This is a genomic window from Stagnihabitans sp. (assembly GCF_964946895.1).
Window position 1 is genome coordinate 108,190 of sequence record NZ_CBBQHX010000001.1, and the last position, 56,125, is coordinate 164,314.

The 56,125-nt window shown below is 64.7% G+C and carries 54 protein-coding genes (2 of these 54 running past the window's edge); 23 read left to right on the top strand and 31 right to left on the bottom strand.

Features of this window, described 5'->3' with window-relative positions; translation table 11 throughout:
- Together AC1Y2B_RS00600 and cobA are read right to left on the bottom strand one after the other, a co-directional pair.
- On the bottom strand, positions 1–261 hold the 5' portion of the coding sequence (locus AC1Y2B_RS00600; RefSeq protein ID WP_482251093.1) for a DUF2849 domain-containing protein. Its footprint begins 48 nt before the window's first position; the window shows 261 of its 309 coding nt (coding positions 1–261); the start codon lies at positions 259–261; the stop codon falls past the left edge of the window.
- Positions 258–1,043 carry a uroporphyrinogen-III C-methyltransferase gene (cobA, locus tag AC1Y2B_RS00605; RefSeq protein ID WP_482251094.1) on the bottom strand — a complete coding sequence of 262 codons (786 nt, stop codon included), beginning with the start codon at positions 1,041–1,043 and terminating at the stop codon, positions 258–260. Before cobA ends, AC1Y2B_RS00600 begins: the two co-directional genes overlap by 4 nt.
- 132 nt (positions 1,044–1,175) lie before the next feature.
- Here cobA and AC1Y2B_RS00610 point away from each other — a divergent pair, with 132 nt between their 5' ends.
- The gene (locus AC1Y2B_RS00610) at positions 1,176–1,637 is read left to right on the top strand and encodes an Lrp/AsnC family transcriptional regulator (RefSeq protein WP_482251095.1); all 462 of its coding nucleotides are present in this window, start codon (positions 1,176–1,178) and stop codon (positions 1,635–1,637) included.
- A 63-nt stretch (positions 1,638–1,700) separates the two neighbouring features.
- Here AC1Y2B_RS00610 and AC1Y2B_RS00615 read toward each other — a convergent pair whose 3' ends face one another.
- The 8 genes from AC1Y2B_RS00615 to ssb all read right to left on the bottom strand — a co-directional run bounded on the left by AC1Y2B_RS00615 (position 1,701) and on the right by ssb (position 7,693).
- Positions 1,701–2,873: a cytochrome P450 gene (locus tag AC1Y2B_RS00615; RefSeq protein ID WP_482251096.1), complete on the bottom strand. Its 1,173-nt coding sequence runs from the start codon at positions 2,871–2,873 to the stop codon at positions 1,701–1,703.
- Entirely contained in the window at positions 2,870–3,793 is a 924-nt protein-coding gene (locus AC1Y2B_RS00620; protein WP_482251097.1) for an EamA family transporter, read from the bottom strand. The genes AC1Y2B_RS00615 and AC1Y2B_RS00620 overlap by 4 nt, the downstream gene beginning before the upstream one ends.
- A 92-nt stretch (positions 3,794–3,885) precedes the next feature.
- Entirely contained in the window at positions 3,886–4,629 is a 744-nt protein-coding gene (gene tpiA, locus AC1Y2B_RS00625) for a triose-phosphate isomerase (protein ID WP_482251098.1), read from the bottom strand.
- 200 nt (positions 4,630–4,829) lie between these two features.
- Positions 4,830–5,189: a HesB/IscA family protein gene (locus AC1Y2B_RS00630; RefSeq protein WP_482251099.1), complete on the bottom strand. Its 360-nt coding sequence runs from the start codon at positions 5,187–5,189 to the stop codon at positions 4,830–4,832.
- Positions 5,190–5,213: 24 nt separating this feature from the next.
- Positions 5,214–5,915: a DUF3307 domain-containing protein gene (locus AC1Y2B_RS00635; protein WP_482251100.1), complete on the bottom strand. Its 702-nt coding sequence runs from the start codon at positions 5,913–5,915 to the stop codon at positions 5,214–5,216.
- Between the two features lie 3 nt (positions 5,916–5,918).
- Positions 5,919–6,569 (bottom strand): hypothetical protein, encoded by a 651-nt coding sequence (locus AC1Y2B_RS00640; RefSeq protein WP_482251101.1) that lies wholly within the window; start codon positions 6,567–6,569, stop codon positions 5,919–5,921.
- A gap of 106 nt (positions 6,570–6,675) precedes the next feature.
- The gene (locus tag AC1Y2B_RS00645; RefSeq protein ID WP_482251102.1) at positions 6,676–7,038 is read right to left on the bottom strand and encodes an SUF system Fe-S cluster assembly protein; all 363 of its coding nucleotides are present in this window, start codon (positions 7,036–7,038) and stop codon (positions 6,676–6,678) included.
- A 100-nt stretch (positions 7,039–7,138) separates the two neighbouring features.
- Entirely contained in the window at positions 7,139–7,693 is a 555-nt protein-coding gene (gene ssb / locus AC1Y2B_RS00650; protein ID WP_482251103.1) for a single-stranded DNA-binding protein, read from the bottom strand.
- Between the two features lie 215 nt (positions 7,694–7,908).
- Between ssb and AC1Y2B_RS00655 the strand changes: the two genes are divergently transcribed.
- Together AC1Y2B_RS00655 and AC1Y2B_RS00660 are read left to right on the top strand one after the other, a co-directional pair.
- On the top strand, positions 7,909–8,445 hold the full coding sequence (locus AC1Y2B_RS00655; protein ID WP_482251104.1) for a helix-turn-helix transcriptional regulator: 537 nt from the start codon (positions 7,909–7,911) through the stop codon (positions 8,443–8,445).
- A gap of 108 nt (positions 8,446–8,553) precedes the next feature.
- Positions 8,554–9,168 carry a lytic transglycosylase domain-containing protein gene (locus AC1Y2B_RS00660; RefSeq protein ID WP_482251105.1) on the top strand — a complete coding sequence of 205 codons (615 nt, stop codon included), beginning with the start codon at positions 8,554–8,556 and terminating at the stop codon, positions 9,166–9,168.
- Positions 9,169–9,460: 292 nt separating this feature from the next.
- Here the strand turns inward: AC1Y2B_RS00660 and AC1Y2B_RS00665 are convergent, their stop codons facing one another.
- The 6 genes from AC1Y2B_RS00665 to miaA form a co-directional block, all read right to left on the bottom strand.
- Entirely contained in the window at positions 9,461–11,548 is a 2,088-nt protein-coding gene (locus AC1Y2B_RS00665) for a dipeptide ABC transporter ATP-binding protein (RefSeq protein WP_482251106.1), read from the bottom strand.
- Between the two features lie 94 nt (positions 11,549–11,642).
- Positions 11,643–12,806 carry an ABC transporter permease gene (locus tag AC1Y2B_RS00670; RefSeq protein ID WP_482251107.1) on the bottom strand — a complete coding sequence of 388 codons (1,164 nt, stop codon included), beginning with the start codon at positions 12,804–12,806 and terminating at the stop codon, positions 11,643–11,645.
- Between the two features lie 3 nt (positions 12,807–12,809).
- A complete protein-coding gene (locus AC1Y2B_RS00675) occupies positions 12,810–13,895 on the bottom strand; it encodes an ABC transporter permease (protein WP_482251108.1) in 1,086 nt (361 codons plus the stop codon).
- 95 nt (positions 13,896–13,990) lie between these two features.
- Complete coding sequence (locus AC1Y2B_RS00680) at positions 13,991–15,631, bottom strand: ABC transporter substrate-binding protein (protein ID WP_482251109.1); 1,641 nt, start codon at positions 15,629–15,631, stop codon at positions 13,991–13,993.
- A 342-nt stretch (positions 15,632–15,973) separates the two neighbouring features.
- The gene (locus AC1Y2B_RS00685; protein WP_482251110.1) at positions 15,974–16,771 is read right to left on the bottom strand and encodes an AraC family transcriptional regulator; all 798 of its coding nucleotides are present in this window, start codon (positions 16,769–16,771) and stop codon (positions 15,974–15,976) included.
- Between the two features lie 139 nt (positions 16,772–16,910).
- Entirely contained in the window at positions 16,911–17,804 is an 894-nt protein-coding gene (miaA, locus tag AC1Y2B_RS00690; RefSeq protein ID WP_482251111.1) for a tRNA (adenosine(37)-N6)-dimethylallyltransferase MiaA, read from the bottom strand.
- A gap of 125 nt (positions 17,805–17,929) precedes the next feature.
- Between miaA and pyrH the strand changes: the two genes are divergently transcribed.
- The gene (gene pyrH, locus AC1Y2B_RS00695) at positions 17,930–18,658 is read left to right on the top strand and encodes a UMP kinase (protein WP_482251112.1); all 729 of its coding nucleotides are present in this window, start codon (positions 17,930–17,932) and stop codon (positions 18,656–18,658) included.
- Between the two features lie 77 nt (positions 18,659–18,735).
- Here the strand turns inward: pyrH and AC1Y2B_RS00700 are convergent, their stop codons facing one another.
- Positions 18,736–20,298, bottom strand: a complete 1,563-nt coding sequence (locus tag AC1Y2B_RS00700) for a hypothetical protein (RefSeq protein WP_482251113.1) — start codon at positions 20,296–20,298, stop codon at positions 18,736–18,738.
- Positions 20,299–20,564: 266 nt separating this feature from the next.
- Here AC1Y2B_RS00700 and frr point away from each other — a divergent pair, with 266 nt between their 5' ends.
- The 11 genes from frr (at position 20,565) to lpxB (ending at position 31,916) form a co-directional block, all read left to right on the top strand.
- The gene (gene frr, locus AC1Y2B_RS00705) at positions 20,565–21,131 is read left to right on the top strand and encodes a ribosome recycling factor (protein WP_482251114.1); all 567 of its coding nucleotides are present in this window, start codon (positions 20,565–20,567) and stop codon (positions 21,129–21,131) included.
- Between the two features lie 43 nt (positions 21,132–21,174).
- A complete protein-coding gene (gene uppS, locus AC1Y2B_RS00710) occupies positions 21,175–21,930 on the top strand; it encodes a polyprenyl diphosphate synthase (RefSeq protein WP_482251115.1) in 756 nt (251 codons plus the stop codon).
- A complete protein-coding gene (locus tag AC1Y2B_RS00715) occupies positions 21,927–22,787 on the top strand; it encodes a phosphatidate cytidylyltransferase (RefSeq protein ID WP_482251116.1) in 861 nt (286 codons plus the stop codon). Before uppS ends, AC1Y2B_RS00715 begins: the two co-directional genes overlap by 4 nt.
- Entirely contained in the window at positions 22,784–23,968 is a 1,185-nt protein-coding gene (dxr, locus tag AC1Y2B_RS00720; protein WP_482251117.1) for a 1-deoxy-D-xylulose-5-phosphate reductoisomerase, read from the top strand. The genes AC1Y2B_RS00715 and dxr overlap by 4 nt, the downstream gene beginning before the upstream one ends.
- An 11-nt stretch (positions 23,969–23,979) precedes the next feature.
- A complete protein-coding gene (gene rseP, locus AC1Y2B_RS00725) occupies positions 23,980–25,320 on the top strand; it encodes an RIP metalloprotease RseP (protein WP_482251118.1) in 1,341 nt (446 codons plus the stop codon).
- A 164-nt stretch (positions 25,321–25,484) separates the two neighbouring features.
- Positions 25,485–27,941, top strand: a complete 2,457-nt coding sequence (bamA, locus tag AC1Y2B_RS00730; protein ID WP_482251119.1) for an outer membrane protein assembly factor BamA — start codon at positions 25,485–25,487, stop codon at positions 27,939–27,941.
- Complete coding sequence (locus tag AC1Y2B_RS00735) at positions 27,941–28,570, top strand: OmpH/Skp family outer membrane protein (protein WP_482251120.1); 630 nt, start codon at positions 27,941–27,943, stop codon at positions 28,568–28,570. The genes bamA and AC1Y2B_RS00735 overlap by 1 nt, the downstream gene beginning before the upstream one ends.
- A 180-nt stretch (positions 28,571–28,750) precedes the next feature.
- Positions 28,751–29,218: a 3-hydroxyacyl-ACP dehydratase FabZ gene (gene fabZ / locus AC1Y2B_RS00740; RefSeq protein ID WP_482251121.1), complete on the top strand. Its 468-nt coding sequence runs from the start codon at positions 28,751–28,753 to the stop codon at positions 29,216–29,218.
- A 3-nt stretch (positions 29,219–29,221) separates the two neighbouring features.
- Complete coding sequence (gene lpxA, locus AC1Y2B_RS00745) at positions 29,222–30,007, top strand: acyl-ACP--UDP-N-acetylglucosamine O-acyltransferase (protein ID WP_482251122.1); 786 nt, start codon at positions 29,222–29,224, stop codon at positions 30,005–30,007.
- Positions 30,004–30,801, top strand: coding sequence for an LpxI family protein (locus AC1Y2B_RS00750; protein WP_482251123.1), 798 nt, complete (start codon positions 30,004–30,006; stop codon positions 30,799–30,801). The genes lpxA and AC1Y2B_RS00750 overlap by 4 nt, the downstream gene beginning before the upstream one ends.
- Before the next feature lie 53 nt (positions 30,802–30,854).
- Positions 30,855–31,916, top strand: coding sequence for a lipid-A-disaccharide synthase (gene lpxB / locus AC1Y2B_RS00755; RefSeq protein WP_482251272.1), 1,062 nt, complete (start codon positions 30,855–30,857; stop codon positions 31,914–31,916).
- A gap of 73 nt (positions 31,917–31,989) precedes the next feature.
- Here the strand turns inward: lpxB and AC1Y2B_RS00760 are convergent, their stop codons facing one another.
- Positions 31,990–32,982 (bottom strand): Hint domain-containing protein, encoded by a 993-nt coding sequence (locus tag AC1Y2B_RS00760; RefSeq protein WP_482251124.1) that lies wholly within the window; start codon positions 32,980–32,982, stop codon positions 31,990–31,992.
- A 124-nt stretch (positions 32,983–33,106) separates the two neighbouring features.
- Between AC1Y2B_RS00760 and AC1Y2B_RS00765 the strand changes: the two genes are divergently transcribed.
- Entirely contained in the window at positions 33,107–33,883 is a 777-nt protein-coding gene (locus AC1Y2B_RS00765; RefSeq protein WP_482251125.1) for an SDR family NAD(P)-dependent oxidoreductase, read from the top strand.
- A 208-nt stretch (positions 33,884–34,091) separates the two neighbouring features.
- Here the strand turns inward: AC1Y2B_RS00765 and trpD are convergent, their stop codons facing one another.
- The 4 genes from trpD to AC1Y2B_RS00785 form a co-directional block, all read right to left on the bottom strand.
- Complete coding sequence (trpD, locus tag AC1Y2B_RS00770; protein WP_482251126.1) at positions 34,092–35,108, bottom strand: anthranilate phosphoribosyltransferase; 1,017 nt, start codon at positions 35,106–35,108, stop codon at positions 34,092–34,094.
- A complete protein-coding gene (locus tag AC1Y2B_RS00775; protein WP_482251127.1) occupies positions 35,105–35,692 on the bottom strand; it encodes an anthranilate synthase component II in 588 nt (195 codons plus the stop codon). Before AC1Y2B_RS00775 ends, trpD begins: the two co-directional genes overlap by 4 nt.
- A 73-nt stretch (positions 35,693–35,765) precedes the next feature.
- Positions 35,766–35,894, bottom strand: coding sequence for a hypothetical protein (locus AC1Y2B_RS00780; RefSeq protein WP_482251128.1), 129 nt, complete (start codon positions 35,892–35,894; stop codon positions 35,766–35,768).
- Between the two features lie 361 nt (positions 35,895–36,255).
- Positions 36,256–36,486: a hypothetical protein gene (locus tag AC1Y2B_RS00785; RefSeq protein ID WP_482251129.1), complete on the bottom strand. Its 231-nt coding sequence runs from the start codon at positions 36,484–36,486 to the stop codon at positions 36,256–36,258.
- Between the two features lie 315 nt (positions 36,487–36,801).
- Between AC1Y2B_RS00785 and AC1Y2B_RS00790 the strand changes: the two genes are divergently transcribed.
- The 4 genes from AC1Y2B_RS00790 to AC1Y2B_RS00805 all read left to right on the top strand — a co-directional run bounded on the left by AC1Y2B_RS00790 (position 36,802) and on the right by AC1Y2B_RS00805 (position 42,129).
- Positions 36,802–37,266, top strand: a complete 465-nt coding sequence (locus tag AC1Y2B_RS00790) for a hypothetical protein (protein ID WP_482251130.1) — start codon at positions 36,802–36,804, stop codon at positions 37,264–37,266.
- A gap of 2 nt (positions 37,267–37,268) precedes the next feature.
- The gene (locus tag AC1Y2B_RS00795) at positions 37,269–38,120 is read left to right on the top strand and encodes an ATP-grasp domain-containing protein (protein ID WP_482251131.1); all 852 of its coding nucleotides are present in this window, start codon (positions 37,269–37,271) and stop codon (positions 38,118–38,120) included.
- A 1,047-nt stretch (positions 38,121–39,167) separates the two neighbouring features.
- Positions 39,168–41,204, top strand: a complete 2,037-nt coding sequence (locus AC1Y2B_RS00800; protein ID WP_482251132.1) for a divergent polysaccharide deacetylase family protein — start codon at positions 39,168–39,170, stop codon at positions 41,202–41,204.
- 196 nt (positions 41,205–41,400) lie between these two features.
- Complete coding sequence (locus AC1Y2B_RS00805; protein ID WP_482251133.1) at positions 41,401–42,129, top strand: type VI secretion system-associated protein TagO; 729 nt, start codon at positions 41,401–41,403, stop codon at positions 42,127–42,129.
- On the opposite strand, the gene trpE is transcribed toward AC1Y2B_RS00805, so the two are convergent.
- From trpE to AC1Y2B_RS00830, 5 genes are all read right to left on the bottom strand, one after another.
- A complete protein-coding gene (gene trpE, locus AC1Y2B_RS00810; protein ID WP_482251134.1) occupies positions 42,076–43,584 on the bottom strand; it encodes an anthranilate synthase component I in 1,509 nt (502 codons plus the stop codon). The two genes, AC1Y2B_RS00805 and trpE, sit on opposite strands and share 54 nt — an antisense overlap.
- Positions 43,585–43,587: 3 nt before the next feature.
- Positions 43,588–45,477 (bottom strand): peptidylprolyl isomerase, encoded by a 1,890-nt coding sequence (locus tag AC1Y2B_RS00815; protein WP_482251135.1) that lies wholly within the window; start codon positions 45,475–45,477, stop codon positions 43,588–43,590.
- A gap of 136 nt (positions 45,478–45,613) precedes the next feature.
- Entirely contained in the window at positions 45,614–46,798 is a 1,185-nt protein-coding gene (locus AC1Y2B_RS00820; protein WP_482251136.1) for an aminotransferase, read from the bottom strand.
- A 122-nt stretch (positions 46,799–46,920) separates the two neighbouring features.
- Positions 46,921–47,253, bottom strand: a complete 333-nt coding sequence (locus AC1Y2B_RS00825; RefSeq protein WP_482251137.1) for a DnaJ family domain-containing protein — start codon at positions 47,251–47,253, stop codon at positions 46,921–46,923.
- Between the two features lie 257 nt (positions 47,254–47,510).
- On the bottom strand, positions 47,511–50,486 hold the full coding sequence (locus tag AC1Y2B_RS00830; protein ID WP_482251138.1) for a valine--tRNA ligase: 2,976 nt from the start codon (positions 50,484–50,486) through the stop codon (positions 47,511–47,513).
- 222 nt (positions 50,487–50,708) lie between these two features.
- Between AC1Y2B_RS00830 and AC1Y2B_RS00835 the strand changes: the two genes are divergently transcribed.
- Together AC1Y2B_RS00835 and AC1Y2B_RS00840 are read left to right on the top strand one after the other, a co-directional pair.
- Positions 50,709–51,248, top strand: a complete 540-nt coding sequence (locus AC1Y2B_RS00835) for a DUF3592 domain-containing protein (RefSeq protein ID WP_482251139.1) — start codon at positions 50,709–50,711, stop codon at positions 51,246–51,248.
- A gap of 87 nt (positions 51,249–51,335) precedes the next feature.
- Positions 51,336–52,055, top strand: a complete 720-nt coding sequence (locus AC1Y2B_RS00840; RefSeq protein ID WP_482251140.1) for a DUF3592 domain-containing protein — start codon at positions 51,336–51,338, stop codon at positions 52,053–52,055.
- A 6-nt stretch (positions 52,056–52,061) separates the two neighbouring features.
- On the opposite strand, the gene AC1Y2B_RS00845 is transcribed toward AC1Y2B_RS00840, so the two are convergent.
- Positions 52,062–52,826 carry a VOC family protein gene (locus AC1Y2B_RS00845; protein ID WP_482251141.1) on the bottom strand — a complete coding sequence of 255 codons (765 nt, stop codon included), beginning with the start codon at positions 52,824–52,826 and terminating at the stop codon, positions 52,062–52,064.
- Between the two features lie 102 nt (positions 52,827–52,928).
- Positions 52,929–53,360, bottom strand: a complete 432-nt coding sequence (locus AC1Y2B_RS00850) for an Lrp/AsnC family transcriptional regulator (RefSeq protein ID WP_482251142.1) — start codon at positions 53,358–53,360, stop codon at positions 52,929–52,931.
- A 223-nt stretch (positions 53,361–53,583) separates the two neighbouring features.
- Here AC1Y2B_RS00850 and AC1Y2B_RS00855 point away from each other — a divergent pair, with 223 nt between their 5' ends.
- Complete coding sequence (locus AC1Y2B_RS00855) at positions 53,584–54,729, top strand: type III PLP-dependent enzyme (RefSeq protein ID WP_482251143.1); 1,146 nt, start codon at positions 53,584–53,586, stop codon at positions 54,727–54,729.
- A gap of 92 nt (positions 54,730–54,821) precedes the next feature.
- Here AC1Y2B_RS00855 and AC1Y2B_RS00860 read toward each other — a convergent pair whose 3' ends face one another.
- Positions 54,822–55,973: a hypothetical protein gene (locus AC1Y2B_RS00860; RefSeq protein ID WP_482251144.1), complete on the bottom strand. Its 1,152-nt coding sequence runs from the start codon at positions 55,971–55,973 to the stop codon at positions 54,822–54,824.
- A 102-nt stretch (positions 55,974–56,075) separates the two neighbouring features.
- On the bottom strand, positions 56,076–56,125 hold the 3' end of the coding sequence (locus AC1Y2B_RS00865; protein WP_482251145.1) for a citrate synthase. It continues 1,240 nt past the right edge of the window; only the last 50 of its 1,290 coding nucleotides appear in the window; the start codon falls outside the window, past its right edge; its stop codon occupies positions 56,076–56,078.

Genomic DNA, 56,125 nt, shown 5'->3' on the forward strand with positions numbered 1-56,125 from the left:
GCCGCGCGTGCGGAACGCCTCGCGGAAATGGGTGGGTTCGGGGCCGTTCGGACCCAGCTTGGCATCCGCAAGATAAGCGCCCACGACGTACAATTTTTGGGATGCCGCGTGCAGCAGGCGCAGTTGCGCATGCGCCTCGTCCTCGATCAGCTCGGCCTCGTGGTGATGCGGGGTCCAGCGGTCATCGGCGGTCTGATAGACCACATCGCCTTCCCGCAGACGATTGGCGGTGACGACTTTGGGGATATACTTGCGGCTCATGCGCGGGCCTCTTTCAAACGGGACAGGGCATCCGCAGCCCGGCGTGGCTGCAGGCCATAAAGGATCACGGCGGGGCCTTCAAGCGACAGTGCCGCTTCGGGCAAGGTGGCCAGCGTGGCGGCGACTATGCGCTGGCCGGCGCGTGAGACGTTTTCGACCAGCGTGACAGGCGTATCAGGGGGCGCGCCATGCATCATCAGGCGGCCTTGCAGGAAGCGTGCGGATTTCTTGCCCATGTAAATGGCGGCAACCTCTCCCGCCCGCGCCATGCCGCGCCAGTCCTGTTCGGCAAAGCCTTCCATGTCATGGCCGGTCAGGATGCGGAAGGCGGCGTTGCGGCCCCGGCGCGTCAGGCTTTGCCCGATGGCGGCAGCGGCAACGGTGGAGGCGGTCAGACCAGGCAGGATGGTGAAGGAGAGGCCCGCCGCCTCCAGCGCCTCGATCTCTTCCTCCAGACGGCCAAAGATCCCGCAGTCGCCGCCCTTCAGACGCACCACACGGGCACCGGTTCGCGCCTCGGCCACCAAAAGGGCATTGATCTGGGATTGGCCGGCGGAGGGACCGAAGCCCTCTTTGCCGACATCGATCCGGCGGACATGCGACGGGATCAGCGCCAGAACCTCGGGGCCGACCAGCCGGTCATGCAGCACCACCTGTGCCCCTAGCAGCGCGTTGCAGGCGCCCAATGTCAGATGCTGGGCAGCCCCCGGCCCCACGCCGACAAAGGTCACGGCGGCCGTCTCGGCGGCCTCGGTTTGCGGAAAGATCGGCAGGTCGGTCATCGGGGGCCTCTTTTCTTCCCTCAATATAGAATAATTTCCCATGTTTGCGCCATAGACCCTTGCCAATAAGGATGATTGTTCTGATAGTCGGATGAATTGGAACAGAGTTCCGCAATCGCGGGGGATGGTGGAATGGTGGCCCAAGTCGACGAGCTGGACCGGAAAATCCTTGGCGAATTGCAGACCGATGCCGAGCAATCGCTGGACGAAATCGCGCGCAAGGTCGGGTCCTCGAAGACCCCGGTCTGGAACCGCATCAAGCGGATGCGCGACGCCGGCATCATAAAGCGGACAACGGCGATCTGCGACCCCGAAGGGCTTGGGCTGGAGGCGTGCTTCTTCGTCCTGATCCGGACCTCGGAACATGAGGTCGGCTGGGAAAAGCGCTTTCTGGACGTGGTCCGCCGCCGCCCTGAAGTGCTGGAGGCGCATCGGCTGGCGGGGGACATCGACTATATCCTGAAGGTCTGGGTCAAGAACGCCCGCGCCTACGATGCCTTCTATCAGGCGCTTATTTCCGAAGTGAAGATCTACAACGTCACCGCCCTGCTGAGCATGGAAGAGATCAAGATGACGACGGCGCTGCCGCTGTAGGCGGCCGCAGGGCCCGATCGCCCATCCGACCTTGTCCCTGCGTTTGCGCCTGGATGAAACGGCTTAGCGGTGGACCATCAGGCGTTTGAGGCCATGGAAGTGGTAGACATCGGCATAGTCCGGCGGTTCGGCCAGATGAAGGCCCGGCAGGCGGGCGAAGAGGCGGGGCAGGGCGATCTGCAGTTCCAGCCGTGCCAAGGGGGCGCCGACGCAGAAGTGCAGGCCCGCGCCGAAGGTGACATTGGCTTTGACGCTGCGTTTGGGATCGAAGTCTTGCGGATCGTCCCAGGCGTGCGGGTCGCGGTTGGCCATGGCCAGCAGCAGGCCGACCTGTTCCCCGCGGTGGAAGGTGTGGCCCATGACCTCGACATCCTCATAGGCCCAGCGAGTGAACATGTGCAGGGCGGGGTCGAAGCGCAGGATTTCCTCGACGGCGGGTTCTGGATCGGACAGGGCGGCCTGAGTTCCGGTTTCCAGCAGGGTTTTGACGCCATTGCCGATGGTGTGGACCGTCGCTTCGTGTCCGGCGTTCAGCAAGAGGATGCAGGTGGTGATCAACTCGTCCGTGCTCAGCCGCTCGCCCGCCTCTTCGGCGGCGATCAGATGGGTGATCAGGTCATCGGCCGGTTTGGCACGGCGCTGGTCGACATAGGTGCGCATGAAGGCCACGAAAGCCTCGGTTGCGGCAATCGCGCGGTCTTCGCGGTCGCGGTCGCGGCCGGCCATGTACATCCCGACCATGGCGTTGGACCATTTCAGCAGGTCGGGGGCCATCTCTTCGGGGACGCCCAGCAGGCGTGCGATGATGATCACCGGCAGGCGTTGACCGAAATGCGCAAGGAGGTCAAACGAACCCTCCGGCAGGGCGTCGATCAGCGCGTCGGTCAGGGTGGCGATTTCGGGCCTGAGCGCCTCGATCCGGCGCGAGGTGAAGGCGCGCAGCACCAGGCTGCGCAGGCGGGTGTGGCGCGGCGGCTCCAGTTCCAGCATGGAATGGGATTCGACGGCGTAGAAGGGCTTCAGGTGGTCGGGGATCGCCGGGGCCTGTTCAGCGGGCACCTCGCGGCCAAACCGCCTGTCGCGGAAGATGGCGTTGCAGGCGGCGGAATTGCCGGTGCAGGTCATGGCGTAATCGGACCAATGGAAGAACGATCCCGCCGGGCGAACGCGTTCATAGAACGGGTAGGGGTTCTGCACGAAGGCGGGATCGGTGGGCGATTGACTGAAGGATTTCATCTGCGGCGTCCCAAGGGAATGATGCCTTGTGCCACCAGCACCCCCAGCCCGACAAGGGCTGCGGCGGCCACCTGGCTCCAGATCCAGGGATGGCCCAGGGCGAAGAGGATCAGCATGACGTAGAAGGGGGCGGCGTTGATGTGCAGCGCGGACAGGCCGATGCCAAGACGCTCCACCGACATGATCCACAGCACCTGGCTGACACCCATGGCGCCGACGGCGTAGAGGAGAAGGTCGGCGATCTCGATCGGACCCCAGGCCGAGAAATCCGGCGCGGGGGCAGCGCCAAGGGCAAACTGGCCCCCCGCCACAATGGCCGCGGCGATGGCAGCACCCATCAGGGTGACGGCCGTGCGTCCAATGGGCGTCTGGTCGGGGAAGGCGGTGACGGTCAGGCGCGAGCCCAGGGCAAAGGTCAGGACCGAGCCGAAGCACAGAAGGGCTCCGATGCCAAGCGACAGGCTGCCGCCCTTCAGGTCCAGCGCCAGCACTCCGCCGATCAACGACAGGATCAGACCGAGGATCAGCGCCAGGGTGATCTTGCGGCCATCCAGAACCACCTCCAGTGCGATGCCGACCACTGGCAGCGAGGAGGAGATCACGGCGGCGGTGACCGCCCCGCCGCGCGCTTGCCCCAGGATCAGCAGCCAGGCGCCAAGACCGATCAGGGAGCCTACGGCGATGCCTTTCAGCCAGTTGACCCGCCGCATGGGACGCAGGCCCTCGAACGCGGCCCAGAACAGCAGCAGCGAAATTCCCGCCATCCCCATGCGCAGCGCGTTGAGCTGCTCGTGCACCATCATCGGGATCAGGTGGTCGGCGGCAGGAAGCCCCGCCGCCCAGATCAGCATGGAGACCATGCAGATCAGATTGGCGACGAGAAGGCTGGTTTGGGCGGGTTGGGGGAGGCTGATGTTCATGCGGACTTCTGCCATGCGGCAGCGGGCGGGTCTGGCACGCCCGCGACAGGGTGGGGTCAGGCTGCGGCAGCCTGTTGCGCGGGGCAGGCGGTTCAGGCGGCGGAAAGCGCGGCCACGATGGCGCCGAAATCGGCGGCCTTCAGGCTGGCGCCGCCAACAAGGGCGCCGTCAACATCATTGACCGCGAAGATCTCGGCCGCGTTGGAGGGCTTGACCGAGCCGCCGTAGAGAATGCGGACACCCTTGCCGTCCTCGCCCAGGGCCTTGACCAGTTCGGCGCGCAGATAGGCATGCACTTCGGCAATCTGGGCAGTGGTCGGCGTGCGGCCGGTGCCTATGGCCCAGACCGGCTCATAGGCCACGACCGTATTGGCGGCCGTGGCACCGGCGGGCAGGGAGCCGTGCAGTTGTTCGCCGCAGATGGCAAGGGTGGTGCCGGCATCGCGCTGCCCTTCGGTCTCTCCGATGCAGACGATGGCGGCAAGGCCTGCGGCCAGCGCCGCTTCGGCCTTGGCCTTCACGAGGGCAGAGCTTTCACCATGATCGGCCCGGCGTTCGGAATGGCCGAGGATGACATGGGTCGCCCCGGCGTCTTTCAGTTGGGCCGCCGAAATGTCCCCGGTATGGGCGCCCGAGACCTTGGTGTGGCAATCCTGTCCGCCGACCTTGAGGACCGAGCCGCGGGCAAAGTAGGCCATCTGGGCGATCAGCGTGGCGGGCGGGCAGAGAAGCATCTCGCAGGAGGGGGCGGGATGGGCTGCCAAAAGCGCCGTAACCTCGGCCAGGGCGGCTGCCGAGCCGTTCATCTTCCAGTTGCCTGCGGCGAGTTTCTTCATCTGCTCCTCCATGCGTTGCGCGCAAAGGGGTAGCCAAAAGGCGGCGGGATGGAAAGCGGGAAAACCGCTGGAGCGCGCGCTGCGGCCCCGGCTGGGGGGCTTGCGCCGCCCCCCAGACCCCCCGCGCCGGGAGGGCTGCGCACCCTCCCGGACCCTCGGCGGGATATTTGGACAAGTCTGAAAGGGAAGGCCGGACCGGATCAGGCGGCGGGTTGGTCCTTGAACTTGATCGACTCGCCACAGCCGCAGGCCTCGGCCACGTTGGGGTTCTTGAACTTGAAACCGCTTTCGAGCAGACCGATCTCGTAGTCGATCTCGGTTCCGATCAGGAACATCTGCGCCATGGGGGCGATCAGCACGCGGGCGCCGTCCTGTTCGACCACCTCATCCAGCGGATTGCGCGCGGTGACATAGTCCATCGTGTATTCCATACCCGCGCAGCCGCCTTTCTTGATGCCGATGCGCAGGCCTTCCGACCCTTTGGCGGCCATCAGGCCCGCGATCTGGCGGGCGGCGGTGGGCGAGAGCGTGACGGCGGCTTTGCCGGGGATGCCGAACATGTTTGGATCTCCTTTCGGTTCAATCTAGGGCGTCAGATCGGGAATTCCAAGCGGTGGCAGCAGGTGGAGTAGCATGGATGTGCCAGCGGCCACCACAATTGCCCAAAACACCGACGCGAGAGTGCCGATGATGACATATTCCGACAGCTTGCCCTCGTTGCTGACCGCGCCGAAGCGCAGGACGGATTTGGCGGCGACAAGGTAGCCGATGCCCTGCGCCTGACCTGTCAGCAAGAGCGTGAAGATCAGGCCGCGCTCCAGATGGCCGATCATGCGGCCGCCGCCGGGCAGGCCTGCGGGCGCGGCCTCGGCCCAGGGGGCCATCAACAGGCCCACGGCGAAGCCGCCGGCACGGGTGGCAAGGATCAAGCCGGCGGCCAGCGTCATCAGCGAGGCGGCGGCGGGATAGGGTTGCCAGAGGCTGGGCGGCAGCAAGGGGGCAACGGCCACCAGGGTGGCCAGATGGGTGGCCTGATCCAGCAGGTAGGGGGCAAGGCCACGTCTGGGCCAGGCGGATTTGGCGAGGTCTATGCCAATATGCGCTGCTGTCAGCGCCAGCAGCCATACGGTGGCTGTGCCCGTGGCGAGGGCCGCGGTGATCAGGACTGTTGCCGTATGCAGGGCCAAGGCGCGCGGATCGTGCTTGTTGGCCGCCATCCAGTTGGTTTGAAAGATGAAGTCGGCCAGAGTATGGGCGAAGAGCAGGGCCGCGAAACTGGCGATCATCGGTCAGACCCCCTCCACCAAATTGCGCTTGAACCCGTCGTCCCAGTCTTCGGCTGCCGACCGTAAGGCACGCAGGTTGGCTCCGGCAAGGCGGTAGTTCACGGCTTGCCGCGAAATTCCCAGATCGGCGGCCATGTCGGCGAGGGTCGGGCGGCCGGGGTGCAGGGCCAGCGCCACCGCCTCGGCCTGTTCACGGGTCCAGCCTCGCATCAGCGCGTCGGCCAATTGTGCCACGGCATCCTGAAAGGGCGTGTTGACGCCGCAGGTGATGGCCAGCCGCGAGGTGGGGTCGATCCGGTCAAGCCCCTGGCCGGATGCGGTAAAGGCGGGGCCGCTGGCGTCGGACAGATCGCGGGAGCCGAGGCTGCCCACTGGGCCGATGGCGATGGAAATCCGGGTTGGAATACCGTCTTTTGACGCGCGCAGGCGGGCCTGCAGCACAAAGGCGGCACGCAGGGCCTGACCCGGCTGGTCCAGAACCATCTGCCAGCCATCGCCACGGGACCGGGTGAAGCGGGGATCGGCAGCACCGGGCCATAACCCAATCCCGGCGGCGGCGCGGGCAAGTGCCGTCATCGAAGCATCGAGGGCTTCTGACCCCGCCTCGGTCGAACCGATCAGATCGCCGGTCAGGATGGCAAACAGGGGTGACATTTGACAAGCCTTATTGCTTGATTTCGCAAAATCAAGTCTTAAGGCTTGTTCGGTAAAAAATCAAGTAAAAAGGCTTGATGCTGAAAAAATCAAGCCCTGAACCTTGTCACATGAACCCGAGTTCCAGACGTGCTTCATCCGACATCATCTCCATCCCCCAAGGCGGATCGAAGGTCATCTGAACGCGCACGTCCTTGACGCCGGGCACGCCTTCCACCGCTGTCTCGACCCAGCCAGGCATCTCGCCGGCGACCGGGCAACCAGGGGCGGTCAGGGTCATGTGGATGTCAACGGCGGAATCGTCCGAGATCTCAACCGTGTAGACCAGCCCCAGATCAAAGATATTCACCGGAATTTCCGGGTCATAGACGGTACGACATGCGTCAACCACCGCCTCGTACAGCGGATGATCGGTGGTAGAGGGGCGGATCAGGGGCGTGCCCTCGATCTTGTCCGGCTGCTCGGTCATGGCGCGCTCTCTTGAAATCGCTCATTCGGGGATGTTGAGCGATTATATAGGGAATTTGCGCCAAAGGTCCAGAGCAGCCGGGAAAGTCTGTCGTGCCGCTTTAGAATGGGATTTCGTCATCCAAGTCAGAGCGACCGCCCTTGGCGCCGCCGCCAAAGCCGCCACCGCCACCGCCGCCCTGTGCGCCGCCACGATAACCGCCGCCACCCGCAGATGCGCCACCGCCGAAGCCGCCGCCTTGCGCTTCATAGCCGCCGCGGTCATCGTAGCCAGCGTCGCCGCCGCCACCACCGCCGCCGCCGTCACGGCCGCCCAGCAGGGTCAACTCACCACGGAACTGGCGCAGCACGACTTCCGTCGTATAGCGGTCTGCACCGGACTGGTCCTGCCATTTGCGGGTTTCCAACTGGCCCTCGATATAGACCGTCGAGCCTTTCTTCAGATATTGCTCGGCAATCTTGCCCAAAGCCTCGTTGAAGATCGCGACCGAGTGCCACTCGGTCCGTTCCTTGCGTTCGCCCGAGGCCTTGTCGCGCCAGGTTTCCGAGGTGGCGATGCGCAGGTTCACCACCTTGCCGCCGTTGGGAAAGCTGCGCACTTCGGGATCGCGCCCGAGGTTTCCTACGATGATCACCTTGTTGACCGAACCGGCCATGTCGCCTCTCCTGATTCCGTTGTTCCGGCAGCCTCGCCGGACATGGTTAAGAAAAGCTATAGACCGATGGCCCCTCCCGCCGCAATGCGTCAGGACGCGGCGGCATCGGCAGGATTCCGGTCTTGTGATCTGCCAAGCCTTTCCCAACGGCGCCAGTCGGGCTAGATCACCGCAAAGCCAGCGGAGCAAACCGCTGCCAGCAGGTGAGGCAGTCCTTGAAGTACGGCAAAGACATTTTGGCACGCTCCGGGGTTTGGCCGGTGGTGGTGCTGATCATCGTGCAGGCGGTCTGCACGGTGATCTTCATGGGCGATGTGGCGACCGACATCCTGCCGCAGGGCTTTGCCGCGCTGACCAACCCGGCCAACCTGTCCGAAATCGCAGCTTCGTCCGGGTTGATTCTGGGGCTGGTGTTCGAAGTGATCGTGCTGTGGCGGCTACTGGGCCGTCAGCACCGCATGCAGCAAAGCCTGAACGCGGCTTCGGGGGCGCTGGCGGATCTGATGGAAGGGTATTTCCGCACCTGGGCCCTGACGCCGACCGAGGCGGATGTGGCGGCCTTCACCATCAAGGGCTATTCGATTGCCGAGATCGCGACGTTTCGCGGTTCGGCTGAGGGGACGATCAAGACTCACCTCAATGCGATTTACCGCAAATCCGGCACGGCAGGGCGGGCGCAACTGGTGTCGGTGCTGGTCGAGGACCTGTTTCGCGGGGCTCTGGTTGGTCGCGAACCGGCGGCCAAGACCTGATTTCTGCGCAAACGGCCGCTGTCCGGTCACAAGCCCCCTTGCGGGATGGGGCAAGTTACTTATTTGTAGCACAATTGAGAGCCGCGTGGGACCGCGCGGGGAGACCGAATGGCGTTCAAGCAAGCGGATCAGGCCTGGATCGGGCGTGCGGCAGCGGTGGCGCTGCTGATTGCGGCGGGCTGTCCGGCGTGGTCGGAAGGCTTGACGCTGGGCGGTGGCGGCAAGAACCGCACGGCGCAGTTCCGCAGCCAGGTGGCGCTGCTGGATGGTCGGCTGTCGCAGCAATACGCGTTTTCCAGCCGGTTGAAGCCGGGGGCGGGCAAGGATGGCGTGTCAGCGGTACGCTACTCGGGCAGTTACCGCGGGGTCTATCTGGACATGGCCAAGGCGGCGGCGCGCAAGTATGGCGTGCCCGAGGACATGTTCCTGAAACTGGTGCAGCAGGAAAGTGGCTGGGACCCGCAGGTTGTCTCGGCCAAGGGCGCGGTCGGGCTCGCGCAGCTGTTGCCTACCACGGCCGAGCGGTTGGGGGTGGATGAGACCGATCCGCAGGCCAATCTGGAGGGTGGGGCGCGGTATCTGTCGATGATGTACAACCGCTTCGGCAGCTGGAAACTGGCCTTGGCGGCCTATAATGCCGGGCCGGAGGCTGTGGATGCGGCAGGCGGCGCGGTGCCGGACTTTGATGAGACGCAGAACTATGTGGCGGCGATCCTGGGCTAGGATTGCACGCGTGCAATGCTGTCTAACCGATTGAAGTAGAACGATTTCAAGAAATATTTTAACCTTTTCTTAAGGCGGCTTGCGTGCCCGGCCTGCCAAAAGGCGCGCGTGCCGCGCAAGTCTTTCATCTCGCCTCTGGCCTGCGGCCAACCGGCTCGGGTCAAGGGCCTCCGGCGGGAGTATTTGGTCAAGGAGCAAATGGGGGGGGGCGGTGTCGGTTCCAAGGGCGCCGATCTTGCGGGGAATTCTCAAAGGGAGGCGTGCCTCCCTTTGAGTTTTGCGGGGCACCCGGCTATTCGGCGGCCATTTTGATCACCGGCTCCATCTGGGCAAGGATCGCGTCCGAGAGGTGGCATTTGATCTGGTGGCCTGCGGCAAGGTTGCGCACGGGCGGCATCTCGACATCGCAGAGGCCGCCGGGGACCTGGGACTTCCAGCGGCACCGGGTCTGGAACGGGCAGCCGGGCGGTGGGTTGACGGCGGAGGGGATGTCGCCTTCCAGCACGATGCGTTTGCGGATCACCTTGGTGTCGGCCACCGGGACGGCGGAGAGAAGCGCCTCGGTATAGGGATGGTAGGGCGGCTGGAAGACCTGATCGGTGGTGCCGGTTTCCACGACATGGCCGAGGTACATGACCAGCACGCGGTCCGAGAGGTAGCGCACGATCGAGAGGTCGTGGCTGATGAACAGAAGGGTCGTCTTGTTCTCGCGCTGGATGTCCATCAACAGGTCGGTGACGGCGGCTTGTACGGACACGTCGAGGGCCGAGACGGGTTCATCGGCCACCACCACTTTCGCGCCGCCCGCAAAGGCGCGCGCGATGCCGACGCGTTGTTTCTGGCCACCGGAGAGTTGGCGCGGCATGCGGTCAGCAAAGGCGCGGGGCAGTTTCACGAGGTCGAGAAGCTCCAGCATGCGGGCTTTGCGTTCCTCATCCGATGTGCCGTGCTTGAAGACCTCCAGCGCGCGGATGATCTGGCGGCCCACGGTCATCGACGGGTTCAGCGTGTCGAACGGGTTCTGGAACACCATCTGCACCGAGGACACGGTGTCGACGTTGCGCTTCTGGATCGGGGTTGACTGCACATTCTCGTCAAACAGCATGATCGAGCCCGAGGTCGCGGTTTCCAGCCCCATCAGGACCTTGGCGAAGGTGGATTTGCCGCAACCGGATTCACCGACGATGGCGAGGGTTTCGCCTTCATGCGCCTCAAAACTGAGGGTCTCGTTGGCTTTGACCACCTTGGCATTGCCGCCGCCGAAGGCGCCGGAGGAGATCGAGTAGTATTTCTTCAGGTCCTCCATCTTGAGGACGACCTTGCCGATCGGCGATTTCTGCTTGACGACCCGGGCGGCGGGCGGGGCGTTCCAGTCAATCTCGGCCCATTTCAGGCAGCGCGAGGCGTGGCGGTCGCCCTTGGGGATGTCGGACATCGGGATGTCGGTGGCGTCGCAGCGGCCCTTCTCGAAGTAATCGCAGCGCGGGCCGAAGTTGCAGCCGTTCGGACGTTCATGCGGCAGGGGGAAGTTGCCGGGGATCGAGATGAGGGGGCGGGTGTTCTTGTCCGCGCCGGGCAAGGGGATCGAGCGGAACAGGGCTTGGGTGTAGGGATGGCGCATTTCGTCGAAGACCTGGACGACATTGCCGGTCTCGACCGCCTCGCCGGAGTACATGACGCAGAGCCGGTCACAGACATCCATGATCAAGCCGAGGTTGTGGCTGATGAACAGCATCGAGGTGCCGTATTTGTGGCCGAGGTCTTTCACCAGATCGACAATCCCGGCCTCGACCGTCACGTCGAGCGCTGTCGTGGGTTCGTCAAGGATCAGGAGGGCGGGTTTGGACATCAGCGCCATGGCGATGACGATGCGCTGTTGCTGGCCGCCCGACAGTTGGTGCGGGAAGGCGTGCAGGATGCGGTCGGGGTCGGGCAGGCGGACGTCGGCGACGATCTGGCGGGCGAGGCTCCATGCCGCGTCCTTGGCCATGCCCTGGTGGATCATCGGCACTTCGGCCAGCTGGGCGCCGATCTTCATGGCGGGGTTCAGCGAGGCCATCGGTTCTTGATAGATCATCGCGATTTCAGAGCCGCGCAGGCCGCGCAGTTCTTCGTCGTCCATCGTCACCAATTCGCGGCCCTTGAACTTGATCGAGCCCGCGACGATGCGGCCGTTCTTGCCCAGATCGCGCATGACGGCGAGGGCCACGGTGGACTTGCCGCAGCCGGATTCGCCGACCAGCCCCATCGCCTCGCCCGCCATCACCTTGCAGGAGAAATCCATCACGGCGGGGATTTCGCGCATGCGGGTGAAGAAGGAGATCGACAGGTTCTGGATGTCGAGGATCGGTTGAGATGGGTCCCAAGGTGTATCGGACATGGTTGGCGTCTCGCTGGTTGCAGGCGCCGGGGGTTTCACACCCCCGGACCCCCGTGGGATATTTGGGCAAGACTGAAAGGCGCGAGGGCGCGCATCAGTCTTTCATGCTTTCTTCACGCAAGCCGTCGGCAAGGAGGTTCAGGCCGAGGACGAGGCTCATCAAGGCCAGGGCCGGGACGACGGCGGGGTGGGGGATCATCGACAGGAGTTTGCGGCCGGCGTTGATGGTGGAGCCCCAGTCGGGGCTTTCGGGGGTGACGCCGAGGCCGAAGAAGCCCAGCGTGCCCAGAAGGATGGTCGTATAGCCGATGCGCAGGCAGTAGTCGACGATCAGGGGGCCGCGGGCGTTGGGCAGGATTTCCCACAGCATAATGTACCAGGCCTGTTCGCCCCGGGTCTGGCCGGCGGCGACGTAATCCCTCGATTTGATGTCCATCACGATGCCGCGCACGATGCGGAACACGGTGGGGGCGTTGACGAAGACCACCGAGACGAAGACGTTCAGCAGGTTGGGCGCCATGCCCCAGACGCCCAGCGGGTCCATGTTGAAGGCAAGGCCGGAATAGGCCCAGAGGCCCAGAACCAGGGTGATGCCGACGTAAAGGTTGCGCTTGGGCGGGTTGGTGTGAAAGCGCGAGTTGAACAGGACCACGAAGAAGAGGATCGGGATCAGGAACAGGATCGCGGCCAGGGCCACCGGGATGCCGGTGTTGCGGATCTCGGGGGTGACCAGCAGGTAGAACAGCAGGATCACCGGGAAGGCCAGCACCAGGTTGGCCATGAAGGACAAGAGCGTGTCCAGCTTGCCGCCGAAGTAGCCCGCCGGAAGGCCCAGCGTGATGCCAACCAGAAAGGCGAAGGTGGTGGCGGCCGGGGCGATGACCAGCACTTGCCGCGCGCCCATCACCATGCGCGAAAACACGTCTCGGGCAAGGTGGTCGCCGCCCAGGAGGAACCAGGGGAACTGGCCCTCGGGTCCGGCGGGAGTGGGGGCGCCGGGCAGCGGGTTCTTGACCGATCCCAGCTGCGCCAGGGGATCGAAGGTCACGATCATGTCGGCGAAGACCGCGGTGAAGACCCAGAACATCACGATGGCAAAGCCGATCATGCCGACCGGCGAGTCAAAGAGCTTGCCGTACAGGCCCAGCCGCCGCTTGAAGCGGATCGACAGGACGAAGGTCACCACAAGGGCCACCCAGACCGGCCAGAATTGCTTGGCCATCAGCGCGAAAATCATCGGCCAGGAGAGAGTGTCCATGTGTCAGCCCAGCCGGATACGGGGATTGAGGTAGACGTAGCCGATATCCGAAATCAGCTGTGTCGCCAGAACGAAGATCACGGCGACGACCGAGGCGCCCAGCAGCATCTCGATGTCGTTGTTGCCGGCGGCGGTCACCAGCATCCAGCCGAAGCCTTTGTAGTTGAAGAGCGTTTCGGTGATCACCACGCCGTTCAGCAGATAGGGGAACTGCAGCATGATCACGGTGAAGGGGGCGATCATGGCGTTCCTGAGCGCGTGGCGCATCACGACCTGACGAAAGCCCACGCCTTTGAGGCGGGCGGTGCGGATGTACTGCTGGGTCATCACTTCGGTCATCGAGGCGCGGGTCATGCGGGCGATGTAGCCGACACCGTAAAGTGCGATGGTGGCGACGGGCAGGGCGAAGTTCCAGAAGGTGATGGAGTCCATCGCGGAAGTTGCGGTGCCAAGAAACAGCGTCTTGCCGCTGATCCAACCCCAATCGGACAAAAGCGGCGACAGGCCGGTGGCCGGAGAGGCGAAGAGGGCCACCAGGATCACGCCAGACACATATTCGGGCGTCGCAGAGGTGGCGATGGAGAAGGTGGACAGGACGCGGTCGGTGCGGGAGCCTTCCCGCATGCCGGCCAGCACGCCGATCAGCAGGGCCACGGGCACCATGATCAGCATGACGGCCAGCATCAGCCAACCTGTCGCCGCCATCGAACGGCCCAGCGATTCCAGCACGGGTTTCTTGAAGACAGTGGAAAAGCCCCAGTTGCCCTCGAAGATGCCGCAGAAATGCGGGGCCAGCGCGGGATCGTCATTCTGCCGGATGCAGAGGCCGCGTGTCACTCCCTTGTCGTCTGTGCGCACCCAGCCGGGGGCAACGCCCAGCCATTCGGCATAGCGATACATCACCGAGCCGCCGTGCCCGTTGTCAGCGATCCACGAGGCCACGGCCTCGTCCGTCATGCGGACCGAGCCCTCGGAGCGGGCGAGTTTTTCCAGATTTGGTGGCAGATTGGTGAGAAAGAAGACGACGAAGGTCAGAACCAGCGCCGTCAATACCATCACGCCCAAGCGCCGGACCACGAATTTCAGCATATATGCGTCCCACCGAGCCAGACGACCGACCTAGACGGCCGGAATGAAGAGGGGCGGGTGCGCACAGGATGCGCACCCGCCCCAGACTTTTGGCCTTAGGCCAGCGACCACTCGGCGTGGTGATGCTCGAACGCCGGGTGCATCGCGACACCCTTCACATTCGGCTTGGCGTGACGGTACAGCGAGCGCCAGTAGGGCTGGATGATATAGCCTTCGTCCTGCAGGATCTTTTCAAGGATCGCGGCATACTTCTTGCGCTTTTCGGCATCTGCCAACGCCAGAGCCGAGGCCATGGCGGCGTCAAAGTCCTTGTTCGCCATGCCGGTCTCGTTCCACGACCCGGTGGAGGTGTAGGCGAGCGACATGTTCTGCACGGCCAGCGGGCGGTGGTTCCAGGTGGTCGAGGAGAACGGGTACTTCTGCCAGTCGTTCCAGAAGGTCGAGCCCGGCATCACGGTCCGTTTCACATTGACCCCGGCGTCGCGCATCTGGGCGGCGATGGCGTCAGACGTGTCCAGCTCGAAGCCGCCGTCCAGCGAGATGAACTCGAATTCGGCGTCGGCCAGCTTGTACTTGGCCAGAACGTCCTTCACGCCCTTTTTGTCGAAAACCTGCGGGTCCATCTTCACATATTCGGGGTGAAGCGGACCAGCGTGGTGGTTTTCCGCCGTGGTGCCAAGGCTCTTGTAGCCAAGATCCAGCACGACTTTGGGATCAACCGAACGCTGAAGCGCCGAGCGGACCTCTTTTTCCTTGTAGAGGTCGGAGGTGGCCGAGTTGAAGCGCGCCACGATGGTCGACATCGTCACGGCTTCGTATTTGGTCCACTTCAGCGCATCCATCTGCGCGATGAAGTCGCCGGTGGTTTCGTAGTTGACGTCGACCTCGTCCGAGCTGGCGAGGTTCACCATCGCAGAAGGGTCAGTGCCGAAGTCGATGTAGTGAATTTCATCCAGCGGGGCCACGCCGCCCCACCACTTGTGGCTGTCGGGCGCGCGCTTCAGCGTCATCTTCTGACCGACCGAGATTTCGCCCGGAACATAAGGACCGGTGCCGATCGGGTTGACCGACGGATCATCGCCGTCCTTGAAGGACTTGTGCACCAAAGCGGACGGATAGTCGGACAGGTTCGGCACCACGGCGACGTCGGAAATCGACATGTTCAGCGTGACGGTATGGTCATCGACCTTGACCACGGCGCCATCGCGGAGCTGTTTGGTCTTCGGGTCAACCAGTCCAAGGAAACGCGAGGCCATGGCGTTGCCGTCCACGGTGCCATCGGTCCAGCGCTTGAAGTTCAGCAGAACGTCATCGGCGGTGAAATCGTCGCCATTGTTCCACTTCACGCCCTTGCGGACATAAAGGGTGTATTTCGACGCATCTTCGTTGGCTTCCCACTTCTCCAGCAGGCGGCCTTCGAAGGTGCCATCCGCGTTGTACTGGATCAGATATTCCAGCCAGCCCCGGTACACGTTGGCGATCTGCGGCCAGTCGGCCAGACGCGGGTCTTTCTGCGCCTTGGTTTCCATGGCCACGCGCAGCGTGCCGCCGACCTTGGGGGTATCGGCCTTGGCCGGGGCCGGCATGCCGATCATCGCGTAAGCCGCCACTGCCGAAACGCCGAGGGCCGTCGTGCGGGTCAGGAATTCGCGGCGGTCCAGCTTGCCCGCCCGAACTTCTTCCAGGTGCATCAGTGCCCCCGGATGCAGGCCGTCAATCTTGGTCATGTCGTTCATGTCATTCTCCCTGTCAGGCCATTGCCTTGTTTTGGTTCATCAGCGGCACCGCTTGCGCGCGTCCATTGCCGAGGGGGCCGGAGGGCCTTGGGCAGCGGGCTGGCGCGGTGCAGTTGCTCACCGGGGCATTCCGCACCTTTTCCGGGGCCACGTCAACGCTTGGATTCGTCGCCCCCTATAACGTTTGCGACAAGAACCCGACGCATGTCGTGGATGCTGCGATGCGGCACGCGGCAAGGCCGGCGGGAAAGGCGGATTCGGCTGGTTTGGGCGGTTTCCAGAACCACAGCCAGCTTTCCGTTTAAACGGATGAACCCGCCGCAAGCCCCCGTGTCGAATCGCTCAAAGGCTCTTGCGGAAGGCGGTTGGGGAACTGCCGGTCATGTGCTGGAAGGCACGGGTGAAATAGGCCGCCGAGGCAAAGCCCAGGCTTGAGCCGATCCGGTTCACCGGCAGTTTGGTTTCCGACAACAGCTTGCGCGCCTCGAAGATGCGGCGGTCTTGCAACAGGTCGATGGCCGAACGGCCGCAGGTCAACCGGCAGCAGCGCGTCAGATGGGTGGCTGTGACACCCAGCGCCGCCGCCATGTCGCCGACGCCCGCGCCAGATCGGAAGTCGCGTTCCATCACGTCGGTGAACCGGGCGACCAGCTTGCGGGCGGCGTCGGGTTTGGGGGCATCGCCTGCAACCTTGGCCGCTTGCCGTTCGATCCAGACCGCCAGAAGGCCCAGATGGGCGAGGGCGGCGCGGTCATGGCCGGGGGTGTCGGCGTCCAGCTCGCGCTGGATGGAGTCAAGTGTGACGTTCAGATCCTGCTGGGCGTGCACTTCGCGGATGCGCAGGTGGAGCGGCTCTTTGGGCAGGGCCAAGCCGTGGTCTCGGCCAAAAAACACGGCTGTCCCAAAGACTTGCGGGCTGACCTCAAAGCCGTGCATGACCCCGGCCGGAATGAAGATGCCATTATGGGCGGTATAGCCCCGGGTCTGGCCGGCCAGCGTGATCCGGCCTTGACCCTTGGTGAACCACAAGAAGCACGGCTCTGACAGGGACCGCATGGCCTCCACCCGCCAGCGCCCGCCTGCCGCCAGACGGGGGATCGCGACAAGACGGAAGGGAGAGGACGGGGCAGTGCTGATCATCTTGGCTCTCGCGGGCGTGAAGTTAACAGATAGCGCGGCCCCGCCCGGCCCCCAAGCGAAAAAGCGATTGCAGGCCCGCAGCGCGCGCCACCATGGGAAGAATGCAACCCGACCGTGACCCAAGCACCACAGGCGGCCCTCAGGTCATGTGCAGGCTGTCGCGTGTGAGCCCGTCTTCCGGCGCGATCGCCCGCCAGCCCGCCATGCGGCTGCGAAACCAGGTGCGCTGGCGTTTGGCGTATTGCCGGCTGGCCAGGATTGCCGCGTCGCGTGCGGCGGCCAGGGTCATCTCGCCCCGCAGATGCGCCACCAGATCCGGCGCGCCGATCGCACGCGCCCAGGGGCGTTCGGGTTGCCAATGGGGCAGGGCGACACGGGCCTCCTCCAGCGCGCCCTCTTCCAACATCACGGAAAATCGCCGGGCGATCCGGGCGTCCAGCCAGGGCACCGAGGGCCGCAGCACCAGCGCCTCGACCCGGTCAAGCGGCAGCAAGGCCGGCGCCCCGGTCGCCTGCCAGTCGGCCAGGCCGCGTCCGGTGGCGCGCAGCACCTCCCAGGCCCGTTGCACGCGGGCCGGGTTCAACAGGTCGGTGCGCGCGGCTGTGGCGGCATCAAGGCCTGCCCGCAGAACATCGATCTGCCCCGACAGGCGCAGCGCGTCGGCCTCGGCCCGGACCTGCGGCGGGATGGCGGGCACCTCGGCCAGCCCCTCGGTCAGGGCGCTGAAATAAAGGCCGGTGCCGCCGACGATCACCACCGGGCGGTCCAGCAGCGGTGCCACCTGCCGCAGCCACGCCCCGACGGAATACGCCGCATCGCGTCCGACATGACCGTACAGTGCATGCGGCAAAGCCGCTTCTTCGGCGGCCGTCGGCCGCGCCGTCAGCACCCGCCAGTCGGCATAGACCTGCAAGGCGTCGGCATTGACGATCACGCGCCCATCGCGCGCGGCCAAGGCCATCGCCAGCGCGGATTTCCCGCTTGCCGTGGGGCCCGCGATCAGCACCGGCTTTTCCCGCGAAATCTCTTTCATCTAGGCCTAAATATCCCGGGGGTGCGGGGGCAGGCCCCCGCTTCGCCCTGTCATCTGGTTGAACCTTCCGGCGTTTTGCCCCATTTTGCCGGTCAAGCCAACCTCAGCCCAGAAAAGAGAGCGCCATGACCGAACCCGACCACAAGATCGCCTATTCCCGCGTCATGCTGAAGATCTCGGGTGAGGCGCTGATGGGGGATCAGGGGTTCGGCCTGCATCCGCCGACCGTGCAGCGCATCGCCGAAGAGGTGAAATCCGTGCGCGATCTGGGGGTTGAGATCTGCATGGTGATCGGCGGCGGCAACATCTTCCGCGGCCTGCAAGGCAGCGCGCAGGGGATGGAGCGCACGACCGCCGACTATATGGGCATGCTTGCCACCGTGATGAACGCCCTTGCGATGCAGGCCGCACTCGAATCCATCGGCGTCTTCACCCGGGTCATCTCCGCCATTCCGATGGATCAGGTCTGCGAGCCCTACATTCGCCGCCGCGCTGTCCGCCATCTGGAAAAGAAGCGCGTCTGCATCTTCGCGGCCGGCACCGGCAACCCCTATTTCACCACCGACACCGCCGCCACCCTGCGCGCCAATGAGATGGCCTGTCAGGCGATCTTCAAGGGCACCAAGGTCGACGGCGTCTATGACATGGACCCCAAGAAACATCCCCATGCCAAGCGCTATGACAACGTCACCTATGACGAGGTGCTGCAAAAGCATCTTGGGGTGATGGATGCCTCGGCCATCGCGCTTGCGCGGGACAATGACCTGCCGATCATCGTCTTTTCGCTGGATGAACCCGGCGGCTTCAAGGGCATCCTGTCGGGGCAGGGCACCTATACGCGGGTGCATGGCTAAGATACATGGATCAGGCCCGTGGCTAAGACCCTTGTGCGGGACGCGCGGCGTTTGGCCGGCGTCCCGCGCGGGCTTGGTCAGAACAGGTCGAAGTTGGCGGAGGTCAGCGTTGTCACATCGTCAAGTTTGGCAATATCCACCGCCAGACCGCTGCCGGTGCCATCGGCGTCATAGCTGAGGATATGCGTGGTCGGATCGAAGACGAAGGTGGCCACGGCCTCGGTGGCTGCCGCGCCGATGACCAGATGCAGCACCGTCGACAGGCCATCGGCGCTGAAATCGAAGCCCAGAACGTCGCGATCCGAGCCTGCGGCGGCGTGGAAATCGGTGACCTCGTCACGGCCAGCCCGGATGTCGCCGATGCTAAAGACGAAGTGATCGCGGCCACCACCCCCAGTCAGGGTGTCGTTGCCCTCGTACCCGCTGAAGACATTGACGCCCCGCGTGCCGGTGATCCGGTCATCATAGGCGGTGCCGCCGATGTTCTCGATCGAGCGGGCGGTTTCGGTGTTGCCATAGCCGTCATCCACGATCTGCCCGCTGGCGAGCGTCAGGTTCACCGTGGCGCCATGCTGGGTCGCGTCAGTGAAATTCGCATAAAGGCTGACCTGATCCTTGCCGTGGCCGCCCTGGTAATAGTCACGCCCCTCACCGCCCGAGAACTTGTTGTCGGCGGCATTGCCAACGAAGATGTCGCGGTAGCGGGTGCCAACCACGTTGTTGATGTTGGTGACCTGATCGATGGTGCCAAAGCCATCGCGGATGGTGCCCAGATTGTCGCCGCCCGCGACGGTGTCGCCCAGATGCGCGACGATGCCATGCCGGCCGCCGTTCCAGACGTCGTCGCGGTACACAACCCAATCCTGACCGCTGCTGCCGCCGATGATCACATCGGCCCCGCGCAGGCCATAGAAGTCCATGCCCTTTGCCCCGCCGATGAAGGTGTCACGGGTGGCGGTGCCGTCGATTTCCTCGATCCCGGTGAAGGTGTCGGTGAAACCGTAGGGGTCCAGCACAGTGCCGGCATCGACCTGCACCGTCAGGCCGCGCACCATGGGCAGGCCTTCGGCGAAATGGGTGGTGCTGTAATCCAGAATGTCCCAGCCATCGCCGCCGTGGATCGTGTCGTTGCCAAGGCCGCCGCTGACCAGATCGTCGCCCGCGCCCATGGTGAACAGGTCATTGCCGGCATTCACCCCGCCGACCCCGATCCAGTCGCCGCCGTCTGACCCGACAATCGTGTCGTCGCCCGACAGCAGCAGCGACCAGCCGGATTTGGGGTTGGGGTTGGCGCCGCCGCCCGATGGGTCGGTGAAGCCCAGCAGGTCGCCAACCAGCGCCGACAGGTCGCTGGCCAGGCTGTCGGGGGCGATCCCGGTGATTTGCAGCACGGTCTGGCTTGTGGGGTCGGTGATCGCAAACCCCTGCAAAATCCCGTCAATCGGGGTTGAGCCGTCATAGGTGAAGCCAGTGCCGGTCGCGGTGACCGTGTAGCCGGCCCATTCGGTCCCATCCGAGAAGGTGTAGGAAAAGGTGGACGAGGTGGAGGCGGTGACCTGCGAGCCATCGGTCGGGGCCAGCAGGCCGGTCGGGTTGTTGGGCAGGTCAGCGTAGATCTGGGTCAGGGCAATCGTCGCCATATCGTGTCCTTCTGAACAAATTGTGCATCTGAGCCGGCGCAAAACAAGGCTTGGTCTTTCATCGATTGCCCAGAAATGTCGCAGAAATCCGCATCGGGCAAATTCTTTCTGAACCACCCGCCGGTTCGGCGACGGTCTTTGGTGCAGCCCGCACGGCGCGGTTCCTTCACGCGGCTTCGGGATAATGCGACCTCTGTACGCCCCCTGCGGCTTGCTGTTATAGAACCGCAAGACCCCGTCAGCGGGGCGACAGGAATGAGGATGCGATGGCGCAAGACGATCTTGAAATTGACACTGATGCCCTGCAACGCCGCATGGACGGCGCGCTGAACGCGCTGAAGAACGAATTTGCCTCGCTGCGCACCGGGCGCGCCTCGGCGTCGATGCTGGACCCGATCCAGGTGGATGCCTATGGCCAGATGACGCCGATCAACCAGCTTGGCACGATCAACGTGCCAGAGCCGCGCATGGTGGTGATCAACGTCTGGGACAAGGGCATGATCAACAAGGTGGAAAAGGCGATCCGCGAAAGCGGGCTCGGGATCAACCCTATCGCGGATGGTCCGCTGATCCGCCTGCCAATCCCCGAGTTGAACGAACAACGCCGCCGCGAACTGACCAAGGTCGCCGCGCAATATGCCGAGGGTGCCAAGGTTGCCATCCGCAACGTGCGCCGCGATGGCATGGACCAGATCAAGAAGGCCAAGGCCGCCGGCATGGGCGAAGATGACCAGAAGATGTGGTCCGAAGAGGTGCAAGAGATGACCGACAAGGCCATCCTCCTTGTGGATCGCAATCTTGAGGCCAAGCAGATCGAGATCATGCAGGTCTAGGTCTGCACGGAACGGGCGAACCGCGAAGGTGAGGAGGAAGCCGGTGGGCGCAGACGACAAGGGCAAGGCGGATGCGCTGCGCCAGAACGGAGTGACGCCTGCTCGCCACGTCGCCATCATCATGGACGGCAACGGCAGATGGGCCACACAGAAGGGCTGGCCGCGACTGGTCGGCCACCGCAAGGGCGCAGAACGCGTCAAGCAGGTGGTGAGTGCCGCGCCGGATTTTGGGATCAAGTGGCTGACGATATATGCTTTTTCCACAGAGAATTGGAAACGCTCGACCGAGGAAGTCCTTGGCCTGATGTCGATCTTCGCCCGCTATATCGAACGCGAGGCTGACCGGATGGCGGCCGAATCCGTTCGGATGCGCTTCATCGGCGACCGCTCGCGGCTTGACACAAGGCTGCGCCGCCTGATGGACGGGATCGAGGCGCGGACCGCCGGGTATACCGGGCTGAACCTGACCGTTGCGATCAACTACGGCGGGCGCGACGAGTTGACGCGGGCGGTGCGGGCGATTGCGGCTGATGTGGTGGCGGGCAAGATCGCGGCGCAGGAGGTGACGGATGCGCTGATTTCCTCGCGGCTGGATACGGCCGATTTGCCCGACCCTGATCTGGTGATCCGCACCAGTGGCGAGACGCGCACCTCGAACTTCCTGCCGTGGCAGGCGGCTTATGCCGAATATGAATTCACCGAAACGCTGTGGCCGGATTTCACTCCGGCTGAACTTGGCCGGATCGTTGAACGTTTCGGCAACCGCGAGCGCCGGTTTGGTGGCGTGGTCCGGGCATGACAAGCGAAGGGCCCCAGGGCGACCGTGATCGGATGGGCGGTGTCGGGGCCCTGCGCGTGGGGCCAGAGGCCGCGTCGCGGCGCTGGGGCGATCTGGGCGTGCGGGTGGCTTCGGGGCTGGTGCTGGCCGGGCTTGGGGCGCTGTCGGTCGCTGTCGGCGGCGGGTTCTTTCTGGTGATGACGGTGCTGATCTTCGCCTTGATGGGATGGGAACTGGCCAGCCTGACCGATGCGCCCGCCAAACCCGCGGTGCGGATTGCGGTTGCCGGGCTGACCGGGCTGGGCGTGGCGCTGGCGCAGGGTGATGGGGTCTGGATCGCGGCCTTGGCCTTGGCACCGCTGGCGATGGCGCTGACCCCGCGGCGGGAAAAGGCCCTGCTGACGCTTTACTCGCTGGCGGTTCCGGCGGCGGCGCACGCGTTCATCGCCTTGGACCGGCGCGGGGCGGTGATCGTGGTCTGGCTGGTCTGCATCGTCGTCGCCTCGGATGTGTTTGGCTATTTCGCCGGGCGGCTGTTGGGGGGACCGAAGTTCTGGCCCGCGATCAGCCCCAAGAAGACGTGGTCCGGCACAGTTGCGGGCTGGATTGCGGCGGCGGCGGTGGGGGCGGGCTTTGTCTGGTGGCAGGGCGGGGCGGGCTGGGGTCTGGTGGCGATCTCTCCGATCGTGGCCTTTGCCGGGCAGATGGGCGATATCGTCGAAAGCCTGATCAAGCGCCGCGCCGGGGTCAAGGACGCCTCGCGGCTGATCCCGGGACATGGCGGCGTGCTGGACCGGTTTGATGCGCTGATCGGGGCCATTCTGGTGGTGCGGCTGTTGGCCATGATCCTGCCGTTGCCTTTGGGGATATCGGGATGAGCGGGCGTCGGATCTCCATCTTCGGTGCGACGGGCTCGATCGGCGAAAGCACGTTTGACCTGGTGACCCGCGCGACCCCCGGCACCTATCGGACCGTGGCCGTGACCGGCGGGCGCAACGTGGTCCGGCTGGCCGAAATGGCCCGCGCGCTGCAGGCCGAGATTGCGGTGGTGGCGGAAGAGGGCCTGCTGCCCGCCCTGCGCGCGGCGCTGGCGGGATCGGGGGTCGAGGCCGCTGCGGGGACCACGGCGATATCCGAAGCGGCCGCGCGTCAAGCCGATTGGGTGATGTCGGCCATCGTGGGCGCGGCGGGACTGGCGCCGGGCATGGCGGCGCTGGCCACCGGGGCAACCCTGGCCTTGGCCAACAAGGAAAGCCTCGTGACGGCGGGGCCCCTGATCCTTGCCACTGCCGCCCGGCACGGCGCGCGCATCCTGCCGGTGGACAGCGAACACTCGGCGATCTTTCAGGCGCTGGCGGGCGAGGATCTGACCACGGTGGAGCGCATCATCCTGACCGCCTCGGGCGGGGGGTTGCGCGATTGGCCGGTGGAAAAGCTGGCCAGTGCGACGCTGAAGGACGCCTCGGCGCATCCGAACTGGGCGATGGGACAAAGGATCACGATCGATTCCGCGTCCATGTTCAACAAGGCGCTGGAAGTCATTGAGGCGAAAGAGTTCTTCGGAGTGACCCCCGATCAGATCGAGGTGGTGATCCATCCGGAATCGATCATCCATTCCGCCGTGGCCTTTCAGGACGGCGCCATCATGGCCCATATGGGCACGCCCGACATGCGCCATGCCATTGGCTACGCGCTGCACTGGCCGCAGCGTCTGCCCCTGCCGGTCAAGCGGCTGGATTTCGCCAGCCTGGGCCGCATCACCTTCCGCGCCCCCGACCTTGACCGCTATCCCGCCCTGCGTCTGGCCCGTCAGGTCATGCAGACCGGTGGCATGGCCGGCACGGTGTTCAACGCGGCCAAAGAGGTGGCTCTTGATTGTTTCATTTCTGGAAACATCGGGTTTCTGGATATGTCTTGGCTGGTGGAGGCCACGCTGGAGCGGCTTTCGGCCGACAATCGCCTTGGAAAAGCCGCATCCAGCCTTGAAGAGGTGCTGGAGATGGACCAAGTCGCTAGAAGGACGGCGCGGGCAGAGGCGCAGTCTCGCGTCAGATCATAGGGGTCGGGAATTTGGATTTTGCGGGACTTTTCTCTGATCTTGGCGGCACCGCCTGGACCCTTGCGGCCTTCCTGATCGCCATCATCGTCATCGTGACGGTGCATGAATTCGGGCATTACATCGTGGGGCGTCTGTGCGGCATCCATGCCGAGGTCTTCTCGCTGGGGTTTGGGACGCCGATCTGGTCGCGGATCGACAAGCATGGCACACGCTGGCAGATCGCAGCGCTGCCGCTGGGCGGCTACGTGCGGTTTCTGGGCGATGCCGACGGCGCCTCGCGCCCGGATGCCGGGCTGATGGACGGGTTGAGTGCGGACGAGAAGCGCCACACGATGCATGGGGCGCCCTTGTGGGCACGCTCGGCCACGGTGGTGGCGGGGCCGCTGGCGAATTTCATTCTGGCCTTCCTGCTGTTTCTGGGTGTGATCCTGTGGAAGGGCGTGGCGGTCGAAGTGCCGCTGATCGGCACGATCAAGGCGGTGCCGTTTGCGGGGCAGGGCCTGCTGGTCGGCGATCTGATCACCGCGGTCGAGGGACAGCCGACGCCCGATCTGGCAACCTTCTTCACGTTGGCCGATGGGCTGAGCGACAAGGCGACCGTAACCTATCAGGTCACCCGCAACGGTCAAAGCATGACGGTGCAGGGGCCGAACCCGCTGCCGCCGGTGGCCGACAGCGTGCAGCCGCAAAGTGCCGCACTGGATGCGGGCATTCAGGCCGGCGATGTGATCATCAAGGCCGAGGGCAAGGACATTGCCAGCTTTGCCCAGTTGCCCAAACTGGTCGAGGCTGATGCCGGCAAGCCCATCGCCCTGACCCTATGGCGGGCCGGCAAGACCTTTGACGTGACCTTGAGCCCGCGCCGCCGCGATCTGCCCACCGCCGATGGCGGGTTCGAGACGCGCTGGCTGATCGGTGTGTCGGGTGGGGTGCTGTTCGAACCGGTGGCACGCATGCCCGGCCTCGCCGAGGCGGCGGGACTGGCGTGGAAGCAGGGCTGGTACATGGCCAAGATGAATCTGACGGGGCTGGTCTATATCGTGGCGGGCAAGATCAGCAGTTGCAACGTTTCAAGTCCGATCGGCATGGCCAAGGCCGTGGGCGCTGCGGCGCATTCGGGGCTGGAAACCTTTCTTGGCATGCTGGCGCTGGTGTCCCTGTCGATCGGCCTGCTGAACCTGTTCCCGATTCCGGTGCTGGATGGCGGACATCTGGTGTTCCACATCTGGGAGGCGACCACGGGCCGCCCGCCCAGCGACAAGGCGTTGCGGGTGTTGATGTCGTTCGGCCTGACGCTTTTGGCGGCGCTGATGCTCTTTGCGCTGTCCAACGACCTCTTCCGGTGTACTTGAGCGGGCCCGTCCGGACACGGACCGAGTTATCCACAGGAAATGGGCAACAGGCGTCGGCGCCTTTGGCCTGCGACGCGGCGCGCTTTTGACAAGGCCGGGACAAGAAGCTAGTCAGGGTCTTGGATTGTGACGGTTTTGGACGTGGGGCGCAGGACGTGGGCAAGATGAGCATGGGCAAGGGCGCTGGGATTTCTCGCAAACGGTTGGCGCTTGGCGCGGGGACCTTGGTGCTGTCGGCCGGGTTCGGCATAGCCGGTCTTGGGCTGGTGGCGCCGTTGCAGGCTTGGGCGCAGACCACGATGGGCGGGGATTTCTCGCTGGGCACGCCCGAGACGCAAACCGCGCCCGCCGTGGCCCCGGTGCCTGCGGGCTTCACGTTCAATGCGGTCAAGGTTGAAGGCAACACCAACGTCGACGCCGCCACCATCGTGGCCTATCTGGCCATCGCCAAGGGCAAGGTCGTCACCGAGGCCGAGCTGAACGACGGATATCAGCGGATCGCGGCGACCGGTCTGTTCCAAAGCATCGAGCTTTTGCCGCAGAAGAACACCCTGGTGATCAAGGTTCTGGAAAACCCGATGATCGCCACGGTTGATTTTCAGGGCAACGCCCGACTGGATGACAAGGTCCTGACCTCGATCGCCAAGACCAAATCGCGCCAGATCTATTCGCCCGCCACCGCCGAGGCGGATGCCGCTGCGATGACGGAAGCCTATCGCAGTCAAGGCCGCATGGCCGCCTCGATCACGCCGCGCATCATCCGGCATGGCAACAATCAGGTCGACTTGGTGTTTGAAATCACCGAAGGCGGCGTGGCGGAAATTGCCCGGCTCAGCTTTGTCGGCAACAAGGCGTTTTCGGACTACCGTCTGCGGCAGGTTCTGTCGTCCAAGCAGGCGGGGATCCTGCACAACCTGATCCAGCGCGACACCTACAACACCGACCGGGTCGATATGGACAAGAAGCTTCTGTCCGATTTCTACCTGTCGCGCGGCTTCATCGACTTCAAGATCCTTGACGCCGGGGCCACCTATGCCCGGGATCGCAGTGCGACGTTCCTGACCTTCACCATTCAGGAGGGTCAAAGCTTCCGCGTCGGCAAGGTCACCACGGTGTCCGAAGTGCCGGGCGTCGATGCGACCGATTTCGACAAGTTGCGCCGGTTGCGCAGCGGCGTGACCTACAGCCCGACCGTCGTGCAGAACAACGTCGATGCGTTGGAAGCCCTGGCGCTGAAGAAGGGCCTGAATTTTGTCATGGTAGAGCCGCGTCTGACCCGCAATGACCGGGACGGCACGGTGGATGTGACCTTCGCCATCGTCAAAGGCCAGCGCGCTTTTGTCGAGCGTATTGATATCGAGGGCAACACCACCACGCTCGATTCGGTGATTCGCCGCCAGTTCGCCACGGTCGAGGGCGACCCGATGAACCCGCGCGAAATCGCCCAGGCGGCCGAGCGGATCCGGGCGCTTGGCTTCTTCTCGGATGTGCAGGTGACCGAAGAGCCGGGCTCTGCGCCGGATGAAAGCGTCGTCAAGGTCAATGTGACCGAACAGCCGACCGGGTCTTTGACGCTGGGGGCAACCTACGGGATCAGCACCGGTTTTGGCATCAACATAGGCTTCAGCGAGCGCAATTTTCTGGGCCGTGGTCAGGGTCTGACGGTGAATGTGCAGACCGGGGCCAGCAATGTCGACAGCAAGATCGATTTCACTGAACCGGCCTTTCTGGGCCGCGATCTGACCTTCGGCTTTGGGGCGGGTTACACCACCACGACCCACCAGAATGCCCATTTCGATACCCGCGTGATCAGCGTGTCCCCTTCGCTCGACTTCCCGGTCAGCGATTTTGGCCGGCTGCAGTTGAGCTACCGGCTGGCCAGCGAAGGCGTTCTGAACGTTGACCGCCATGTCGATGCCTCGGCCGGGCCCCCGCCGGTGGCGGCGGTCAAGGGCTCTTCGGCCATCCTGATCGCCGAAGAGGGCACCAAGATGGCCTCCTCGCTGGGCTATGCCTATACATGGGATGACCGCCTGTCGGGCCTGCATCCCAAAGGCGGCGTGATGGTGCAGTTCGGGCAGAACGTTTCGGGTCTGGGCGGCGATGTGAAATTCGTCAACACCTCGGTACGGGCCTTGGCCGAAACCAAGGTGGGCAAGGATGACGTCACCCTGCGCGCCACCTTCGAGGGCGGCGTGATCAACGCCTTTGGCGGCTATACCACCCGCGCCACCGACCGCTATTTTACGGCCGGTTCGATGCATGGTTTCGAGATGAACGGCATCGGGCCGCGCGATCTAGGGGCCGAGAACAAGGACGCGCTTGGCGGCAACTTCTTCGCCGCAGCCCATATCGAAAGCGAATTCCCGCTGGGTCTGCCCGAGGAATACGGGCTGAGCGGCGGTCTGTTCATGGATGTCGGCTCAGTCTGGGGGCTGAAGAACAAGGCGGGTTCCGGCGGGACGGTGGATGATTCGATGCATCTGCGGTCGGTCGTTGGCCTGTCGATCTATGTCAAATCGCCGATCGGCCCGCTGCGCTTCGACTTTACCCATGCGCTGCAAAAGCAAAGCTACGACAAGGAACAGACCTTCAACTTCACCATCTCGACGAAGTTCTGATGCGGTATGGGCGGCTCCTTGGTTGGGGGCTGGCGCTGCTGGTGGCCTGTTCCAGCCTTGCGCCGGTCGTGGCGCAGACCACGGCCGCGGTGCCGCAGGTTCTGACGCTGGATCAGAACCGGCTTTACGCAGAATCGCTGTACGGCAAGGCGATGGAGACGAAGGCCCAGGTGGCCTCGCAGGCGCTGGCGGCCGAGAATCGCAAGATCGAGGCCGATCTGGCGGCCGAAGAGGCGGATCTGACGCAGAAGCGGGCAACGATGGCGGCAGCGGCGTTCCAGACGCTGGCCGATGCCTTCGACGCCAAGGTCGAGCAGGTGCGCAAGGATCAGGCGGCCAAGGTTGAAGCGCTGAAGACGCAGCGCGATGACGGGCGCACGACCTTCTTTCAGGCTGCGGTGCCGGTTCTGGCCGAATTGATGCGGCAGATGGGCGCCTATGCCATCTTGAACCACGATGCCGTGGTGCTGGCCTTTGATTCCATCGACGTGACGGACCGTGCGATTGCCGCCGTGAATGCCAAGCTGGGCGATGGCAGCACAGGGTCCAACGGCCCGCGCGTGCAGCCGGATGGTCCCAACCCGGCACCCGCGCCCCCCACAACCCCGCCCGCCAAACCGACGCCCTGACCCGCCGGTTGGCCCTTGGCTGCAGGTTGCGGGCCAGCCGTCGGGCTTTGGGCCAAAGGCTCGTCCCCAAACGCTTGTCCCGGTGCGCCCAAGTTGCTAGTCAGGGACGATCAATGCCCCAAAGATGGGCAGGCGCGGCCCGCACGGGTGACACGGTGACGGCCAATTTGGGGGACAAGAATGACCGAGACTGCCGCAGCAATTCACGAAGCCGATCTTGCCCTGATCAAGCGGATCATTCCGCACCGCTATCCGTTCCTTCTGATCGACAAGGTCCGCGACATCGTGCTGAACGAAAGCTGCGTGGGCGTCAAATGCGTGACCAACACGGAGCCGCATTTTCAGGGCCATTTCCCCGATATGCCGATCATGCCGGGTGTGATGATCATCGAGGCGATGGCGCAGACCTCGGGCGTGTTGGTTGGCCTGTCGATGGATCTGGTCGACAAGCAGGCCAAGGTGTTCTTCATGGGCGTTGATGCCGTGAAGTTCCGCCGCAAGGTGGTGCCGGGCGATGTGCTGGAACTGCACGTCAAGGCGCTGCGCGGCGGCGGACGGGTCTGGAAGTTTGAGGGCCGCGCCACCGTCGATGGCGATCTGGCGACCGAGGCCACGTTTACGGCCATGTTTGATCTGCCCAAGGCCTGACGCGTGACCGCTTTCATCCATCCCTCCTCGGTCGTCGATCCCGCAGCCCGGCTGGGCGAAGGGGTCCGGATTGGTCCGTTCTGTGTCATCGGACCCGAGGTCACGCTGGCCGAGGGGGTGGAGGTGAAATCTCATGCCGTCGTCAGTGGCTGGACCATGGTGGGCGCCGACACGGTGATCTTCCCGCATGCCACGGTGGGCGAGGTGCCGCAGGATCTGAAATACAAGGGCGAGCGGACCCGGTTGATCATCGGTGCCCGCTGCCGGATCCGCGAGTCGGTGACGCTGAACACCGGCACTGAAGGTGGCGGCGGGGTGACGTCGGTCGGCGACGATTGCCTTCTGATGACCGGCGCCCATGTCGGCCATGACGCGCATCTGGGCAACCGGGTGATCCTTGCCAATGGTGTGGCCATCGCGGGCCACTGCCAGATCGGTGATGACGTGATCATCGGCGGCTTGTCGGGCATCCACCAATGGGTCCGCATCGGCCATGGGGCGATCATCGGTGCGGTGACGATGGTGACCAATGACGTCATCCCCTATGGCCTGGTGCAGGGGCCGCGCGGGGAACTTGACGGGCTGAACCTTGTCGGCCTCAAGCGCCGGGGCATGGACCGCGCCGCAATCAGCGCGCTGCGCCATGCCTATGAAGAATTGGCCAAGGGCGAGGGCAGCTTTCTGGAGCGCGCCCGCCGACTGGCCGAGAACGCCGAAACCGACAGCGTGCGCGAGATGGCGGCGTTCATCCTCTCGGCCTCCGACCGTTCGTTCCTGACCCCGAAATGACCAATCTCGCCCTGATCGCTGGCCGGGGTGCCCTGCCTTTGGCCTTGGTGCAGGCCCTATCGGAACGCCCCTATATCTGCGCCTTGGACGGCTTCGCGCCCGAAGGCCTGATCCCCGACCTGACCTTCCGGATCGAGCGTCTGGTCCCCTTCCTGCGCCATTTGGGCGACCGCGGCATCACCCGAGTGACCTTCGCCGGTGCGGTCAGCCGCCCGCGCCTTGACCCTTCGCTGTTCGACGCGGCCACGGCGCAACTGGTCCCGCACCTGATGGCCGCTTTCGCCGCCGGTGATGATGCCACGCTGCGTGCCATCATCAGCCTGTTTGAGGACAGCGATATCGAGGTGGAAGGGGTGGAAACCCTGGCACCGCAGCTTTTGCCCCAGGCCGGACTGCTGGCCGGAGCCCTGCCGCGCGACGCAGAAGCCGATGCCCACCGCGCCGAGGCGATTGTCGCGGCGCTGGGTGCCGCCGATGTGGGGCAGGGCTGCGTGGTGGCGGGCGGCCTGTGCCTGGGGGTCGAGGCTTTGCCCGGCACCGACATCCTTCTGGCGCAAGTGGCCAGCCTGCCCGAGGCGCTGCGCCCGCAGCACAGGGGCCTGTTTTACAAAGCCGCCAAGCCCGGACAGGATCGCCGCGTCGATCTGCCCACCATCGGCCCGGCCACCTTGCGCGGCGTGGCGGCTGCGGGCCTTGCCGGGATCGTGTTTCAGGCCGGCTCTGTGATCTGCCTTGACCTGCCCGGCCTCAGGACCCTTGCCGCGGAAACGGGCCTGTTTCTGTGGGCGCGCTAAGCTTCTTCCTGATCGCCGGAGAGCCCTCTGGCGACAAGCTGGGGGCGGCTTTGATGTCCGGCCTGCGCATTTTGGCGCCGGACGTCACCTTCCACGGCATCGGCGGGCCCTTGATGCAGGCGCAGGGTCTGACCTCGCTTTTCCCGATGGAAGAGTTGTCGGTGATGGGCATTGCCGAGGTGCTGCCGAAGTACCGCCACCTCAAGCGCCGCATCCGCGAGGCGGCAGCGGCTGCCGTGGCCTGCGCCCCCGCTGCGCTGATCACCATCGACAGCCCGGATTTCTGTCTGCGGGTTGCGGCTTTGGTCAAGGCTGCCAACCCAAGGCAACGCACCATCCACTACGTCGCCCCCTCGGTCTGGGCGTGGCGCCCGGGACGGGCTGCGAAGATGGCGCGCGTCATCGACCACGTTCTGGCCCTGCTGCCGTTCGAGCCGCCCTATATGACCGCCGCCGGCATGACCTGCGATTTTGTCGGCCACCCGGTTGTGGCCGAAGCCCTTGCCACCGCGCAGGAACGGGCAATCTTCGCCAAGATCCCGCGCCCTCTGGTCCTGTGCCTGCCCGGCTCGCGCCGCTCTGAAGTCACCCGCTTGGCACCGATCTTCGGTGCGGCGCTTGGCCGCTTGGCCCAAACCCATCCCGGTCTGACCGTCGCCTTGCCGACGTTGGCCCATATCGCCCCCGTGCTGCACGATCTGACCAGGAACTGGCCGATCCCGCCCCGCCTGATCCTCGACCCCGCCGAGAAGCGTGCCGCCTTTGCCGAAGCGGATGTGGCGCTGGCCGCTTCGGGCACCGTCTCGCTGGAGCTGGCGGCCAATGCCACCCCGATGGTCATCGCCTATGACATGCACCCGATCAGTTGGTGGCTGATGAAACGCGCGGCATTGATTGATACCGTTACACTGGTCAACCTCGTCTCCGACAGCCGCACGGTACCCGAATTCCTCGGCCCCGCCTGCCGCCCCGAAGCGCTTGCCGGGGCGCTGGACACGGTCCTGCAGGATGCTGCCCTTCAGATCCGGGCCATGGCCACGACGATGGACCGCCTTGGCCAAGGTGCCGAGGCGCCCGGCCTGCGCGCCGCCCGCTCGGTTTTGGCGCATCTTTGACCCCTTCATTCAGGTCCAAATATCCCGGGGGTGTGCGGGGGCTGGCCCCCGCCCGCGTCCCCAGCACGCGGCATCAGACCTTGCGCGATCCGATCCACCGATCCGCACCGATTTCGGCCAGAAACGCGCGGCTGGCTTCAGTACCGAAATGGGGGGCCTGTGACAGACCGGGAAAGCGCGCCTTCACCTCGGCGGCAATGTCGGGGGGCAGGCGGTTCACCGTGGCGTCATTGACCATCAGGCTTTCCGAGGGGATACCCTCGGCATAGATGATCTCATGTCGGTCAAAGACCAGACTGAAGTAGTCGACAAAGCCGCCCTCGCGTAGATAGACCGCAGCCTCGTCGACCAAGTCGCGCGCCTGCACCAGCAGCTCCGAGGTTGGCAGGCCCGCGCTGCGCTGGCGCTGATACAGAAAGACCCTGTGGTGCTGACTGACGATCAGATCCCCGGCATTGCCCAGCGTGCCTGCCGTTATGACCACGGGGGCAAAGGCGCCCACGGCGCGCAGGCGGGCGTGGCCGATCCAGCGCACCGGCTGGCGGCCATGATCGCGGGTCAGCACTTCGATCCCCGGCACCAGCGCCTCGATGGCGCGCTGGCTGCCGTCGGTCAGTGTGATCATGGTGCCGCGCGCAAAAGACAGGCACAGTACGTCGGCCAGTTGCAGATCCCCCGGCGCCGCCTCGATCGACAACAGCGTGTAATCGACCCCGGTCCCCACCGGGGACAGCGGCAGCACCAGCCGGGTGCCGTCCTCCAGCAGCAGGATCAGCAGTTCCACCTTGTCGCCATCCGGTGCCATCAGCGCGTAGCGCGCCTCCAGCCGGACCCGGGTGCCGGGCAATCCGATGCCAGAGCCTTCGGCCACCGCTTGCTCACCCTCCCGCGGCGGTTGCACGACAAGACGCAGGGGTTGGGCCTGATGGTACAGCGCATAGATGTCGCCCGCGCAGACCTCGTCCGGCCCGGTCAGGCCATCGCCCTGATTGGCGCCCTGCACGACAAAGATATCCTCGGCGGCAAAGACCTGACAGGCGTATCCGGGTGTGGCAGAGGGGGCCATGGGCGGTTCCTGAAGCGGAGGGCGCGGGTCGGGTTTCGACTGGGCTAGCAATCGCAACCGGAAACGTCAACAAAGGGATGAGGCTGCCGCGCAGCCGCGGTGGATCGAAACGAAGGAGCGGATGATGGATTTGGGGATCAGGGGCAAGCGGGCCTTGGTGACGGCGGCCTCCAAGGGACTGGGGCGTGGCTGTGCCGAGGCCTTGGCGCAGGCCGGCGTCGATCTGGTGATCAACGCCCGCGGGGTCGAGGCGCTGGAGGCCACCGCCGTTGCCCTGCGCGGCCATGGCGTGGCGGTGACCACGGTGGCGGCAGATATCACGACGCATGAGGGGCTGGCGGCCGTTCTGGCCGCTGCGGGCGCGGTGGATATTCTGGTGACCAATGCCGGTGGCCCGCCACCCGGCTCGTGGGAGACCTGGGTCAAGGCCGATTACCTCAAGGCGATCGAGGCCAACATGCTGACCCCCATCGCCTTGATGACCGCGCTGATGCCGGGGATGATCGAACGCGGCTGGGGCCGGGTGATCAACATCACCAGCCAGTCGGTGAAGGCGCCCATCGCTGCGCTCGGCCTGTCCAACGCTGCCCGTGCCGGGTTGACCGGGTTTGTGGCGGGCACCTCGCGTCAGGTGGCCCCGCATGGCGTCACGATCAACAACCTGCTGCCGGGCATCCACGACACCGACCGCGCCACGGCGCTGGATGCTGGCATGGTCAAGACGCGTGGCATCACCATGGCGGAAGCCCGCGCGGAACGCTCGGCCACGATTCCGGCCCGCCGCTATGGCACTGCGGCCGAATTCGGTGCCACCTGCGCCTTTTTGTGCAGCCAGCACGCCGGCTATATCGTCGGCCAGAACATCCTTCTGGACGGTGGCGCGATGAACTCCACCCTTTGAGCCTGACGGAGCGCGTGCCGCGCGCTGTCTTGTCTCGCCTCTGGCGCAAGCGCCAACCGGCTCGGACTGGCGCGCCGCGCGGGGAGTATTTGAGAAGGCGCAAATGCAAGGGGCAGCCTTTGCATTTGCTCCTTTGGAAATACTCTCGGGGGGTGAAGCCGCAGGCGAGGGGGGCTGACGGCCCCCCTTTCCCCGGCCAGCCGCAGGCTCAGGCGGTGGGCGTGATGCGGCGCAGCGCGTCGATGCGGGCGCGCGCCTCTCCCGAGTCGATGGAGGCGCGGGCGCGCGTCACGCCATCTTTCAGATCGGCCGCCTTGCCTGCGACCAGCAGCGCTGCGGCGGCGTTCAACAGGACCGCGTCCCGGTAGGCGCCGGTCTTGCCGTTCAACAGGGCGCGGAAGGCAGCGGCATTTTCGGATGGGGTGCCGCCAAGGATCGCTTCGAAGGCATGGACCGGCAGGCCCGCATCTTCCGGGTGCACGGTGAATTCGGTGATCTCGCCGCCTTTCAGGGCGGCCACCGCGGTGGGGCCGGCGATGGAAATCTCATCGGTCCCGTCGCTGCCATGGACGAGCCACGCCGCCTCGGAGCCGAGGGTTTTCAGGGTTTCGGCCATCGGCCGGATCAGGCGGGCGGTGAAGGCGCCAGTAAGTTGGCGCTTCACGCCGGCCGGATTGGTCAGCGGGCCAAGGATGTTGAAGATGGTCCGCGTGCCCAATTCGGCGCGCACTGGGCCGACATGGCGCATGGCGGGGTGGTGCATGGGCGCCATCATGAAGCCGATCCCGGCCTCGGCCAGGCAGCGTTCCACCACCTCGGGACCGACCATCACGTTCAGACCCATCTCGGTCAGCGCATCCGCCGCACCCGATTTGGACGACAGGTTGCGGTTGCCGTGCTTGGCCACGGGAACGCCAGCCCCCGCCACCACAAAGGCCGTGGCGGTCGAGATGTTGAGCGTGCCCTTGCCGTCGCCGCCGGTGCCCACGATGTCCATCGCGCCCGCCGGGGCCTGCACCGCATGGCATTTCGACCGCATCACGGCGGCGGCGGCGGCGAATTCATCCACTGTTTCGCCCCTCGTGCGCAGTGCCATCAGAAGGCCACCCATCTGGGCCGGGGTGGCTGCGCCTTCGAAAAGGGCGGTGAAGGCTGTCTCGGCCTCGGCCCGGGTCAGGGGGCGTTCGGCGGCCAGACCGATCAGCGGCTTCAAGGCGTCGCTCATGCCGTCACCTTGACCTTGGCAGAGGTCAGGAAATTCTGCAGCAGGGTGTGGCCATGTTCAGAGGCGATGCTTTCGGGGTGGAACTGCACGCCCTCGATCCGTTTTGTCTTGTGGCGCAGGCCCATGATGGTGCCGTCCTCCAGCCAGGCTGTCACCTCAAGGCAATCGGGCAGGGTGGCGCGTTCGACGACCAGTGAGTGATAGCGTGTGGCTAGGAAGGGCGAAGGCAGGCCCGTGAACATGCCTTTGCCTTCGTGGATCATGGCACCCATCTTGCCATGCACGATCTCATGGCAGCGCACGACACGGCCGCCGAAGGCCTGGCCAATCGTCTGGTGGCCAAGGCAGACGCCCAGCAAGGGTGTGCCGGTTTCCGCCGCCGCAAGGGTCAGCGGCAGGCAGATACCCGCCTGATCGGGATCGCAAGGGCCGGGCGACAGCACGATCGCTTCTGGCCGCAGCGCCATGGCCGCCTGCACATCCAGCGCGTCATTCCGCACGACTTTGACATCCGCCCCCAACTCGCCCAGATAATGCACGAGGTTGTAGGTGAAACTGTCGTAGTTATCGATCAGAAGCAGCATGTTGGTCACAACCGTTTGTTTTCGTTACGCTTCATGGCTTTGGATGCCTGTCTGTCCCCGCGAATGTACCCGCTTACTTCTTTGGTACCCGCGCCAGCCTGCCCAAATGACCGAAGTCTTCACAAAACTTATCGCTGAACGGCAGACCGGTGTAAACCATGGGGATGCAGCCCTGCGGCGTGATCTTGGCAATGGCCGCCATCACGCGCCTGATGGTTCGTATTGCACCGCGTCTTCGTGCATCCGAATGCGTGGGACAAGCCGGAACCGCCACGCCGGCCACGTCAAACGATGGGATGCGCGTGACCCTCAAGCCGGACGGCAACGCGGACGCGGGCGTGGAGTGGAGTGGATAATACCCGGGCGGTGCCGGGGGCATCCCGCCCACGGCGCGAAGCCGGGTCATCTGACGGCTGGGCGGGCCGGCAGGCATCGCGAGACCGACCTGAAACGGCCTGACCCTGCCGCCGAAGCCAGAGCTGCGCCCGCCTGGATCGGCAAGGCTGCCGTGGTCTGCGCGCGTCGAAAGGCCAGCAACCGGATCTTTCCGAACGAGATGGACCTCAGTCCTCGCCGTTGAGCTTTGTCCGGTCGAACTTGAACCGCAGCCGGTTGAGGCGCGATCCTTCGATGTGGCGTTGCATGGCTTCAACATCCGCCCCATGGGCGCGGCAGACATCCTGCCAATCCGCGGTGTCGATCCCCGCAACGCCATCGCGCAAAAGATCGGTCTTCACGAAGGGAAATCCCGATTTCAGCAGGCGCCGCCACGCGTGATGGGTTGGATTCAGCAACGCGATATCTTGCGGCGCGGTGCCGGATATCTTTGCCATGCCAAAGACGATGTGTTGGGACGGATCGGGCAAGTCCGGCCTAGGTGTTTGCCGCAGCGCTGCCGGTCTTGTCATGGGTCGAACGGGCTTTCCGCCTGAAGTTGAAAAGGCTCGTCCCGCCGCGGGGGGCATCACGTTTCTGGAACCCGGCGCACCCTGTGCCGGATCGGCCTGCGCGCCTTCTCTTTTCCTTGCCCGGTTCCGGTGCGAGATGATCTTGCGGTTTGCCGCCGGCGCGGCGCAGGATGGCTGCATGTTCTGTAGGAGTGCGCCCCCATGCCCCGTTTGTTGATCACGGCCTCAAGCGTCCTGTCTCTTGCCGCCTGCGTGGCAAGCCCGGGTCTGCAAGGCACGCCGGCGGCCGGTTCGGACAAGACCACGCTGTCCGCGACGCCCCTGCTGGCCACGCCAGCCCCCCATCATGGCCTGACCACGCTGACCTCGGGTGAGGAAGAGGATGGCAGCGGCACCGTCATCACCACCATGGCGATTGGCGAAGAGGATGGGCCGCCGCCCGCCGTCACCACTTTGGCCCATGGCGAGGAGGAGGATGGCAGTGGCACGATGATTTCGACCCTCGCCGTGGGCGAGGAGGACGGGGATCCGCCGCCGGTGCTGCCGAACCCGCCCGTCGTTCCGGACCCGCCTGCGCCGCAAAGCTTCCTTGGTGAACAGCTGCGCTCGCACCAGATCACATCGGTGGCCGAGATCATGACGCGCCTGCGCAGGTCTGAGGGGTAGGGATGGCTGGGCGCCTGCTGATTGTGGGGGGGCGATCTGATCCGTCCGTGACGGCCCTGCAGGCGGCGGCGCGCGCGCTTGACGTCCCGCTGCGGGAGCTGTGGACTGACCCTACGGAACGTCCGTCCCTGACCTTCGATCCCCTGACGGCGGTCTTGTGGCAAGATGCACGTCCGGTGGACGGGGTCGCTGCCGCCTTCCTGCGGGCCGATGTCTTCGGCACCGGAACGCCACAGGATCATCAGGCCGCAGCCGAGCTTCACACGGTGCTGCGCGGCTGGCTGGCCTGTCAGCCCTTGATCCGGCGGCTTAATCCCTGCGGTTTCGGCCGCTCGGCGTCGGTCAACAAGCTGAGCGCCCTTGCCGCGGCCCACCGCCATGGTCTGGCGATTCCGGTCACGATGGTGGGCAATGACCCGCGCGCCCTGCGGGCCTTTGGCGCGGCGACCCCGGCCATCCGCAAGCCGGTGGCCGGAGGCGACTATTGTCGCCCCCTGATCCCCGAGGCGCTGCAGGGGGCTGAAGTCCTGATCGCGCAAGAGCGACTGATCGGGCCTGAGATGCGGGTGTACCGTGTTGGCCGTCAGGTCTTCGGCTTCCAGGTCAGCTCCTCGGCGCTGGATTATCGGACCGATCCCGGGGCAATCGTCAGCCCGACGCCGGTGCCCGAGGAGCTGCGGGCCGGGCTGCTTGCAATGACCGACGAGATGGGATTGGATTTCTGCGCCTCTGACTTCAAGACCTGCCCGCGCCGCGGGGGCTGGGTCTATCTTGAAACCAATGCCGCCCCGATGTTTGCGGCCTTCGGTTCCGATCTGGCCGCGGCCATCGTGACTTACCTGATGGCCGGATGATGCCGCGTCCTGCAAAGGCGCTGCGGGTGGTCGATCGGTGGGCACGGATTGGAGATCCTGCGCCGCCCATGATCGGCGGCCCGCGAAATCCGAAGCAGGGCCATCGAGCACCAATCCCACCGGGGGCCGGTCTGCTTTGCGGCCTGCAAGAGGCCAAGTCCCACCGAACTGATGCCGCCGTGCTGATTGTGGCGTGTCGGGACGTCCAGATCCGTCAGGATTCACGGCCTTTTCGGTCCATCTGCCGCGCTGCCGGTGCAATGCCGTCGCGCGTCGGGCCGGAGGGTTTTTCAAATCCAGCAACCCATTCCAATCGGTGCCGCCCCTGAGACCCGCGCTGAAACGCAGCGGATCGGGGCGGTGTGGCTGGCTTTCCGAAATAGCCGCTGTCGTACCTTTGCCGAAGGTCGCGTCTTTGATCCGCGCCCAAGCGTTCGATCGCGAGTTCCGGCTTAGGGCCCTGCGGTGCGTCATTCTGCCAAGCCGCACGGTGCAGCTGTCCGCCACTCTCCACACGGGGCGCACGGTGCAACGACCTTTGTCGCAGCGCGAAGGCAGCGTCATGGTTAGGGCCTTGGCGCTCGATTGCTTCGGGGCCGGGGCTGGACCGGGGACGCTGGCAGGTCCAACTCTGCACCATGATCGCGCCCCGGGCGTCGGGGCAGAAGTCTTCATCCGCTGTCTTTATGGGCTGCCGTGGCGCGAAAAAAATGCGTGCAATGTCGGTGCCCGCTGGCCCCCCGGACCTGTGATCCCGGCCATTTGCCGGGCTTTCCCTGCCAGTTGAAGGGCAGCGCTTGATGCAAGGGCTTATAATCAAGGAGAATTTGTGAGATTGGCAGAAGCAGCCGGACACGCTTTCGTCAGGACTGCCCCTGTGGGTCCCGCGCAGCACAAGCGGGCCGGCTTTGCCATTGGGGGGTGAACCCCGGAAAAGAGACGGCTATACAGTCAGAGAATATCCGAAGGTGTCGAAGCGTCCTTGCAACGGCGGTCGGCACAATCGGGCGGGCCTTGGCCCTTTGGGACAGGTGAGGGAGCTATAGAGTGGCGCGGAGTTTTGCGAGCGGTCTGGTTTGGGGCCTCGTGGTATCGGCGGCAGGGCTGGCCCTGATCTCGCAGCTGGCGCCTTTGCCCAAAGGCGTGGTGGATCATCCTCAGACGACGTCGTCGGGCCCGGCTACAACCCAAAACGACGCTGGCGCGCAGGCCGGAGGCGTTGTGGAACAGGCTGCGCCAAGCGCGCCCGCGGCGGCTGCGCTGCCAACTGCGGCTGGGCAGGGCAATGCGGTACAAGCCCAAGCTTCCGGTCAGATGGCGGGCAGCGCAAGCGCCCCGACCGTGGCCGACGCAGCCCCGGTGGCGGGCAGCGGATCTGTCAAGATGCCCGATACCACGCCCGGAGCCTCGTCTGCGGCGATGCCTTCGACGCTGCAAGCCTCTGGCTCGGCCGCCCCGACGGCCCCCGGCACCGCAGGCGTAGCGGCTGATCCCGCTGTTGTCGCGGGGACGGATGCGGGCAAGACCGCCCTTGACGCACCAACGGCGGAACCTGCCGCGCCCGCTGCCACCGAACCTGCGACGACAGGACCTTCGACGCCGACCGACGCGGGGCAGGGTGGCACGGCGGCGGATGATCAGACGACGGCTGCACCTGTTGCCAAGCCCGCCGGGGACGCGGCGCAAAATGACATCCCGGCTGTGCCAGCCCCGGATGCGGCCACGCAACCGCAGACGGCCCCGGCCAGCAGTACGGCATCATCTGCCACTGTAGCACCCAGCGCCGATGCCGCCCAAGCGGACGCGGCGGGCGACACAGGCAGTGGCACGGTCGCCGCGAACAGCCCTGCGGCCCCGTCGGCTGTCACGGCCGGACAGGATCAGGCCACAACCCAGCCCGAAACACCGGAAGTGCCGACGTCCATGGCGCAGGTGCCTGCGCTGGCCCCGCCGCAACAGGCTCCGGCAACCTCTGAGGCGCCTCCCGCCTTGTCGTCGCTGGATGCAGCGCTGACGGCGCCGGCGCCGGATCAGGGCCCGGCGGTGGCCATGGCCCCGGCGCCGGACCCCTTGGGAAGCAAGGATGCGCTGCTGGTGCCCTCGCAAGGGGCTGGATTGGCCGAGCCGAGCCGACTGCCACAGATTGCCGCTGCCGAGGACCCGGGGTTGGCCCCGGCCCCCTTGCCGGTGGTGACGGCCCCGGATGGCGGCGACAGCGCGCCTGACGCAGCCAAGGCCGTGGCCCCGCGTGTCATCACGCCGGATGCGCCGCAGTTGCCCGGCATCAAGGCGCTGGACAGCACGCTGCCGACAGTCCTGAAGCCCTCGGTTCCCGGGGTGCAGACCAACACCTTGCCCCATATCGGCGATACGCCCAAGGGGGCGGAAGCTCCGGCCGCGCCGGTGGCCGATCAGCCGATCGTGAAATACGCCCGCAGCTTTGACAATGCAGCGGGCAAGCCGCTGTTCGTCATCCTGCTGCAAGATGTGGGTGGTGCGGGAATGAACCGGGCCGATCTGGCCAAGCTGCCCTTCCCGGTGACGTTCGTGATCGACCCCTTGGCAACCGATGCGAAAGAGGCTGCGAAGGCCTATCGCGATGCCGGGCAAGAGGTGCTGATGCTGGCCAACGGCCTGCCGGCTGGCGCAACCGCCAGTGACGTGGCGCAGTCCTTCCAGACCCTTCAGGATATCTTGCCCGAAGCGGTGGGCGTGATGGACGAAGACACGGCGGGGTTCCAGGACAACCGGGCGCTGGCGACTTTGGTGCTGCCGGTGATCGCCGATCAGGGGCGCGGGCTTGTGACCTATGACCGCGGTCTGAACGCCGCTGACCAGATCGCCCGCCGCGATGGATTGCCTGCCGCCGTGATCTACCGCCGTCTGGACGGCGCGGGCGAAAGCCAGCCGGTGATGCGCCGCTATCTGGACCGGGCGGCGTTCAAGGCGGCGCAGGAGGGCTCGGTTGTGGTGCTTGGCGACACGCGGGCCGATACCGTGGCGACGATCCTGCAATGGACGATCGAGGGCAAGGCCTCGGGCGTGGCGCTGGCGCCGGTGACGGCGGTGATGGCGCGCAAATAGGACAGCATGGGCGGCGCCGCGCCCTTGGCTGGCCCCGGAGAGCTGCGCGCCCTCCGGACCTTCCGCGGCGTATTTGGCAAGGAGCAAGGGGAAGCGGCGACAGGGGCCCCTTTTGCCGTGAGGCCTGTCAAAGGTTTGTTGATATTGGTGCAGGTCTGGGGCTTATGGACCTTATTGAACCCAGGCGGGCTTTGACATGATCTTCAAGGGTGTTCTTGCCATGCTGGCGCTTTCAGGTGCCGCCTCGGCCGATGTGCCAGACAGCGCCATTGCCGCCTGTGCTGCTCTGGCCGATCAAGGGCCGCGGCTGGAGTGCTTCGATGCGATCGCAGAAAGCCTGACCCGCCAGGACGCGGCCACCCTGTCCCCGACGCCGGCGTCGCCCGGCAAGTGGCAGGTTGATCACAGCAAGAACCCGTTGGACGATACCGAGACGGTGGTTGCAACGCTGGTGGCCGACAGTGGCGCCAGTGCCATGGGGTCTGCGGTCGTGCTGTTCGTGCGCTGCCAATCCGGACAAACCGAGGTTTATATCACCTGGAACGACTATCTGGCGTCGGATGGTGATTATGACAGTGGCTACAAGACCGTGGTCACGCGGATTGGTGCGCAGCCCGCCAGAACCGGCCGGTGGACCACCAGCACCGATCAAACTGCAACCTTTGCCCCGGATGCCCTGCCGCTTTTGCAGAAAATGGCAGACGCCAGCAGCTTCGTGGCGCAGGTGACGCCCTACAACGCCTCACCGATCACGGCCGTGTTTGATCTTTCCGGCATTCGCGACGCACTCCAGCCGGTCAGCGAGGTCTGTCGTTGGAGGCTAGATCCCCCGGCGTCGCCACAGGCCAGTGTGGTTCCTGCACCGCCCCCCTCAGCTGTTCCCGCGCCGCGCAAACGTCCCCGCGTCCTCGGCAGCACGCCTTAGGGCTTTGGATTTGTTGACGGTTTCCTGATACTCGGCTTCAGGATCGCTGTCATAGACGACACCGCCGCCGGCCTGTATGTAAAGCGCGTCGTCTTTCAGGACCGCAGTCCTCAGGGCAATGCAGAAGTCCATCTCGCCGTTGGCAGCGAAATAGCCGATGCCGCCGCCGTAGACGCCGCGCTTTTCGGGTTCCAGTTCGTCAATGATCTCCATCGCGCGGACCTTGGGCGCGCCGGACACGGTACCGGCGGGCATGCCGGCCAACAGGGCTGACAGGGCGTCTTGGCCATCCGCGATCTGGCCCACCACGTTGGAGACGATGTGCATGACGTGGCTGTAGCGTTCGACGATGAACTTCTCGGTCGGGCGCACGGTGCCGACCTTGGCCACGCGGCCCACGTCGTTGCGGCCAAGGTCCAGAAGCATCAGGTGCTCGGCCAGTTCCTTTTGATCCGCCAGAAGGTCGGCTTCGAGGAAACGGTCTTCTTCCGGCGTGGCCCCGCGTTTGCGGGTGCCGGCGATCGGGCGGATGGTGATTTCGCCCTCGCGCAGGCGCACGAGGATTTCGGGGCTCGCGCCCACGACCTGAAAGCCGCCGAAGTTGAAGAAGAACATGAAGGGCGAGGGGTTGGTGCGCCGCAAGCTGCGGTAGAAGGCGAAAGGCGGCAGCTCGAAGCGTTGCTTCCAGCGCTGGCTGGGGACGACCTGAAAAATGTCACCGGCGCGGATATAGTCCTTGGCCTTTTCCACCGCGGCCTTGTATGCGTCATGGGTGAAGTTCGATACAGCCTCGCCCACGGGTGCGGCTTCGCCCAGATCGCGTTGGGCGGACGGGGCACGGTCAAGGTCGCGCAGGGCATCCATCACCCGTTCCGCCGCCTGGGCATAGGCGGCACGGGCGGACAGGCCTGACGCGGCGAAGGCGGGGGCGACCACGGTCACCTCTCCCTTCACCCCGTCCAGCACGGCCACGACCGAGGGGCGCAACAATACGGCATCGGGCAGACCCAAAGGATCGGGGTTCACATCGGGCAGATGTTCGACCAGACGGATCATGTCATAGCCGAGATAGCCGAACAGTCCCGAAGCGATCGGCGGCAGGCCCTCGGGCAGATCAATCCGGCTTTCAGCGATCAGCTTGCGCAGCGAGTCCAAAGGCGGCAGCGCTTCGTCCACGAAAGCAGCGGCGTCAAAACGGGCCTCGCGGTTGATGCGGGCCTTGGCGCCGTGGCATTGCCAGATCAGGTCGGGCTTCATGCCGACCACGGAATAGCGGCCACGCACCTCGCCACCCGTCACCGATTCCAGCATGAAAGTGTCGGTCCGCGCCTCGGCCAGCTTCATCATCAGGGATACGGGCGTATCCAGATCCGCTGCCAGCCTTGCATAGACCAACTGGTTGCGCCCCTGACCCCAGGCCGCCTCGAACGTTGCGAAGTCAGGGTGCAGCTTCATGGGTCAGTTCATCCGGGACTGCACGGCGGTGATTGCCGCCTGATCAATGTTCAGCCCACCTTGCGCTGTCATCGCGGTCGAGAAGAGGTCGTAGGTGTCTTGCGCGATGGACTGGGCGGCTTGGGTCGACAGTTGGTCGATCGCCGCCTTGGCCTTGTCACTGGTGAAATCGGCCGGAGTGATGCTGTCCAGACGGATCACGGCCACCAGACCCTTGGTGTCGATCTTGACGACGTCACCGGCTTTCAGGGTGAAGGCGGTGGTCACCGCGTCTGCGGGGATGCCGTCCAGCTTGGCGGCGCGGGTGGTCGAGGCGATATTGTCCGTGATGCCCAGCGTCTCCAGCTTGGCGCCGCCTTTGACGGCGGCAAGATCGGCATCGGCCAGCGCAGTCAGGGCCGTGGCCAGGGCGTCGGCGTGGAAGGCCGTGGCCACCTTGTCGTGCGCCTTCTCGAAGGGCACCGGGGTCGGCGGCACGGTCTCGGTCACCTGCACCACCATCAGACCGCCGTCCGACAGGCCGATGGCTTGGGCGAAGTCGCCGGGCTGGATGGCGTCGATGGCCTTGGCGAAGGCCGGGTCTTGCGTGACCGGGTCATTGTCATCTGCGCCTTTGGCGTAATCTGTCGTGCCGGCGGTCATCTTCTGATCCTTGGCGACGTCTGCGATGGTCGCGCCACCGGCCAGCAGATCATTGATCGTTTCGTTCTTGGTGGCGATGGCGGCCACGGCGGCCTTCAGCTGCAGATCGGCCTGCAGCTTGTCATGCGCTTGCGCCAGCGTGGTGTTCTGTGCGGGCAGGATCGCATTCATCCGGTACAGCGCCGGGCCAAGGTCCGACGGCAGCGGGCCCACGACGCCGGGCGCGGTCAGCGCGAAGACGTCCTTGCCGGCAGCGCCAAGCTGTTCGATCCCGACGTCGCCCATGTCGATGTCGGTCAGCTCCAATCCACGAGCCTTGACCAGATCCTCGAACGAGGTGCCGGCGTCAAACTTGGCCTTGGCGGCCTTGGCTTCCGCGTCCGACGGGAAGACCAGACGTTCGACCAGACGTTTTTCTGGGATGTTGTAGGTCGCCGCTGCGGCGTCATAGGCCGCCTTGATATCGGCTTCGGACACTTTCTGGTCCTTGGCAATGTCTGCGGGCTGCACAAGGGCGTAAGAAACGCGCTTGGCCTCAGGCCGGGTGAAGTCAGCGATATGCGCGGTGTAGAAGGTCTTGAGCTGGTCATCCGTCGGCGCCGGCAGCTTTTGCGGCAGGCTCGCCTCGGTCAGTTGCAGAAGGGTAAAGCCGCGCGCTTCGCCTTGATAGGCAAAGACCGAATTGGTCAGGGGCTGCGGTGTCAGGATGCCGCCGACGATGGCAGCCTGCAGCACTTGCCGGGCCAGATCGCCCCGCATGCCGGTTTCAAACTCTTTCACCGTGATGCCGTTCTGGTCCAGCAACTGCGCATATTGAGCGCGGTCGAACTTGCCGGTGACGTCCAGGAAAGCCTTGTTGGCGGCAATCTTCTGGGCCACCTGCACATCGCCTGCCGACAGGCCGATCCGCATCGCTTCATTGTCCAGCGCGGCGTTGGAGACGAGGCCCGACAGCACCTGCTGATCCAGCCCGAACATCTGCGCCTCCTTCAGGCTCAGTTGCTGGCCGAACTGCTTGGAGAACTGGTTGATCTGGGTCTTCAGCGCGCGCGCATATTCGTTGGTGGTGATCGTGGCCTTGCCCACTGTCGCCACACTGTCGACTTGGTGGCCGAAGTTGGTGACACCATAGCCGCCAAGGCCGATCACGATCATCCCCAGCATCACGAAGGCCAGAATGCTGGTTCCCGCGCGGGAGCCCTTGCGGGCGACGATCTCGTCACTGTCGTGCGGCTTGGGAGTCTTGGCCATGTCCGGCGTCCTTTGCAAAGTCGCAGAGGTTTAAGCTGAAAGGGCGGCGATGGGCAAGGGCAGGCCGGGCCGCACCGATTTTTCTGCGAAAAATCCCGCGTGATGGAGGGGGGTGGGGTCGGATCAAACCCCTCGCTCAGGGGTGAAAGGCCGCCAATCGGCGGAACAGTTCGGCAATCCCGGCCCGGTCGATATTGGCAAAGGCGATGCGGATCTGGCGCTGACCCTCGGGCGAGCCGTCGGGTTGGAACATCGACCCCGGCAGCATCAGCACAGCAGCCTCGGTGACCGCGGCCTTGCAGACCTGTTCCGAGGTCAGCGCGAAGGGATGTTCGACATAGGCGAAATAGGCCCCACACCCCAGCAGTTTCCAGCCCGGCAGGGCATGGAACCCGTCCACCATGGCCTTGCGGCGGGCCAGAATTTCATCCCTTTCGCCAGACACCCATTGAGACAGGTTGCGCATGCCCCAAAGTGCCCCGATCTGGCCCAATTGGCTGGGGCAGATGGCGACGGTGTCGAGGAACTTTTCGACCTCGGCCAGGCGGCCTGTCGAGGCCACGATGGCGCCAACCCGGTGACCCGTCAGCCGGTAGGCCTTGGAGAACGAATAGAGCTGGATGAAGGTATCGTCCCACCCCGGATCGCAGAACAGATCATGCGGCCGCCCGGTGCGGCCGTCAAAATCGCGGTAAGTCTCATCGACGATCAGTGCTATCCCCTTGGCGCGGGCCAGTTCGCGGAAGGCCGCCAGCGTTTCGGCCGGATATTCCACCCCGCCGGGGTTGTTGGGCGAGACAAGGACGATGGCCTTGGTCTTCTCGGTGATCAGCGCCGCAGCCTGTGCGGCATCCGGGATCAGGCTGTGGTCTGTGCGCAGCGCGACAGCCGAAAGGCCCTGCATGTCGAGCCACATCTTGTGATTGAAATACCACGGCGTCGGCAGGATCACCTCGTCGCCGGCCCCGGCGAGCGTGGCCAGAACCGCACAGAATGCCTGATTGCAGCCTTGGGTGATGGCCACTTGGTCGGGTTCGATGCTGCCGGCGTAGGCAAGGCTCCACTGGCTGGCAATTTCGGCGCGCAAGGCGGGCAGGCCAAGAACGGGACCGTAAAGATGGGCGTTCGGATCATAGAGCGAGGCGTCGGCGATGGCCTGCCGCAGGCCCTCTGGTGGCAGGTCAACCGGGGCGGCCTGACTGACGTTGATCAGCGGACGGTCCGTGGGAAAGGTCAACCCGGCAATCCAGCGCCGCGCCTCCATCACGGGCGGCGGATCGGTGGCTGCCATGGCGGGATTGAGCGGCTTGAGGTGGGTCATGGCTGGCATCCTTTGTTTGACCCAGTTGAACCGCGTGGGATCGCAAAGCGCAAGGGGCGAGAAAGCAGCGGGCAAACGACCCTGCGAGAGGGGCCGATGGCCGACCCGACCCGACGCAACCCCTAACCCTTCAGGAACCTGCGCCGCGATTCTTCGGCAATCGCCTGCCGCATCTCGACCCCGGCCAGATCCGCCATCACGGCCCTGCGCGCGGTCTCGTCCGTCAAGGTGGCCAGTTGCGCCCGCAAGGCAAGGGCTTGCTTCTTCAGCGTGATCTCTTCCGGCAGAACCCCCGCCTCGGCCATGATGCGAAACCCCACCGCATCGCCCGCTGAAATATAGGCATCGCCCGGACGGTCCGGCAAAGGCTTGCCCTCGCCCTCCAAGCCCTGCAACTGGCCCTTCAGCCGGGCCTTGGCAATCTGCTGTTCGGCAAGTCTTGAAAGCCAGGACATGACGCACCTCCCTGCCGATCATATGGGCAAGCTTCATGCCGAAAGAAAGGGGGGCCTTCTGCCCCCCTCGCGCGGTCCGCGCTCACCCCCCGAGAGTATTTCGCAAGGAGCAAATGAAGGGGGCTTCTTGCCGTTGCTCTTTGCCCAAATACTCCCCGCGGAGCGTCGCCCGAGCCGGTTGGCCGCAGGCCAGAGGCGAGTGGAACGAAGCGCGCGGAACGCGCTCCTTTGGATCAGGGTTGGGCCGGGGCCTGACCTCAGCCGATCTCGGCGAGACGGGCGAGGGCGGCTTTCAGTTTGGCGGCCTCGTCCTCGCGGGCTTCGAGGTTGGACTTGGCCTCTTCCACCACGTCCTCGGGCGCCGAGGTCGCGAAGGCGGGGTTGTTCAGCCGCCCTTTCAGGCCGCCGATTTCCTTGGCCAGCTTGTCCATTGTTTTCTGCAACCGGGCTTTTTCTTCGGCGATGTCGATCAGGCCGGCGAGCGGGATCGCGAAGGCGGCACCTTCCAGCGCCAGTGTGATCGAGCCTTTCGGAGCGGGGCCCTCTGCGAAACCCTCGATGCGTGCCAAGCGGCGGATCAGGCTTTCGTTGCGGCTCCAGGCCGCGCGGGCCTCGTCCGACAAGGTGATGGCGACGAGATCGATTTTCAACCCGACCGGCACATGGACCTGCGCCCGGGCCGAGCGGATTTCGTCGATCAGGGCGGTCACAAAACCCATCTCGCGGTCGGCCTCGGCATTGACCAGGTCGAGGCCGTAGCTTGGCCAGTCGGTGTGGACCAGCAGTTTGGCGCGCGTCCCGGTGGTGGACCAGAGTTCCTCTGTGATGAAGGGCATGATCGGGTGCAGAAGGATCATCGACTGATCCAGCACCCAGGCCATCGTGGCGCGGGTCTCGGCGGCGGCTTCGCCGTCAAACAGCGGCTTGGCGAATTCGACGTACCAATCGCACACCTTGCCCCAGACGAATTTGTACAGCGCGTCGGCGGCGGTGTCGAAACGGTAGGTTTTCAGCGCCTCGTTGACCTCGGCCAGCGCTTTGGCGGTTTCGCCGATGATCCAGACGTTGGCGGTGGCGGTGGCCTTCGGCGGGGTCGCGTTGGTGGCGTAACCCTCCCAGACCCCGTTCATCTCGGCAAAGCGGCAGGCGTTCCACAGCTTGGTGCCGAAGTTGCGGTAGCCGGCGATGCGCTGGGTGTCCATCTTCAGCGTGCCACCCAGCGAGGCCATCGCCGCATTGGCAAAGCGGAGGGCGTCTGCGCCGAACTCGTTTATGATGTCGAGGGGGTCGATGACGTTGCCCAGCGACTTGGACATCTTCTTGCCCTTGGCATCGCGCACGAGGCCATGCAGGTAGACGGTCTTGAACGGCACCTGATCCACCACGGCAAGCTGCATCATCATCATCCGGGCGACCCAGAAGAAGATGATATCCGCCCCGGTGATCAGGGTGGAGGTCGGGAAATAGCGCGCCAGTTCGGGCGTCTTGTCCGGCCAGCCGAGCGTGCCGATCGGCCAGAGGCCGGAGGAGAACCAGGTGTCCAGCACGTCTGGATCACGCCAGAGCGAGACGGCAGGTTCGGAATGGGCGAAGCTTTCCAGCTGATCCTCCAGCGCCGCCGACAGGTCGGTGCGCTCATGGATCGAGGCCGCACCGTAGACGGCGCGGGCTTGCTCCGCCGCTTCGGCGAAGCTGGCCGCACAGAAGGCGCGCTCGCCGCCGCGGGAATAGTCCAGACGGCCATCCGCTTCGACCGAGGGGCCATACCACACCGGGATCTGATGCCCCCACCAGAGCTGGCGCGAGATGCACCACGGCTCGATATTCTCCAGCCAGTGGAAATAGATCCGCTCTCCGGATTGCGGCATGATCACGGTGTCGCCGTTCCTCACGGCATCCAGCGCGGGGCCGACGATCTTGGCGGTGTCGACGAACCACTGGTCGGTCAGCATCGGCTCGATCACAACCTTCGAACGGTCGCCGAACGGCTGCATGATGGGTTTGGCTTCCACCACCGGCTCAAGGTGCAGGGCTTCGGAGTTGGTTTCCTCGTCGACGGTCCGCACCAGCACGGTCACGGCCAGACCTGCCGCGTTGATGTCGGCCACCACCAGTTTGCGCGCCTCGAACCGGTCGAGGCCGCGGTATTTTTCGGGCACGAGGTTCAGGCTATCGACTTCGGTTTCATTGGTGGGCGAGCCTGCGGCGATTTCGCGGGCGCGGGCGACGGCTGTCTCATAGGGCGCTCCATCGGCGCGCATCCGGCCTTGGGTGTCCATCAGGCGGTACATCGGCAGGTTGCCGCGCTTGGCGACCTGATAGTCGTTGAAATCATGCGCGCCGGTGATCTTCACGGCACCCGAGCCGAAGGTCGGGTCGGGGTATTCGTCTGTGATGATCGGGATAAGGCGGTCACACAGCGGCAGATGCACCATCTTGCCGACGATGGGGGCATAGCGGGCGTCCGAGGGGTGGACGGCCACCGCGCCGTCACCCAGCATCGTTTCCGGCCGCGTGGTGGCGATGGAGATGTAGTTGCGCTTCTCGCGCAGGGTTACGTTCCCTTCGGCGTCTTTCTCGATGTATTCATAGGTCTCACCCCCGGCGAGGGTGTATTTGAAGTGCCACATATGGCCCTTCACCTCGATATTCTCGACCTCTAGGTCAGAGATGGCGGTCTCGAAATGGGGGTCCCAGTTGACCAGACGCTTGCCGCGATAGATCAGGCCCTTGTTGTACATGTCGACAAAGACTTTGACCACCGCATCGGGGAAATTGCCCGACATGGTGAAGGCCTCGCGGTCCCAGTCACAGGACGCACCCAGCCGTTTCAGCTGGTTGATGATGGTGCCGCCGGACTGTTCTTTCCACTCCCAAACCTTGGAAAGAAACGCCTCGCGCCCCATCTCGCGCCTTGTGGCGTTGGACTTGTCCTTGGCGAGTTCGCGTTCCACCACCATCTGCGTGGCGATCCCTGCATGGTCGGTGCCGACCTGCCACAGCGTGTCATGCCCCTGCATCCGGTGCCAGCGGATCAGGATATCCTGCAGCGTGTTGTTGAAGGCATGGCCCATATGCAGCGAGCCCGTCACGTTCGGCGGCGGGATCATGATGGAAAACGCTTCCGCCCCGGGTACGGAGTTCGCCCCCGCCTTGCCGACCTTGCGGTCGATCCACAGCTTGGAGATGCGGGCCTCGGCCTCGGCAGCGTTGAAGGTCTTTTCCATGGGCATGACGGCAATCCTGAAGTAGTTTGCAGGTCTATTAGCGAAGTACCGGGGGTTGGAAAAGGCTTATGGAATGGAAAGCCTTGCATTACCTGCGATGGCGCGATGCTTTCCGCGCCCTGCGCAAGGGCGGTGTATTATGCCTTGCGCTGTCATTCGGCAGTCTGAACATGCATCGGTGATGCTCTGCCCGACCTTTCCAAGGTCTGGCACCTTTCGCGGAATGGTATGGAAACCAACGGCATCGTGCTGGGCCACTACACAAACGGAACCTCCGGCAAGGGCAATCGCTTCTGGGTCGATTGCCAGTTCGGGGCACAGGACTATACAGGCTCGGCACCCGTCTCGGAAAGCGAATGGGTCGCTTACCAGCCCGGTCGGCCCATTGCCGTCTGGTATCTGCCCGACGATTCAGACATCCACGCCCTCAGCCCACGCGGCGCGCTGTGGCACAACCTCATCTTCTGCCTCCTCGGCATTTTCATCCTCTCGATTGGAGTTTGGGGAACTTTCGCCGTCATGGCCCTGACGATCCGTCACGCATTTCTGCGCGAAACCGAAGAACCAAGGTCTGCCAAGGTCACAAGGCAGTCCGGAGGCGGTAGCTATCCTTGGACAGCCCTTTGGCGTGACGAGACGGGCCAGACCGGCACCATCATCCGGATGTGGCGCGTGAACCTGCCCGAGACATATTCCACCATCACGATCTACGCCGACCCGTCGGGCAAGCTCCCCTCGGTCTGGGAGGGCGATTGCGGGGCGCGCTAGGGGGTTGGTGGCGTCCGGCGGCTGCGCTAGGCTAAGGCTCGCGCCTGTCTTCTGATCAACCCTTGGGGCGCTGGAGACGGGTGCGGCATGGCTTCGACCAAGCGTGGTGTTCTATCCCTGACCCTTGCCACACCGGGCTGGGTCTTTGCGCTCTTCGTCCTCATCGGCCTTGGCATCGCCATTCCGGCCGAGGTGATGTTCGAACGCGCCTGGCGCTTGCAGATGGGCGGCGCCGAGGTTCAGGGGCAGGTGACGCGGCTGTGGACCTCGGCCCGGTCCTGCGGCAAAGACAACCTCGACACCTGCACCGATTACAACGTGGCCTTCAGCTTCGATTCGGGTGCCTTTCGGCAGACGCAGCTTGCGGTGACGCAGGGGTTTTATGCGGGCCTGACGGAAGGTGGGCCGATCCCGGTGCGCTATGTCAAGGACGACCCCACGATCATCGAGGTGGAATATGGCTGGACCTTCTTCGAGGGCGCCATCTTCCTCAGCTTCGCGCTGACCTTTCTGATCGGCGGTGGTCTGGGCTTGCGCTGGCGATTGCGGCTGGCGCGGCGGATGGTGGCCCTGCGTGAGACGGGGGTGATGCGGCAGGCCGACGTCACGGCGCTGGAGCGGACGAACTACCGCGTCACGGGCAATCAGCTTTACCGCCTGCTCTGGCGGGATGAGGCGGGTGTGACCGGTCAAAGCCGGGCGCGACCGCTGGCGAAGTTGCCCGCCGTTGGCAGCAAGGTTACGATCTACGCCGATCCCGAGGGCAATCTTTCCCCGGTGTGGGAGGGCGACGCGGGCCCCCGCTAGGCCCGGTCAGGCCGGTCCGACAACGGCCAGCATGGCGCCCTCGGCGTCCATGATCTGCACGGTGAAGGCGCCGCCCGGCACCGCGTCGGGGCCATGCAGCACGCGGCCACCGGCTTTGATCACGGCCTCTACCGCGGATTTGGCCGAGGGGACGCCGAAATACGGCTTCCAGGACGGCGGCGCGCCGGGGGCGGCGAAGGTGCCGCCAAGATCCACGCCGTTGCGCCCGAAGATGTGGTAGGTCATGCCCGGCCCCATCTCCATGCTGCGCGACAGGGTCCACCCGAACAGCTTGCCGTAGAAGTCAAGCGCCGCAATCGGGTCAGCCGTCACGATTTCCTGCCATGCGCCATAGCCCGGCTTGGCCGGATCATAGGCGCTGGCGCCGCTGCCATCCGCCATCGGCAGGGGCTGCAGAACGGCAAAGGCTGCGCCTTGCGGGTCGATCAGGATGGCGAAGCGCCCTGTGTTGGGAATGTCCGACGGCGGCACAATCACCTGCGCCCCCAAAGCCTTGGCGGCATCCACTGTGGCATCGGCACTGTCCACCGCAAAATAGATCGACCACGCCACGGGCTGCTCACCCTCGGCCACCATGACACCGGCCACGCCGCTGCCATCGCTCACCCCGACGCGGGCGATCTGATAGACCATCCCCGGCGTGCCGCTGTCCTTCAGCGTCCAGTTCAGCACGGCGCCGTAAAACGCCTGCGCCTTGGCGACATCCTTGGTGGCCAGTTCATACCAGCAGGGCAATCCGTGAAACGACATGTCATCCTCCCCAAACGCTCCGTATTTACGAACAATGCGGGAACATCCGAGTCGCTTCAAGGCATTTGATTTGATATCAACATAAATTGGAAGCGCCCGGCATCACACCGCGCGGTCGATCCGAGTTGACAGATGGATCAGGCTTTCGGAGGACTTCACCCCGGTCATCGCGCCGATCTGATCCAGCACACCATCCAGAACGGCGGTGTTGGGGGCCGCCACCTGCAAAAGCAGATCGAACCGGCCCGAGGTGGTGAAGACCCGCTCCACCTCTGCAATGGCCTTCAACCGTGACAGGATCGCCGCCTGCCCGCGCGGCTCGATCGACAGCAGAACCGAGGCCCGCAAACGCCCCTGCCGCGCCTCTTCGCCCAGCTTCAACGTGTAGCCTGCGATGATGCCGCCGGTCTCCAGCCGCTCCAGCCGGGCCTGGATGGTCGAGCGGGCCACCTTCAATTTCCGGGCCAAAGTGGCCACTGACGTCCGCGCATCGGCGCTGAGCACGCCAATAATGCTCCGATCCAGTTCATCCATACAACTTGCCTTCCTTTTTCGTCATTATGCCGACCATTTCCGGCAATTATATAGTTTTGTTCGGTGAAGTTGTCACCCATATGCAGCATCCTACGTTGCAGGAAAAGGGCGGCTCATACGCACCTGGCCTGGTTGGAAAAACCGAGCTGGTGCCCAAGGCCGCCTGTCCATTTTATGGCAACGGGGAGGGTTCAGCATCTTGTTGGCAGAAAGGATTACGCCGATGGGACTGTCCAAAACGATCTGGACCAATCCGACCGAATACCTCCGCAACCAGCAGCCGGAAAACCCGGTGCTGTTCTTTGCGCCGCAGGTCGTGCAAACCACCGCACGCCGTTTTCTTGATGGTTTTACGGGTCTTGTGACCTATGCCGTGAAGTCGAACCCCACGGAAGAAGTGGTCGAAAACCTGATGGCCGCCGGGGTCAAGGGCTTTGACTGCGCGTCGCCGTTCGAGATCGACCTGATCCGCCGTCTGGATCCGGATGCGGCCATTCATTACCACAACCCGGTACGCAGCCGGGCCGAAATCGCCCATGCGGTGGCCCGCCATGTCAAGTCCTGGTCGGTCGACAGCCGCACCGAACTGGCCAAGCTGATCGAGATGGTGCCGCACGACGATTGCGAGATCTCTGTGCGCTTCAAGCTGCCGGTGTCGGGGGCTGCCTACAACTTCGGTGCGAAGTTTGGTGCGACGGCCGAACTGGCGGCCGAGCTGCTGAAAACCGTGGCCGATGCGGGGTTTGTCCCCTCGATCACTTTCCACCCCGGCACGCAATGCACCGACCCGGAAGCTTGGGCGTCCTATATCCGTGAAGCGGCGGTGATCGCGCGCAAGGCTGGCGTCAAGATCGCCCGGCTGAACGTGGGCGGTGGTTTCCCCAACAACCGCGTCGGTGGCGTGACCGTTGATCTGGAAGCGATTTTCGCCACCATCGACCGCGTGACCACAGATTCCTTCGGGGATGACCGGCCCGCACTGGTGTGTGAACCGGGCCGGGGCCTGTGCGGTGACGCCTATGCCGTCGCTGCCAAGGTCAAGGCCGTGCGCGATGACAGCCACGTCTTCCTGAACGACGGCATCTACGGTTCGATGTTCGAATTCAGCCAGATCGGCATCATCAACCGGATCGACGTTCTGGACCCGCGCGGCCACCGCCGGATGGGCACCGTGCAAGGCCGTGTCGTCTTCGGCCCGACCTGCGATTCGGTCGACCGTCTGCCGGGCGAAGTGCCGCTGGCCTCGGACACCGCCGAGGGGGATTACGTCATCATCCAGGGCATGGGCGCCTATTCCACCGTCACCAACAGCCGCTTCAACGGCTTTGGCGAACTGGCCTGCGTCACGGTCCTGTCGCTGAAGCTGTGATCCGGCAAAACGCATGAAAACCCCCGGCAGGCTTGGTCCTGCCGGGGGTTTTTCGTTTGATCGCGTGATAGGGTTTGGCACGCACGGCAGCCTCAAAGCCGCTTGGCCAGAACCTCATCTAGGTCCGCCACCAGTTTGGCCAGGAAAGTACGCTCGGGCCGCAGTCGCAGCGCTGCGGCGGCAAAGCGGCGGGCGGATTCCGGCGCCGACTCTTTCAGCGCAATCGCCGCACTGCGCATGTCATCGAAGGTGAAGGCGTTCTGGTAGCCATCCCCGGTGCCCAGAACGGCGAGCACGGTGCGCAGGGCCGAGTTCGCCCCGGCCTCGGTCCAGGCCTCGGTTGCCACTTCGGGGAAATCGTCGAAGTCGTCGGGAAACAGGTCAGGGAACTCGGTCAACTGGCGTCGCGCGTTCAGAGCACGGTTGCTGGCGCGGTACGGCTCCAGAAAGGCGCGGGCGGCTTGCGCACTGGGCATCATCTTGCCGCCGGTGTTCGGCAAGGCCCGGATCAGGGCACGGGTGATCAGATCCTGCCCCAGAACCTCGTTGGCCAGATGGCCGACCTTGGCCTTTTGCATCTGAAGCTGGACGTTGCGGTCCGCCAACCGCTGCATGCCATCCTCTGGAAGATCCAGCACCGACAGGATATCCGAGACGATGTCGCCATTCTTCAGATGGGCGCGGTCATACATCCGCACTGTGACATTCTCGGCCCCTAACGCGTTTTCCCATAGGGTCAGCCGCTTGTCATAGTCCAGATACAGGCGCTGATGCGGCAAGGCTTGCGGCAGCGCCGTCAGCGCATGGCCCCAAAGCTGACCCTCGGGCATCCGCTCCGCCCGGGCCCCCTCTTGATGGTGCGAGATGGCGTGACGGTCCTGACGGCGGATGTAGGCCAAGATCCGAACCTCGTCGAACTGCTCCTTGAGTGCGTTGGCCAGCGCCTTCACCGTGGGTTGACGAAAGAAGAAACTGAAGTTCTCAGACGATCCGAAGACCGTGTCGCCCGGCACGCTGGCCAGATGCGCGGCGAATTTCCTGGGGTGCAGCACCGTGTAGCCATCCGGCAAGAACGCGGTCTTGTCGTGGTAAGTCACGAAGGCATGCAGGTGCGACTGCCCCTCGGAATGGGCAAAGCCCAGACCATGGCTGGCCAGAAGGTCCTTGTTGAACAGGAAGGCGTTTTGCACCGTGGTGGTGCCGGTCTTGTGTGACCCGATGTGGAGCCAAAGTCTTCGTGCCACCCTCAATGCGCCTCCGGTCTGTGGGCCTGAGCTGCCCAAATGAAACGACCGGACCCTAGCCCGGACCCGGTCGTTTCTGCAACTCTTGCGCGTGCTGTCCGATCAGCGGTGCTTCACATCAACATAATCGCGCTTGGCCGGGCCGATGTACA

Bases quoted from the DNA above. Each gene is read 5' to 3' on its own strand.
- cobA (WP_482251094.1), bottom strand. From the start codon at position 1,043: ATGACCGACCTGCCGATCTTTCCGCAAACCGAGGCCGCCGAGACGGCC.
- AC1Y2B_RS00610 (WP_482251095.1), top strand. From the start codon at position 1,176: ATGGTGGCCCAAGTCGACGAGCTGGACCGGAAAATCCTTGGCGAATTG.
- AC1Y2B_RS00615 (WP_482251096.1), bottom strand. From the start codon at position 2,873: ATGAAATCCTTCAGTCAATCGCCCACCGATCCCGCCTTCGTGCAGAAC.
- AC1Y2B_RS00620 (WP_482251097.1), bottom strand. From the start codon at position 3,793: ATGAACATCAGCCTCCCCCAACCCGCCCAAACCAGCCTTCTCGTCGCC.
- tpiA (WP_482251098.1), bottom strand. From the start codon at position 4,629: ATGAAGAAACTCGCCGCAGGCAACTGGAAGATGAACGGCTCGGCAGCC.
- AC1Y2B_RS00630 (WP_482251099.1), bottom strand. From the start codon at position 5,189: ATGTTCGGCATCCCCGGCAAAGCCGCCGTCACGCTCTCGCCCACCGCC.
- AC1Y2B_RS00635 (WP_482251100.1), bottom strand. From the start codon at position 5,915: ATGATCGCCAGTTTCGCGGCCCTGCTCTTCGCCCATACTCTGGCCGAC.
- AC1Y2B_RS00640 (WP_482251101.1), bottom strand. From the start codon at position 6,569: ATGTCACCCCTGTTTGCCATCCTGACCGGCGATCTGATCGGTTCGACC.
- AC1Y2B_RS00645 (WP_482251102.1), bottom strand. From the start codon at position 7,038: ATGACCGAGCAGCCGGACAAGATCGAGGGCACGCCCCTGATCCGCCCC.
- ssb (WP_482251103.1), bottom strand. From the start codon at position 7,693: ATGGCCGGTTCGGTCAACAAGGTGATCATCGTAGGAAACCTCGGGCGC.
- AC1Y2B_RS00660 (WP_482251105.1), top strand. From the start codon at position 8,554: ATGGCGTTCAAGCAAGCGGATCAGGCCTGGATCGGGCGTGCGGCAGCG.
- AC1Y2B_RS00665 (WP_482251106.1), bottom strand. From the start codon at position 11,548: ATGTCCGATACACCTTGGGACCCATCTCAACCGATCCTCGACATCCAG.
- AC1Y2B_RS00670 (WP_482251107.1), bottom strand. From the start codon at position 12,806: ATGGACACTCTCTCCTGGCCGATGATTTTCGCGCTGATGGCCAAGCAA.
- AC1Y2B_RS00675 (WP_482251108.1), bottom strand. From the start codon at position 13,895: ATGCTGAAATTCGTGGTCCGGCGCTTGGGCGTGATGGTATTGACGGCG.
- AC1Y2B_RS00680 (WP_482251109.1), bottom strand. From the start codon at position 15,631: ATGAACGACATGACCAAGATTGACGGCCTGCATCCGGGGGCACTGATG.
- AC1Y2B_RS00685 (WP_482251110.1), bottom strand. From the start codon at position 16,771: ATGATCAGCACTGCCCCGTCCTCTCCCTTCCGTCTTGTCGCGATCCCC.
- miaA (WP_482251111.1), bottom strand. From the start codon at position 17,804: ATGAAAGAGATTTCGCGGGAAAAGCCGGTGCTGATCGCGGGCCCCACG.
- pyrH (WP_482251112.1), top strand. From the start codon at position 17,930: ATGACCGAACCCGACCACAAGATCGCCTATTCCCGCGTCATGCTGAAG.
- AC1Y2B_RS00700 (WP_482251113.1), bottom strand. From the start codon at position 20,298: ATGGCGACGATTGCCCTGACCCAGATCTACGCTGACCTGCCCAACAAC.
- frr (WP_482251114.1), top strand. From the start codon at position 20,565: ATGGCGCAAGACGATCTTGAAATTGACACTGATGCCCTGCAACGCCGC.
- AC1Y2B_RS00715 (WP_482251116.1), top strand. From the start codon at position 21,927: ATGACAAGCGAAGGGCCCCAGGGCGACCGTGATCGGATGGGCGGTGTC.
- dxr (WP_482251117.1), top strand. From the start codon at position 22,784: ATGAGCGGGCGTCGGATCTCCATCTTCGGTGCGACGGGCTCGATCGGC.
- bamA (WP_482251119.1), top strand. From the start codon at position 25,485: ATGAGCATGGGCAAGGGCGCTGGGATTTCTCGCAAACGGTTGGCGCTT.
- AC1Y2B_RS00735 (WP_482251120.1), top strand. From the start codon at position 27,941: ATGCGGTATGGGCGGCTCCTTGGTTGGGGGCTGGCGCTGCTGGTGGCC.
- fabZ (WP_482251121.1), top strand. From the start codon at position 28,751: ATGACCGAGACTGCCGCAGCAATTCACGAAGCCGATCTTGCCCTGATC.
- AC1Y2B_RS00750 (WP_482251123.1), top strand. From the start codon at position 30,004: ATGACCAATCTCGCCCTGATCGCTGGCCGGGGTGCCCTGCCTTTGGCC.
- lpxB (WP_482251272.1), top strand. From the start codon at position 30,855: ATGTCCGGCCTGCGCATTTTGGCGCCGGACGTCACCTTCCACGGCATC.
- AC1Y2B_RS00760 (WP_482251124.1), bottom strand. From the start codon at position 32,982: ATGGCCCCCTCTGCCACACCCGGATACGCCTGTCAGGTCTTTGCCGCC.
- AC1Y2B_RS00765 (WP_482251125.1), top strand. From the start codon at position 33,107: ATGGATTTGGGGATCAGGGGCAAGCGGGCCTTGGTGACGGCGGCCTCC.
- trpD (WP_482251126.1), bottom strand. From the start codon at position 35,108: ATGAGCGACGCCTTGAAGCCGCTGATCGGTCTGGCCGCCGAACGCCCC.
- AC1Y2B_RS00775 (WP_482251127.1), bottom strand. From the start codon at position 35,692: ATGCTGCTTCTGATCGATAACTACGACAGTTTCACCTACAACCTCGTG.
- AC1Y2B_RS00780 (WP_482251128.1), bottom strand. From the start codon at position 35,894: ATGGCGGCCATTGCCAAGATCACGCCGCAGGGCTGCATCCCCATGGTT.
- AC1Y2B_RS00790 (WP_482251130.1), top strand. From the start codon at position 36,802: ATGCCCCGTTTGTTGATCACGGCCTCAAGCGTCCTGTCTCTTGCCGCC.
- AC1Y2B_RS00795 (WP_482251131.1), top strand. From the start codon at position 37,269: ATGGCTGGGCGCCTGCTGATTGTGGGGGGGCGATCTGATCCGTCCGTG.
- AC1Y2B_RS00805 (WP_482251133.1), top strand. From the start codon at position 41,401: ATGATCTTCAAGGGTGTTCTTGCCATGCTGGCGCTTTCAGGTGCCGCC.
- trpE (WP_482251134.1), bottom strand. From the start codon at position 43,584: ATGAAGCTGCACCCTGACTTCGCAACGTTCGAGGCGGCCTGGGGTCAG.
- AC1Y2B_RS00815 (WP_482251135.1), bottom strand. From the start codon at position 45,477: ATGGCCAAGACTCCCAAGCCGCACGACAGTGACGAGATCGTCGCCCGC.
- AC1Y2B_RS00820 (WP_482251136.1), bottom strand. From the start codon at position 46,798: ATGACCCACCTCAAGCCGCTCAATCCCGCCATGGCAGCCACCGATCCG.
- AC1Y2B_RS00825 (WP_482251137.1), bottom strand. From the start codon at position 47,253: ATGTCCTGGCTTTCAAGACTTGCCGAACAGCAGATTGCCAAGGCCCGG.
- AC1Y2B_RS00830 (WP_482251138.1), bottom strand. From the start codon at position 50,486: ATGCCCATGGAAAAGACCTTCAACGCTGCCGAGGCCGAGGCCCGCATC.
- AC1Y2B_RS00835 (WP_482251139.1), top strand. From the start codon at position 50,709: ATGGAAACCAACGGCATCGTGCTGGGCCACTACACAAACGGAACCTCC.
- AC1Y2B_RS00840 (WP_482251140.1), top strand. From the start codon at position 51,336: ATGGCTTCGACCAAGCGTGGTGTTCTATCCCTGACCCTTGCCACACCG.
- AC1Y2B_RS00845 (WP_482251141.1), bottom strand. From the start codon at position 52,826: ATGTCGTTTCACGGATTGCCCTGCTGGTATGAACTGGCCACCAAGGAT.
- AC1Y2B_RS00850 (WP_482251142.1), bottom strand. From the start codon at position 53,360: ATGGATGAACTGGATCGGAGCATTATTGGCGTGCTCAGCGCCGATGCG.
- AC1Y2B_RS00855 (WP_482251143.1), top strand. From the start codon at position 53,584: ATGGGACTGTCCAAAACGATCTGGACCAATCCGACCGAATACCTCCGC.